At 57.3% G+C, this 56,755-nt stretch carries 59 protein-coding genes and 1 pseudogene (2 of these 60 only partly in view); 10 read left to right on the top strand and 50 right to left on the bottom strand.

Going from position 1 to position 56,755, the window contains the following annotated elements; genetic code table 11:
- The 5 genes from HMPREF0045_RS08110 to HMPREF0045_RS10230 form a co-directional block, all read left to right on the top strand.
- Positions 1–323 carry the 3' end of a DUF6318 family protein gene (locus tag HMPREF0045_RS08110; RefSeq protein WP_005987339.1) on the top strand. 376 nt of this gene lie to the left of the window's left edge, so 323 of the gene's 699 nt are visible here — the last part of the coding sequence; the start codon falls outside the window, past its left edge; its stop codon occupies positions 321–323.
- Positions 324–695: 372 nt separating this feature from the next.
- Positions 696–1,409: a DUF6318 family protein gene (locus HMPREF0045_RS09805; RefSeq protein ID WP_005987338.1), complete on the top strand. Its 714-nt coding sequence runs from the start codon at positions 696–698 to the stop codon at positions 1,407–1,409.
- Entirely contained in the window at positions 1,396–2,166 is a 771-nt protein-coding gene (locus HMPREF0045_RS09800; protein WP_005987336.1) for a hypothetical protein, read from the top strand. The genes HMPREF0045_RS09805 and HMPREF0045_RS09800 overlap by 14 nt, the downstream gene beginning before the upstream one ends.
- Positions 2,167–2,260: 94 nt before the next feature.
- The gene (locus HMPREF0045_RS08095; RefSeq protein ID WP_005987334.1) at positions 2,261–2,977 is read left to right on the top strand and encodes a DUF6318 family protein; all 717 of its coding nucleotides are present in this window, start codon (positions 2,261–2,263) and stop codon (positions 2,975–2,977) included.
- A gap of 327 nt (positions 2,978–3,304) precedes the next feature.
- Positions 3,305–4,033 carry a DUF6318 family protein gene (locus tag HMPREF0045_RS10230; protein WP_005987332.1) on the top strand — a complete coding sequence of 243 codons (729 nt, stop codon included), beginning with the start codon at positions 3,305–3,307 and terminating at the stop codon, positions 4,031–4,033.
- A gap of 612 nt (positions 4,034–4,645) precedes the next feature.
- Here the strand turns inward: HMPREF0045_RS10230 and guaB are convergent.
- The gene (gene guaB / locus HMPREF0045_RS08085; protein WP_005987331.1) at positions 4,646–6,166 is read right to left on the bottom strand and encodes an IMP dehydrogenase; all 1,521 of its coding nucleotides are present in this window, start codon (positions 6,164–6,166) and stop codon (positions 4,646–4,648) included.
- Between the two features lie 327 nt (positions 6,167–6,493).
- Positions 6,494–6,790, bottom strand: coding sequence for a co-chaperone GroES (gene groES, locus HMPREF0045_RS08080; RefSeq protein WP_005987329.1), 297 nt, complete (start codon positions 6,788–6,790; stop codon positions 6,494–6,496).
- 237 nt (positions 6,791–7,027) lie between these two features.
- On the opposite strand from groES, the gene HMPREF0045_RS08075 reads away from it, so the two are divergent.
- Positions 7,028–8,251, top strand: a complete 1,224-nt coding sequence (locus tag HMPREF0045_RS08075; protein ID WP_005987326.1) for a class I SAM-dependent methyltransferase — start codon at positions 7,028–7,030, stop codon at positions 8,249–8,251.
- Positions 8,252–8,587: 336 nt separating this feature from the next.
- Complete coding sequence (locus tag HMPREF0045_RS08070) at positions 8,588–9,553, top strand: hypothetical protein (protein WP_005987323.1); 966 nt, start codon at positions 8,588–8,590, stop codon at positions 9,551–9,553.
- A gap of 108 nt (positions 9,554–9,661) precedes the next feature.
- On the opposite strand, the gene HMPREF0045_RS08065 is transcribed toward HMPREF0045_RS08070, so the two are convergent.
- From HMPREF0045_RS08065 to glmS, 13 genes are all read right to left on the bottom strand, one after another.
- A complete protein-coding gene (locus HMPREF0045_RS08065) occupies positions 9,662–11,713 on the bottom strand; it encodes an ABC transporter ATP-binding protein (protein WP_005987321.1) in 2,052 nt (683 codons plus the stop codon).
- A gap of 1 nt (position 11,714) precedes the next feature.
- Positions 11,715–13,463 carry an ABC transporter ATP-binding protein gene (locus HMPREF0045_RS08060; protein ID WP_005987319.1) on the bottom strand — a complete coding sequence of 583 codons (1,749 nt, stop codon included), beginning with the start codon at positions 13,461–13,463 and terminating at the stop codon, positions 11,715–11,717.
- A gap of 211 nt (positions 13,464–13,674) precedes the next feature.
- Positions 13,675–14,721 carry a tRNA (adenosine(37)-N6)-threonylcarbamoyltransferase complex transferase subunit TsaD gene (gene tsaD / locus HMPREF0045_RS08055; RefSeq protein ID WP_040316251.1) on the bottom strand — a complete coding sequence of 349 codons (1,047 nt, stop codon included), beginning with the start codon at positions 14,719–14,721 and terminating at the stop codon, positions 13,675–13,677.
- Positions 14,722–14,834: 113 nt separating this feature from the next.
- Positions 14,835–15,605, bottom strand: coding sequence for a succinate dehydrogenase/fumarate reductase iron-sulfur subunit (locus tag HMPREF0045_RS08050; RefSeq protein WP_005987315.1), 771 nt, complete (start codon positions 15,603–15,605; stop codon positions 14,835–14,837).
- Positions 15,602–17,602 (bottom strand): fumarate reductase/succinate dehydrogenase flavoprotein subunit, encoded by a 2,001-nt coding sequence (locus HMPREF0045_RS08045; protein WP_005987313.1) that lies wholly within the window; start codon positions 17,600–17,602, stop codon positions 15,602–15,604. The genes HMPREF0045_RS08050 and HMPREF0045_RS08045 overlap by 4 nt, the downstream gene beginning before the upstream one ends.
- Positions 17,603–17,618: 16 nt before the next feature.
- On the bottom strand, positions 17,619–18,332 hold the full coding sequence (locus HMPREF0045_RS08040) for a succinate dehydrogenase cytochrome b subunit (protein ID WP_196793424.1): 714 nt from the start codon (positions 18,330–18,332) through the stop codon (positions 17,619–17,621).
- A 240-nt stretch (positions 18,333–18,572) separates the two neighbouring features.
- The gene (gene rimI, locus HMPREF0045_RS08035) at positions 18,573–19,049 is read right to left on the bottom strand and encodes a ribosomal protein S18-alanine N-acetyltransferase (protein WP_005987309.1); all 477 of its coding nucleotides are present in this window, start codon (positions 19,047–19,049) and stop codon (positions 18,573–18,575) included.
- Positions 19,049–19,723: a tRNA (adenosine(37)-N6)-threonylcarbamoyltransferase complex dimerization subunit type 1 TsaB gene (gene tsaB / locus HMPREF0045_RS08030; protein ID WP_005987307.1), complete on the bottom strand. Its 675-nt coding sequence runs from the start codon at positions 19,721–19,723 to the stop codon at positions 19,049–19,051. Before tsaB ends, rimI begins: the two co-directional genes overlap by 1 nt.
- Positions 19,724–19,733: 10 nt before the next feature.
- Positions 19,734–20,516, bottom strand: a complete 783-nt coding sequence (locus HMPREF0045_RS08025; RefSeq protein ID WP_005987304.1) for a hypothetical protein — start codon at positions 20,514–20,516, stop codon at positions 19,734–19,736.
- 156 nt (positions 20,517–20,672) lie between these two features.
- A complete protein-coding gene (gene tsaE, locus HMPREF0045_RS08020; protein WP_005987302.1) occupies positions 20,673–21,188 on the bottom strand; it encodes a tRNA (adenosine(37)-N6)-threonylcarbamoyltransferase complex ATPase subunit type 1 TsaE in 516 nt (171 codons plus the stop codon).
- Positions 21,185–22,528, bottom strand: coding sequence for an alanine racemase (alr, locus tag HMPREF0045_RS08015; protein ID WP_005987300.1), 1,344 nt, complete (start codon positions 22,526–22,528; stop codon positions 21,185–21,187). Before alr ends, tsaE begins: the two co-directional genes overlap by 4 nt.
- Positions 22,529–22,561: 33 nt before the next feature.
- Positions 22,562–24,205, bottom strand: coding sequence for an NAD(P)H-hydrate dehydratase (locus HMPREF0045_RS09795; protein ID WP_005987298.1), 1,644 nt, complete (start codon positions 24,203–24,205; stop codon positions 22,562–22,564).
- Positions 24,206–24,223: 18 nt separating this feature from the next.
- Positions 24,224–26,113 (bottom strand): glutamine--fructose-6-phosphate transaminase (isomerizing), encoded by a 1,890-nt coding sequence (gene glmS / locus HMPREF0045_RS08005; protein ID WP_005987296.1) that lies wholly within the window; start codon positions 26,111–26,113, stop codon positions 24,224–24,226.
- Between the two features lie 148 nt (positions 26,114–26,261).
- On the opposite strand from glmS, the gene coaA reads away from it, so the two are divergent.
- Positions 26,262–27,239, top strand: a complete 978-nt coding sequence (gene coaA, locus HMPREF0045_RS08000) for a type I pantothenate kinase (protein ID WP_005987294.1) — start codon at positions 26,262–26,264, stop codon at positions 27,237–27,239.
- A 302-nt stretch (positions 27,240–27,541) separates the two neighbouring features.
- Here the strand turns inward: coaA and glmM are convergent, their stop codons facing one another.
- The 4 genes from glmM to truA all read right to left on the bottom strand — a co-directional run bounded on the left by glmM (position 27,542) and on the right by truA (position 31,837).
- Complete coding sequence (gene glmM / locus HMPREF0045_RS07995; RefSeq protein ID WP_005987293.1) at positions 27,542–28,894, bottom strand: phosphoglucosamine mutase; 1,353 nt, start codon at positions 28,892–28,894, stop codon at positions 27,542–27,544.
- Between the two features lie 120 nt (positions 28,895–29,014).
- Positions 29,015–29,509 (bottom strand): 30S ribosomal protein S9, encoded by a 495-nt coding sequence (gene rpsI, locus HMPREF0045_RS07990; RefSeq protein ID WP_005987291.1) that lies wholly within the window; start codon positions 29,507–29,509, stop codon positions 29,015–29,017.
- Between the two features lie 39 nt (positions 29,510–29,548).
- Positions 29,549–29,992 carry a 50S ribosomal protein L13 gene (gene rplM / locus HMPREF0045_RS07985; RefSeq protein ID WP_005987289.1) on the bottom strand — a complete coding sequence of 148 codons (444 nt, stop codon included), beginning with the start codon at positions 29,990–29,992 and terminating at the stop codon, positions 29,549–29,551.
- 675 nt (positions 29,993–30,667) lie between these two features.
- Positions 30,668–31,837: a tRNA pseudouridine(38-40) synthase TruA gene (gene truA, locus HMPREF0045_RS07980; RefSeq protein WP_005987287.1), complete on the bottom strand. Its 1,170-nt coding sequence runs from the start codon at positions 31,835–31,837 to the stop codon at positions 30,668–30,670.
- A gap of 36 nt (positions 31,838–31,873) precedes the next feature.
- Between truA and HMPREF0045_RS07975 the strand changes: the two genes are divergently transcribed.
- Together HMPREF0045_RS07975 and HMPREF0045_RS10560 are read left to right on the top strand one after the other, a co-directional pair.
- Positions 31,874–32,638: an ROK family protein gene (locus HMPREF0045_RS07975; protein WP_005987285.1), complete on the top strand. Its 765-nt coding sequence runs from the start codon at positions 31,874–31,876 to the stop codon at positions 32,636–32,638.
- 117 nt (positions 32,639–32,755) lie between these two features.
- Positions 32,756–32,941: a hypothetical protein gene (locus HMPREF0045_RS10560; protein ID WP_155813178.1), complete on the top strand. Its 186-nt coding sequence runs from the start codon at positions 32,756–32,758 to the stop codon at positions 32,939–32,941.
- A gap of 5 nt (positions 32,942–32,946) precedes the next feature.
- Here HMPREF0045_RS10560 and HMPREF0045_RS07970 read toward each other — a convergent pair whose 3' ends face one another.
- The 31 genes and pseudogenes from HMPREF0045_RS07970 to rpsS all read right to left on the bottom strand — a co-directional run.
- Positions 32,947–33,960, bottom strand: coding sequence for a hypothetical protein (locus HMPREF0045_RS07970; RefSeq protein ID WP_005987283.1), 1,014 nt, complete (start codon positions 33,958–33,960; stop codon positions 32,947–32,949).
- A gap of 176 nt (positions 33,961–34,136) precedes the next feature.
- Complete coding sequence (locus HMPREF0045_RS07965) at positions 34,137–35,309, bottom strand: hypothetical protein (protein WP_005987281.1); 1,173 nt, start codon at positions 35,307–35,309, stop codon at positions 34,137–34,139.
- The gene (locus tag HMPREF0045_RS10555) at positions 35,302–36,507 is read right to left on the bottom strand and encodes a hypothetical protein (RefSeq protein WP_155813177.1); all 1,206 of its coding nucleotides are present in this window, start codon (positions 36,505–36,507) and stop codon (positions 35,302–35,304) included. Before HMPREF0045_RS10555 ends, HMPREF0045_RS07965 begins: the two co-directional genes overlap by 8 nt.
- 121 nt (positions 36,508–36,628) lie before the next feature.
- Positions 36,629–37,630 carry a hypothetical protein gene (locus HMPREF0045_RS07960; RefSeq protein ID WP_155813176.1) on the bottom strand — a complete coding sequence of 334 codons (1,002 nt, stop codon included), beginning with the start codon at positions 37,628–37,630 and terminating at the stop codon, positions 36,629–36,631.
- A gap of 494 nt (positions 37,631–38,124) precedes the next feature.
- Positions 38,125–41,115, bottom strand: a complete 2,991-nt coding sequence (locus HMPREF0045_RS07955) for a hypothetical protein (RefSeq protein WP_005987275.1) — start codon at positions 41,113–41,115, stop codon at positions 38,125–38,127.
- 397 nt (positions 41,116–41,512) lie between these two features.
- Positions 41,513–42,970 (bottom strand): phosphoglucomutase/phosphomannomutase family protein, encoded by a 1,458-nt coding sequence (locus HMPREF0045_RS07950; protein WP_231196720.1) that lies wholly within the window; start codon positions 42,968–42,970, stop codon positions 41,513–41,515.
- 396 nt (positions 42,971–43,366) lie between these two features.
- A pseudogene (rplQ, locus tag HMPREF0045_RS07945) lies at positions 43,367–43,819 on the bottom strand (50S ribosomal protein L17); the annotation flags it as partial.
- 34 nt (positions 43,820–43,853) lie between these two features.
- The gene (locus tag HMPREF0045_RS07940; protein WP_005987269.1) at positions 43,854–44,855 is read right to left on the bottom strand and encodes a DNA-directed RNA polymerase subunit alpha; all 1,002 of its coding nucleotides are present in this window, start codon (positions 44,853–44,855) and stop codon (positions 43,854–43,856) included.
- A 133-nt stretch (positions 44,856–44,988) separates the two neighbouring features.
- Positions 44,989–45,390: a 30S ribosomal protein S11 gene (gene rpsK, locus HMPREF0045_RS07935; protein ID WP_005987267.1), complete on the bottom strand. Its 402-nt coding sequence runs from the start codon at positions 45,388–45,390 to the stop codon at positions 44,989–44,991.
- A 36-nt stretch (positions 45,391–45,426) separates the two neighbouring features.
- The gene (gene rpsM / locus HMPREF0045_RS07930; protein WP_005987265.1) at positions 45,427–45,795 is read right to left on the bottom strand and encodes a 30S ribosomal protein S13; all 369 of its coding nucleotides are present in this window, start codon (positions 45,793–45,795) and stop codon (positions 45,427–45,429) included.
- Between the two features lie 142 nt (positions 45,796–45,937).
- Complete coding sequence (gene rpmJ, locus HMPREF0045_RS10225; protein WP_005987264.1) at positions 45,938–46,051, bottom strand: 50S ribosomal protein L36; 114 nt, start codon at positions 46,049–46,051, stop codon at positions 45,938–45,940.
- Positions 46,052–46,089: 38 nt separating this feature from the next.
- The gene (gene infA / locus HMPREF0045_RS07925) at positions 46,090–46,311 is read right to left on the bottom strand and encodes a translation initiation factor IF-1 (RefSeq protein WP_005987260.1); all 222 of its coding nucleotides are present in this window, start codon (positions 46,309–46,311) and stop codon (positions 46,090–46,092) included.
- Between the two features lie 173 nt (positions 46,312–46,484).
- The gene (map, locus tag HMPREF0045_RS07920; RefSeq protein ID WP_005987258.1) at positions 46,485–47,357 is read right to left on the bottom strand and encodes a type I methionyl aminopeptidase; all 873 of its coding nucleotides are present in this window, start codon (positions 47,355–47,357) and stop codon (positions 46,485–46,487) included.
- A 104-nt stretch (positions 47,358–47,461) separates the two neighbouring features.
- Positions 47,462–48,049 carry an adenylate kinase gene (locus HMPREF0045_RS07915; RefSeq protein ID WP_005987256.1) on the bottom strand — a complete coding sequence of 196 codons (588 nt, stop codon included), beginning with the start codon at positions 48,047–48,049 and terminating at the stop codon, positions 47,462–47,464.
- Positions 48,046–49,338 carry a preprotein translocase subunit SecY gene (gene secY, locus HMPREF0045_RS07910; RefSeq protein ID WP_005987254.1) on the bottom strand — a complete coding sequence of 431 codons (1,293 nt, stop codon included), beginning with the start codon at positions 49,336–49,338 and terminating at the stop codon, positions 48,046–48,048. The genes HMPREF0045_RS07915 and secY overlap by 4 nt, the downstream gene beginning before the upstream one ends.
- Before the next feature lie 276 nt (positions 49,339–49,614).
- Positions 49,615–50,094, bottom strand: coding sequence for a 50S ribosomal protein L15 (gene rplO / locus HMPREF0045_RS07905; protein ID WP_005987252.1), 480 nt, complete (start codon positions 50,092–50,094; stop codon positions 49,615–49,617).
- A gap of 2 nt (positions 50,095–50,096) precedes the next feature.
- Complete coding sequence (gene rpmD / locus HMPREF0045_RS07900) at positions 50,097–50,279, bottom strand: 50S ribosomal protein L30 (protein WP_005987251.1); 183 nt, start codon at positions 50,277–50,279, stop codon at positions 50,097–50,099.
- A complete protein-coding gene (rpsE, locus tag HMPREF0045_RS07895; RefSeq protein WP_005987250.1) occupies positions 50,279–50,986 on the bottom strand; it encodes a 30S ribosomal protein S5 in 708 nt (235 codons plus the stop codon). The genes rpmD and rpsE overlap by 1 nt, the downstream gene beginning before the upstream one ends.
- A gap of 34 nt (positions 50,987–51,020) precedes the next feature.
- Positions 51,021–51,395, bottom strand: coding sequence for a 50S ribosomal protein L18 (rplR, locus tag HMPREF0045_RS07890; protein ID WP_005987249.1), 375 nt, complete (start codon positions 51,393–51,395; stop codon positions 51,021–51,023).
- A 2-nt stretch (positions 51,396–51,397) separates the two neighbouring features.
- The gene (gene rplF, locus HMPREF0045_RS07885; RefSeq protein WP_005987248.1) at positions 51,398–51,937 is read right to left on the bottom strand and encodes a 50S ribosomal protein L6; all 540 of its coding nucleotides are present in this window, start codon (positions 51,935–51,937) and stop codon (positions 51,398–51,400) included.
- Between the two features lie 16 nt (positions 51,938–51,953).
- Complete coding sequence (rpsH, locus tag HMPREF0045_RS07880) at positions 51,954–52,352, bottom strand: 30S ribosomal protein S8 (RefSeq protein ID WP_005987247.1); 399 nt, start codon at positions 52,350–52,352, stop codon at positions 51,954–51,956.
- Between the two features lie 58 nt (positions 52,353–52,410).
- Positions 52,411–52,596 (bottom strand): type Z 30S ribosomal protein S14, encoded by a 186-nt coding sequence (locus HMPREF0045_RS07875; RefSeq protein ID WP_005987246.1) that lies wholly within the window; start codon positions 52,594–52,596, stop codon positions 52,411–52,413.
- 1 nt (position 52,597) lies between these two features.
- Positions 52,598–53,155 (bottom strand): 50S ribosomal protein L5, encoded by a 558-nt coding sequence (gene rplE, locus HMPREF0045_RS07870; protein ID WP_005987245.1) that lies wholly within the window; start codon positions 53,153–53,155, stop codon positions 52,598–52,600.
- Between the two features lie 2 nt (positions 53,156–53,157).
- A complete protein-coding gene (gene rplX, locus HMPREF0045_RS07865; protein WP_005987244.1) occupies positions 53,158–53,502 on the bottom strand; it encodes a 50S ribosomal protein L24 in 345 nt (114 codons plus the stop codon).
- A 3-nt stretch (positions 53,503–53,505) separates the two neighbouring features.
- On the bottom strand, positions 53,506–53,874 hold the full coding sequence (gene rplN / locus HMPREF0045_RS07860; protein ID WP_005987242.1) for a 50S ribosomal protein L14: 369 nt from the start codon (positions 53,872–53,874) through the stop codon (positions 53,506–53,508).
- 548 nt (positions 53,875–54,422) lie between these two features.
- Entirely contained in the window at positions 54,423–54,704 is a 282-nt protein-coding gene (gene rpsQ / locus HMPREF0045_RS07855) for a 30S ribosomal protein S17 (protein WP_005987240.1), read from the bottom strand.
- The gene (gene rpmC / locus HMPREF0045_RS07850; RefSeq protein ID WP_005987238.1) at positions 54,701–54,946 is read right to left on the bottom strand and encodes a 50S ribosomal protein L29; all 246 of its coding nucleotides are present in this window, start codon (positions 54,944–54,946) and stop codon (positions 54,701–54,703) included. The genes rpsQ and rpmC overlap by 4 nt, the downstream gene beginning before the upstream one ends.
- Positions 54,946–55,365 (bottom strand): 50S ribosomal protein L16, encoded by a 420-nt coding sequence (rplP, locus tag HMPREF0045_RS07845; protein WP_005987236.1) that lies wholly within the window; start codon positions 55,363–55,365, stop codon positions 54,946–54,948. The genes rpmC and rplP overlap by 1 nt, the downstream gene beginning before the upstream one ends.
- Before the next feature lie 3 nt (positions 55,366–55,368).
- Positions 55,369–56,169, bottom strand: coding sequence for a 30S ribosomal protein S3 (rpsC, locus tag HMPREF0045_RS07840; protein ID WP_005987234.1), 801 nt, complete (start codon positions 56,167–56,169; stop codon positions 55,369–55,371).
- Positions 56,169–56,543, bottom strand: a complete 375-nt coding sequence (rplV, locus tag HMPREF0045_RS07835) for a 50S ribosomal protein L22 (RefSeq protein WP_005987232.1) — start codon at positions 56,541–56,543, stop codon at positions 56,169–56,171. The genes rpsC and rplV overlap by 1 nt, the downstream gene beginning before the upstream one ends.
- A 27-nt stretch (positions 56,544–56,570) precedes the next feature.
- A protein-coding gene (rpsS, locus tag HMPREF0045_RS07830; RefSeq protein WP_005987231.1) for a 30S ribosomal protein S19 crosses the window boundary here: on the bottom strand, positions 56,571–56,755 show its 3' portion. It continues 94 nt past the right edge of the window; the window shows 185 of its 279 coding nt (coding positions 95–279); its start codon lies off the right edge, out of view; its stop codon occupies positions 56,571–56,573.

Raw genomic sequence — 56,755 nt, 5'->3', positions numbered from 1 at the left:
CCACCGGCAAAGTAGATGAATATAAAAAGCTATGCCCCGGTAATGGATCTATTGCCACTAAACCTGTAGAAGACGCAACTCGTAATCAGTCAGAAGGTGGCTGGGTAGCCCCAGTTACGCTTAAATTTACAGCCGCTTTCCGGAGATCTGATTTTAAAAACGATGTAGTGATACAAGTAGATTTCGACCGTGAAGGCGTAAATCACTACGATAGCGACGGCAAAATTGAATATCACCCAAAGCAATCACGTTATGCAGGCGTAAAGCTCGAATATAACGGCTCTCAATGGATCGTAAAAGAGGCGTTTAACCGTGAAGATTAATCAATTAGCTTGTTTATTAGTTCCTGTGCTCGCATTATCATTGCCCACAAACGCAGATAACTGGGAAAAACTGATGACGACGGAAGTAGCTTTATCTTTGGTAGAGGTGAGACTACGACTGCCCCTGGTGGTTTTTCTGCGGTGGCTGAGCCGGCCGGACCGTTGGCACATAGCCGGCCAACCCGAATGACACCAGGTCAACTGGACAGTAACTACTACAGAAACCTCGTCACCGTTCAACTTGTATATTGCCGACCCCTACGGCACTACACCATAAAAGATTTTCAAGGCACTACTTCAAACTTTTCGGCAACGGCTTATAGCCACTCGTAATTAGATAAATCAATGCAGATTAATCACGGGGGAAACACAATGAAAACACCACCAACTAAACACCACCTACAGGTGGCGTTGGCTTTAACCCTGCTGGCTTGTTCAGGGTTGACTGGGTGTAGCGGGGGCCAAGAGCAGGGCGCTGCAAATGCTGGCAGCAGCAAGGCCGTCGTCGCCAATGTACACACTAAAGCAGGCGCCGCCACGCCAAAAGCCAACAGCAAGGCTACTGGCACGTCTACCGCAAGTGGCACACCCTCGGCGACTGCCAACCCAACACTCATCATGACCCCAGAGCTGAAGGCTTCCAAGAAACGTGCCCTAGCCACGCCGCCACCACCCAAACCAGAGCTGATCACAGTCAACAGCGACGACGGTGCTATCGCTACAGCCAAGTACTGGGTGCAACTGGATTATTACATCTACACCAGCGGTAAAGCTTCCGAATACCAAGAATTATGTCCTGGCAGCACTTATATAGCTACCAAACCTATAGAGAAAATGAAAGACATTCACGCTAAAGGTGGATGGAGCGAGCCAGTCACAATTAAATTTACTAAAGCTTTCCGCAGATCTGATATTAAAAACCATATAGTAATACAAGTAGAATTTGAACGTGCCCCTTTTGTTCAATATAACGGCAACGGAAGTATTGAACGATTTGACAAGCAACTGCGATGGGCTGGAGTAAGAGTTGAATATAACGGCACACAATGGATCGTAGTAGAAGCGGTTAATCATGCAGATCAATAAACTAGCCTATGTATTGCTACCAATAATCGCTTTATCACCTCCTTCAGAAGTAAGCGACTGGGGAGAAATTGATAACAACAACAATGGAATCATCGTAGGCCGAGGTGAGAGTACGACTAGTCCTGATGGTTTTTCTGCGGTGGCCGAGCCAGCCGGGCCAGTAGACCCTGAAGCAGCTAAACGAGCCGCTGAAGAATACGCCCAAAAATGCATACTGCCACGGCTAGAAGTACTCATGACAATGGGGATAGCGCCAGGGCCTCCTGAGGAATGCACCGCCCAAGTCAACACCGGCGCACCCCTAGCAGCCGGCCCTACCACTATCAGTAACGAACAAGTCGCCCGCCTCATCCCACACGGATCGGGCATAAACCGCTACCCCAGCGGGGAGATTTTCGTTATCTTCAAGCAACCCATGATGGTTTGGACCAGCCCAGATAAACAAACCTTCAACATCACCTTGCTAGGTACACCCATTGAGGTTGAGGCGACCCCTGTGTCTTTTAACTGGGACTGGGGAGACGGCCAAACCTTTGAGACCACTGATCCAGGCACTCCATACCCTAACTACACTGTCAGCCACCCCTACGAAATTACCGGCAACGGATACGTGATTAAGTTGCGCACTTCCTGGAGTGCTAGGTGGCGCATCGCCGGACAGGCCCAATGGCATCAAGTCAACGGAACAGTCACTACCACCGAAACCTCAAGCCCGTTCAACCTCTACTTCGCTGATTCCTACGGCACCACGCCGTAAAAGATTTTCAAGGCACTACTTCAATTTTTTCAGCAACGGCTTATGCCACTCGTAATTAGATGAATCAACGTAGATGAATCATGAGGGAAACACAATGAAGACACCAGCATATAAACGCCAGCTTCAAGCAGCATTGGCCTTAACCCTGCTGGCCTGTTCATGCCTAGCCGGGTGTAGCGGAGGCCAAGAGCAAGGCGCTGCAAATGCTGGCAGCGGTAAGGCCGCCGTCGCCAGTACGCACAACACGAAAGCCACCGCCACGCCCAAGAGCAGCGGCAAAGCTAAGGATACTGGCACGTCTACCGCAAGTGGCACGCCCTCGGCGACTGCTAGCCCAACACTCATCATGACCCCAGAACTGGTGGAGGCTAAGAAGCAGGCACTAGCCACGCCGCCACCACCCAAACCAGAACTAATCACTGTCAACAATGATGACGGTGCCATAGCCACAGCCAAATACTGGGTGCAACTGCACTACTACATCTACACCACCGGAAAAGTAGATGAATACAAAGCACTATGTAACGGTGATGAGTCCACAGCTATCACACCAGTAAAATACGCAACCGAAAATCACGCTAGAGGTGGCTGGAGTAATCCAGTTACTGTGAAATTTACTGATGCATTTCGCAGGACTGATTTCAAAGACGATGTAGTTATACAAGTGGATTTTGAACGCGAAGCTTACACTAGCTATGGTGGCGACGGAAAAATTAAAAATAATCCAAAGCAATCACGCTGGGCGGGCGTAAAACTCGAATACAATGGAACACAATGGATAGTTAAAGAGGCGGTTAATCGTGAACGTTAAACAATCAATTTATCCATTAATTCCTACTCTCATCCTATCAACTCCTGCAGAGTTAGTCTCTGATGGCGATGCCGATGCAAGCGGAAATTCTTTTGTTATAAGTGCATAGGTTACGTACTTCTTGGACGACCCGGTGGCGTATCGCCGAACAAACCCAATGGCACCAAGTCAACGGCACAGTCACCACCACCAAAACATCCAACCCGTTCAATCTCTACATTGCTGATTCCTACGGCATTACACCATAAGAGATTCTTAGGCACTACTTCAAATTTTCGGCAATGATTTATTACCACTAGCAATTAGATAAATCATGGGGGAAACACAATGAAGAAACCACCAACTAAACGGCACCTACAGGTGGCATTGGCTTTAACTCTGCTGGCCTGCTCGGGATTGAGTGGGTGTAGTGACAATCAAGGGCAAAGCTCTTCAAGTACTGGCAGCACTAAGGCCGCCGTCGTCAGCACACACACCAAAGCAGCTACAGCCACGCCAAAAGCCGGCAGCGAGGCTAGCGACGCACCTACAGCGACTGGTACGCCTACTGTAACTGGCACGCCTACAGCGACTGCTAGCCCAACACTCATCATGACGCCAGAGCTAGCGGAGGCCAAAAAGCAGGCCCTGGCCACACCACCACCACCCAAACCTGAACTAATCACCGTCAACAATGACGATGGTGCGATCGCAACAGCTAAATATTGGGTGCAACTGAACTACTACATTTACGTATCCGGCAGCACTAATGAGTACAAAGAATTGTGTCCAGGTAATACTGACACAGCTACTAAGCCTGTAGAAAAAGCACAAGAAGTACACAACAAAGGAGGATGGAGCAGCCCAGTCGCAATTACATTTATTAAAGCTTTTCGTAGATATGATTTTAAAGATGGGATAGTAATACAAGTAGATTTTGAACGCGAAGCCGTAACACAGTATAACGGTGATGGCAGAATTGAACATGGAGAGAAACAAGCGCGCTGGGCAGCCGTGAAACTTGAATATAACGGAACACAGTGGATTGTAATAGGCGCCACCAACCGTGAACGCTAATCCTCTGATTTGTTTATTGATTCCTGCGTTGGCTATATCTCCGTCTTCAACAATTTGGGGAGACTCTGACGATCACGGAGTGTTATAGGACATGATGAAACGCTGACTCCTACGGCACCACACCATAAGTCTTAGTTGCTGATTCATAAGAGAAGCTCACGGCAGCATACCGTATGGGGAAGTGATTTCGAGGCGAGCCCACCACTGACTTGGTTCAGCACAGCATCACCACACAGAGGAAGTGATGGTTCAAGTGCGCTGAAATATGTCTAGACATAGCAGCTAGGTAATGTCCATAACCAGACAAGGCTTAAAGCCCATCCAGGTTTGAAGCTAGACAAGTCCCTAAGCTAGACCCATCCCAAAGCTAGACCTGTCCTTAAGCTATACCAGTCCTAAAACTCGGCCAAGTCTGGATTCAGATCATTCGCTAGGCAGGGTCACGTTCTGCCTAAGTATCTGTATAAGTTTGTATAAGTCTTTGACTTCGCCAGGCGGTTGGCACTCGCAAATACTGACAAATCGTCCGTTCCCTATAAAACCCCATGGAATTTTTATAGGGAACGGACGATTTTGCCTGTATATGTCTGTATTTGTCTGTACTTGCTGGAGTTACTGGCGGCCGGAGTAGTTAGGGGCCTCAACTACCATCTGCACGTCGTGCGGGTGGCTTTCCTTCAGACCAGCAGAGGTGATGCGCACAAACTGGCCGTTAGCCTTAACCTCATCAATAGTGCGGGCACCCAGGTAGAACATGGACTGGTGCAGGCCACCGATCAGCTGGTAAACCACAGAGGCTAGTGAACCGGAGAAGGGCACCTGGCCCTCAATGCCTTCGGGGACAATCTTGTCGTCGCCGCTAACATCAGCCTGGAAGTAGCGGTCCTTAGAGTAGGACTTGCGACCACGCGAGCTCATGGCACCCAGCGAGCCCATGCCACGGTAGCGCTTCCACTGCTTACCGTTAACGAACACCAGGTCACCAGGGGACTCGGTGCAGCCAGCTAGCAGCGAGCCAACCATCACGGTGTCAGCACCAGCCACAATGGCCTTCGCAATGTCGCCAGAATACTGCAGACCGCCGTCGGCAATTAGCGGCACACCAGCAGCCTTACAGGCCTTAGCAGCCTCATATACGGCGGTTACCTGCGGCACACCCACGCCGGCCACAACGCGGGTGGTGCAGATAGAGCCCGGGCCCACACCCACCTTAACCGCGTCCGCACCAGCGTCGATAAGAGCCTGAGCGCCCTCAGCGGTAGCCACGTTACCGCCGATAACGTCGATACCGTGGAACTGCGGGTCGTTCTTGAGGCGGGTGATCATGTCGCAAGCCAGCTTGGCGCCACCATTAGCAGTGTCAACCACCAGCACGTCCACACCGGCGTCAGCCAGCGCCACGGCGCGCTCCCAAGTGTCACCCCAGTAACCCAGGGCGGCACCCACCATCAGACGCCCGGAAGCATCCTTGGTGGCGTGGGGGTACTGTTCAGTCTTAACGAAGTCCTTGACGGTGATCAGACCAGTTAGGCGGTCATCGTCGTCAACAATCGGCAGCTTTTCAATGCGGTTGTCAGCCAGCAGGGTCTTGGCTTCTTCGCGAGAGATACCTACATAACCGGTGATTAGCTTTTCACGCGGGGTCATACAGTCAGAAACGCTTAGTTCTTCCCAGCGCTCGGCGGGGACAAAACGCAGGTCGCGGTTGGTGATGATACCTAGCAGGCGCCCCTGAGCACCTACAACAGGCAGGCCCGAAACCTTGTACTGACCGCATAGCTTGTCTAGTTCGGCGATGGTGGCATCCGGGCCAACAGTTACCGGATCCGAAACCATACCTGATTCACTACGCTTTACGCGTCGCACCTGCTGGGCCTGATCCTCAATGGATAGGTTGCGGTGCAAAATACCAATACCACCCTGACGAGCCATGGCAATGGCCATATCGGCTTCAGTTACGGTGTCCATAGCCGCTGAAATTAGCGGAATGTGTAGAGAAATGTTACGTGTCAACCGAGCGGTAGTGTCCACTTCGGAGGGAACGACGTCGGTCAGCCTAGGCAGTAGGAGGACGTCGTCATAGGTTAGACCAGTGGGGGCAAAAATGTCGCTATTGGTGATGGACTCGTTCACCTTTCTAAGGTTATGCCTTTGAGGTTAAGGTTCCAAGGTCTCACAAAGGTGGCTTTTTGCACCTTATAAAGCTGCGGTTTTTATCCTCCGGTTTTGCGGGCGCCTACCCCTTGGTTTAGCGGACGCCTGCCCTCCGGTTTCTCGGCATCTGCCCCTTTGGCTTTGCGGGCACCCACCCTCCGGTCTCACGGACGCCCCGCCAGCGCTTTTACCTGTCAGCTCAAGTTTTAATGCCTGCACGGGCAGTTGCGTTTGACGTGCGCTAATAGCTTCCACGCAAACAAAAAGGCCCGCCCCTACCGGGACGGGCCGCACAAGCTGGGAAGGTTACTTGGTAACCACAGCTAGGATGTCGCGAGCGGAGAGGATTAGGTACTCTTCGCCGTCGTACTTGACCTCAGTGCCGCCGTACTTGGAGTAGATGACCAGGTCGCCCTCAGCGACGTCCACCGGAACGCGCTTGCCATTGTCGTCAATGCGGCCGGGGCCTACTGCCACAACCTTGCCCTCCTGGGGCTTTTCCTTGGCAGTGTCGGGCAGGACAAGACCGAAAGAGGTGGTCTGCTCGGCCTCGACGGTCTGGATGACCACGCGGTCCTCGAGCGGCTTGATGGAGACGGACATAACGACTCCTCCTTTACGCATAGTATGCCCCGCAGCTGCCATACCTCTGCCGTCGCGGGGGTCAGCGGCACAGCAAGCCGGAGGGCATGTGGAACATGCCTTAACGGTTAATAACTTACGACGCCGTTAGCACTCAGTCAACGCGAGTGCCAAAATCTGTCTGAACTTTCGCCCACGGTGGAGTTACGGTGGCGTTACGGTGGAGTTTGCGCGAGCCACCTATGGCATTATCTAGGCATGGACGCTACCACCTTCGCACCGCTGTTGACCCCTGAAGGCTGGCAGCTCCTAGCCAACCTTCCCGATTACCAGCCTGATCAGGCATTGAAAGTGGCCGTGGCACTGCGCAAGCAGGGCTACTCTCCCGAGCTGATTGCGGCCGCCCTAACTCAGCAGCGTTTGCGAGACAAGGCCCAGGCCAAGTTTGGCCCCTACGCCCAGCGCATGCTGTTTACTCCCGACGGCGTGGAGCAGGCTAGTCGGCTGCAGGTGGCCGCGCTACACGCACAGCGCTTCGTTAAGGCCGGTGCTAGGCATGTGGCCGACATGGGTTGCGGAATTGGCTCTGACACCCTGGCCCTGGCTGAGCTGGGCTTGCAGGTCAGCGCCGTCGAGCTGGATGAGGCTACCGCCGCCCTGGCCACAGTAAACCTGATGCCCTACGAGCAGGTGCAGGTAATTAATGCCGACGCCACTAAGTTAGATTTAGCCCAGCTGGGAGTGGACGCAATTTTTGCCGATCCGGCCCGGCGCGCTAATGGGCGGCGCATTAGTGACCCTGAGGCTTGGTCGCCGGCGCTAAGCACGGTGCTTTCTTGGCGCCAGCAGGTACCTAACCTGGGCATTAAGGTGGCTCCAGGTATTGATTATGCGGCTTTACCTAGTGACGCTCACGTGCAGTGGATTAGTGATCACGGCGCGGTTATTGAGGCTGGTATTTGGTGTGGAGACTTGGCACTGGAAGGTAGCGGTCGTAGCGCTTTAGTTATTGACGACGACGGCGCCCATCGCCTGCTGGATACGGAAAGTGATCCCTCCACCACCCCGACTCAGCTTAAAGCTGCGTCTGAACTGGGTGACTATCTATTTGAACCTGATGGGGCGGTAATTCGCGCAGGCTTAGTGGCTAAAATTGCCGAACAATTAACAGCTGCCCCAATAGCCCCACAATTAGCTTATTTAACAGGTAATTGTGCATTACCTAACGATTTAGTGCCGTTTGTGAGGGCTTGGAAGATTGTACAGGTTTTACCTACTAAACCTTCAGCTTTAAAGGCCTGGGCTAAGCGAGCTGACATTGGCGCACTAGAGATTCACAAGCGCGGGATCGACGTCGAACCAGAGGCTTTACGCAAGCGTTTGCACCTACAAGGTAGTAAACAAGCGACAATAGTATTAACTCGTCAGGGCAATAAGGGGCGAGGCAAAGCTATCGCTTTATTGGTTGAGCCAACAAATTGACTTAAATGTCTGGGCTTATATTCATAAGCAGCTGTGTAATCAAACCGAGTCAACACTTCCAGGTTATTCTCAGTTAAATTTCAGGTTGTCTGGTTAAGGTCTTTACCTAGCGATCAGCATACGCACACCCGATATAAGTAATTGAACATCTCGCATCGCATGTAAGTTGCGTAGCTCTCAATTCAGGGTTTTAAACCGTGAATTGAGTTAAATATACAATTTCGTGCTAATTGCAGTGATTTTGGTTATTTATATTCCTTATGCCGTTGACGCTCCCCCTTAGAGATAGTTAGCCTCAAAACTATCCCCAACTCGAATCTGTCGAAGGTAAACATCATGAGCGATATTTCTCGCCGCGCAACCCTTAAGGGGGCAGCTTGGAGCGCCCCCGTGCTCGTAATCGGCGCGCAGGCTAGTGCCGCCACCACCTCCCGTGTAGTTGAGCCCAAGCTGTGGTGGAACAACACCTACGCCTCCACCCAGGGCCACCAGTACGCTGACAACCCGCGCAGCTACTCCTTCCTGATCGGCAACAGCCTGCAGTACGGCAACCGCGACTCAGGCAACAAGAACGACTACGGTTTCCGCATCGCCAACGCTAAGTGGCAAAACCCCAACGGTAAGATCTACCCCACCGAAACCACCACCCTCACCGGTAACGCCGCTGACAACCCCGGCCCGCGTCGTCAGACCAACGCTCTGGGTAAGCCCGCTTACGTCACTGAGGTGGCCAGCATCGACTGGATCCACAAGAACTACATCGTAAAGTTCGACACCATCGAGCACTCTGGCCTGGCCGGTAGGAACACCTACTACCAGGACAGGGCTTGGTACGACTGGGCCGGTAACGAGAACAAGGCTGCCGTAACCCAGCGCATCAGCACCACCAACGGCTGGCCGCTGCCCACCGCAGTAAACGTTAACTCTCTGCCGGCTGATGTTGTGGCTGACGCTTACGAAAAGATCCGCGCCATGGGCTTTGAGCACCCCGAGAACTTCGTGCCTTACCGCAGCGTTTACCGTGGTAACTTCTACTTCAACGCTAAGGGCACCATCGGTGGCACTCAGGAAGCAGACAACGTAGCCGTAGCTCAGTACATCGACTCTCACTCTGAGACTCGTACTATCAAGAACGGCGTATCCACCATTACCGGTATCCCGCGTGTGTGGACCTACTACTTCACCCAGAATGACCCGTCCCTGCCGGCTGGCAAGAGCTACTACTGGACCAGCGCCATGTGGCCTTTCGGTGCCGAGGGCTGGAAGCGTGACGGTTACCCGATTCCCGCTGACTGGAAGTAATCTGCTCGAAGTAGCCAGGTAGCTACTAGCATCTATTTGAAATAGCAGCTGCTAAACATAGTGTGGGGGCGCGGCCAAAAGGTCGCGCCCCCACACTAGTTTTAGCGTTTACTCCAGTTCAAAAGCACCGGTGTAAAGCTGGTAGTAGACCCCGCGTTTAGCCAGCAATTCATCGTGGCTACCGCGTTCAATAATGCGCCCGTGGTCTAGCACCATAATCGCGTCAGAGTTACGCACGGTGGACAGGCGGTGCGCAATTACGAATACGGTACGGCCTTTCATCAGGTTATCCATACCGGCCTGCACTAAAGCTTCAGTGCGGGTGTCAATGGAGCTGGTGGCCTCATCCAAGATCATGGCGGGCGGATCAGCCACTGCCGCACGGGCAATAGAGATCAGCTGCGCCTGGCCTTGAGACAGGTTAGCGGCATTACCGGTCAGCATGGTGTCGTATCCCTGCGGTAAACGCCGGATAAAGGAGTCTGCGTTAGCCAGCTTGGCTGCCGCAATACATTCCTCATCGGTGGCGTCCAGGCGCCCGTAGCGAATGTTGTCCATCACCGTGCCGGTAAACAGCTTCACGTCCTGCAATACCACGCCTAGTGAACGGCGCAGGTCAGACTTGTGAATTTTGTTGATATTGATGCCGTCATAGCGGATCTTGCCGTCATCAATGTCGTAGAAACGGTTGATTAGGTTGGTGATAGTGGTTTTACCGGCGCCGGTAGCCCCCACAAAAGCAATCTTTTGGCCCGGCTTAGCCCACAGGGAGATGTCGTGGAGGATTTCTTTCTTACCGTCATAAGAGAAATCCACGTGCTCCATCACGATTTCGCCGCGCAGCGGCGTGTAGGTAACCGTGCCTTCAGCCTGGTGGGGGTGACGCCAAGCCCAGTGCCCGGTGCGCTCCTGGGTGGGGGTTACCTCGCCATCAGCATCCACTTTGGCCCGGACCAGCCCAACATAGCCCTCGTCAGCTTCAGGTTCCTGGCCGATCAGCGCAAACACACGCCCGGCCCCAGCCATACCCAGGGCAATCATGGGTACCTGCATGGACATCTGCCCAATGGTTTGCGACAGGTTACGCACCATACCCAGGAAGGAAACCACCACGCCCACGCTGACCACGTTAATTCCGGTCAGGGTCAGGTTAGGTAGTTCCTCCAAGATCAAGATGCCGCCAATAATGGCGATAACCACGTACATAATGTTGCCGATATTGCCCAGGGCCGGCATTAGTACGTTACCGAAACGGTTAGCTTTCTGGGAGTTTTCAAACAGTTCGCGGTTGTACTTTAGGAATTCTTCTTTAGCGGCCTGCTCGTGGTTGAAGACCTGGACTACCTTCTGGCCGTCCATCATTTCTTCAATGAAGCCTTCTTCGTCGGCCAGTGAGCGCTGCTGTTTAACCATGAACTTGGCGGATTTACCGCCCAGGTCGCGGGTTATAAACATCATCAGGCCAGCAATCAAGAACACCACCAGGGCCAGCCACACTGAGTAGTACAGCATGGTTAGCACCAGCACCACGATGGTTAGCCCGCACTGCAGTAGGGTTGGCAGTGACTGGCCAATGAGCTGACGGATCGCGTCAGTGTCGTTGGTGTAGGTAGACATGACGGCGCCGTGCGGGTGGGTGTCAAAGAACCGCAGCGGCAGGGTCTCCATACGCGCAAACATGTCGTCACGCATGTGTTTTAAGGTGCCCTGGGTGACGATAGCCATCATGCGTGTGGAGATGTAGGCAGCTAGCACACCGGCCGCAAAAATGGCTCCCATCAGGCCCACCAGCTGCACTAGTTTATCTTGCACCGGCGCCATAGAGCCGGCTGCCAGGCCCGGGGTAACCACGTTATCGATGATTTGCTGCATGAAGATTGCGCCCACTGCACTGGCGATAGCCGCCACCACAATGCAGAACGCCGAAACTACCAGGCGCAGCCGGTAATACTTAAATACGTAGCGCAGCAGCCGCCCAAAGGGGTGGTCGATTGACTCCAGTTTCGGCTCGCCAGCTTCTTTATCAGCTGCCTTGTCCTCTGCCTTAGCTTCACGCTCTGGCTGGTTGGCAATGGCCTGGGCTCGAGGTGATTGGCTCTGCTCAGCCAGTTCCTGTTCCATCTGCTTGGCGCCCGGTTCTAGTTCCTGCTGGTCACTCATATCAGGCCACCTCGCTTACACTGGCAGAGTTCTGGGAGTCATAGATTTCGCGGTATTCGCCGCCCAAAGCCATCAGCTCCTCGTGCGTGCCGCATTCCTTAACGCGCCCATCATCTAGCACCACAATCTGGTCAGCGTGCTCAACTGAGGACAGACGCTGAGCAATGATAATCGTGGTGGTATCAGGGATTTCGCTTTCAAAAGCGCGCCTGATTAGGGCGTCGGTTTTGGTGTCGACGGCGGAGGTGGAGTCATCCAAAATCAAAATCTTGGGTTTCTTCAGTAACGCCCGCGCAATACACAGACGCTGCTTTTGACCACCGGAAACGTTGGTGCCCCCGCGTTCAATCTTGTAGTCGTAGCCTCCCGGTAGCTGGCGCACGAACTCGTCGGCTTGGGCCAGTTTGGCGGCGTGGATCACCTGCTCATCGGTGGCCTGTGGGTTACCCCAGCGTAGGTTTTCGGCAATGGTCCCAGAGAACAGCACGTTTTTTTGCAGCACGACGGCGACGGCGTCGCGTAGCGTCTCTAGGTCATAGTCGCGTACGTCCACTCCCCCTACCTGCACTACGCCATCGTTGACATCGTATAGACGCGAGATCAGCTGGATCAGGGAGGTCTTAGACGAACCAGTGCCACCCACGATTCCCAGGGTGGAGCCGGAAGGAATGGTTAGGTTGATGTCGCTGAGGGCGTTAGCTTCGGCGTCGTCGCTGTAACGGAAGGAGACGTGTTCAAAGCTGACGCTACCGTCAGCAACTTCCTTAACCCCACGCTTAGGCGAGGTCAGGGTGGGCTTGTGCTTGAGCACCTCAGCGATACGGTGAGCAGACTCGGCAGCCATGGTGGTCATCACGAAGATGAAAGCCAGCATCATCATTTGGCTCAGAATCTGAATACCGTAGGTGATCAGTGCGGTTAAACCACCCTTAGTTAGGCTGGTTGCGCCGGAGCTGACAATCATGGAGGCGCCCAGGTAATCCACCAGCATGATGGCGGCGAAGATGAAGAACATCATCACCGGGCCGTTAAGAGCCAATACGATTTCAGCGTGGGTGAAGTCTTTACGCACATCCTGCGAGGCGCGGTTGAACTTCTTGGTTTCGTGCTCCTCAGTGACAAAAGACTTAACCACGCGGATAGCCGCAATGTTTTCCTGCACTGAGTTGTTTAGCGCGTCGTACTTTTTGAAGATGCGCCTAAACAGCGGGAATACATACCGCACAATCCCGAACAGGATAGCCGCCAAGAAGGGCACCATGATTAGGAAAATCAGTGCCATATCCGAGTTAATACGCCAGGCCATAACCACCGAGAAAATAATCATCAGCGGCACGCGCACGGCGATACGGATCAGCATTCCGAAGGCGTTTTGGACGTTAGTTACGTCCGTGGTCATACGGGTGACCAGGGAGGAAGTGGAGAACTTGTCGATGTCGGCGAAGGAAAATTCCTGCACCTTAAAGAACATGTCCTGACGCAGATTTCGCGACAGACCGGTGGCGGCTGTGGCCGCAAAACGCGCTGAAAGAATACCGCAAGCCAGGGAAGCTGTTGCCAAGGCCACCAAAATCAGTCCCAAGTGTACTACCGGGCCTAGGCTATGGCCGTCCAGCTTATCCACCAAACTGACCATGATCAGCGGAATTAAACATTCAAAAATGACTTCGCCGATAATAAATAGCGGCGTGAGGATCGATGCACCCCAATATCGGCGCAAACTACGCAGCAGCGTGAATATTGTGCTCATTAAATTCCTTGCTAGAAAGTAACAAACACATGCTACGCGCCACACCGGTGGCCTCTCTAGCGACTAGGCCACCGGCTTATAGTGAAATTAGTTTAGTTTTGTACTATCGGGCCAGCCTGCAAACAAAAGGGCGGCTGCAACCCGTTTAAGGTTTCAACCGCCCGGTCAGCGCAGCAATTAGGCCAGCGCGCTCACTAAGCCAACGCAGTCACTATGGCATAACGGTTTGCGACAGGCTCATGCCCGAGTCGGGGGCAAAGTCCAATGACGACGGCGCTACCCCGGCCCGCACTAGGGCGCTCCCCATGGCGGCGATCTGAGCCCCGTTATCGGTGCAGTAACGCAGTGGAGGCAGGCGCAGGGTGATACCGGCGGCCGCGCAGCGCTCAGCGGCTAGGGCGCGTAGATGCGAGTTAGCGGAAAAACCGCCGCCCACTACCAGGGTGTCGCAGTCAGTGTCCAGACAGGCCTGCACTGCTTTGGCGGTCAGTGAGTCATTAACTGCTTCAGAGAAAGAAGCACAAATATCGGCGGACGGAATGGGCTGGTCCTGAGCGCGCAGGCTCTCCACATAGCGGGCCACCGCAGTCTTTAGGCCAGAGAAGGAGAAGTCATAGCGGTGACGTTCCTTGTCTTTAGCAGCAGACAGACCACGCGGGAAGCGGATCTTAGTTGGGTCACCGGTTTGGCTGAGCCTATCGACATGCGGACCACCCGGGTAAGGCAGCCCCAACAGGCGCCCCACCTTATCGAAGGCCTCCCCGGCGGCGTCGTCGAGAGTGCCACCCAGCTCACGCACATCGGTAGCAATATTGTTAATAGCCAGAATGTTTGAGTGACCGCCGGAGACGATCAAACCCACAAAACGTTGCGGGAAGGGGCCGTCAACTAGCTCGTCCACAGCCAGGTGACCAATTACGTGGTTAACCCCGTAAATGGGTTTATCTAGCGCCACCGCTAGAGCCTTGGCCGCGCTAATACCCACAGTTAGCGAGCCAATCAGGCCCGGACCTGCACTAACGGCAATAGCGTCGACGTCACGTAAATCAACGCCCGCCTTATCTAAGGCCGCGTTAAGGGTAGGAACAAAAGACTCTAAATGCGCGCGCGAGGCAATTTCGGGGATGATGCCCCCATAACGCGCATATTTATCCATGGAAGTGGCGGTTACATCCCCCAGCAACTCACGGCCTCGTACCAGGGCTACACCGGTCTCATCGCAGGTGGATTCCACACCTAGAACCAAAGGATCGCTCACCCTTCTAGTCTAGTCCCCTGGCGCTAATACCAAAAACGGTTCCCGGCCTACTTACGTAGTACCGGGAACCGGTGGCCGTCTCAAATGAGACGAATAGTGGCGTTAAGCCAAACTCAGTGGACGTGCACGCCCTTGAAGCGGGCCTTACCCATGTCGCGGTTGAGCTGGCTGATCACGTCGATCGGCACGCTCTTGGGGCACACAGCGGCGCATTCACCAATGTTGGTGCAGCCACCGAAGCCCTCCTCATCATGCTGGTTGAGCATGTTGATCACGCGGATGTAGCGCTCAGGCTGCCCCTGAGGCAGTAGACCCAGGTGAGTGATCTTAGCGGCAGTGAACAGCATGGCCGAGGCGTTGGGGCAAGCAGCCACGCAAGCACCACAACCGATGCAGGCGGCAGCCTCGAAGGCACGGTCAGCCTTGGGCTTTTCGACGGGCACGGAGTGTGCCTCCGGGGCCGCACCGGTGTTGACCGAGATGTAACCACCGGCCTGGACGATACGGTCCAGGGCGGAACGGTCCACGATCAGGTCCTTAAGTACCGGGAAACCGGTTGCGCGCCAAGGCTCGATGGTGATGGTGTCACCGTCAGAGAACGAGGGGTCCTCAGCGATGTGACGCATGTGTAGCTGGCAGGTGGTCGAACGGATCGGGCCGTGAGCCATACCGTTGATTACCAGGCCACACTGGCCACAAATACCTTCACGGCAGTCAGAGTCGAAGGCTACCGGCTCCTTGCCCTCCTTGAATAGACGCTCGTTAAGCACGTCTAGCATTTCAAGGAAGCTCATGTGCTCCTCGATGCCGCTTAGCGAGTACTCTTCAAAGTGACCGGCGGTGTCCTTGTTCTTTTGACGCCAGATCTTCAGCTTGATGTTCACTTGTAGCTCCGCTGCTTCAGTTCAATGTCGTTGTAAACAAGGGGTTCCTTGTGCAGGATCGGGGGCTGGTTTTCACCAGTCCATTCCCAGGCGCCCACGTAGAGGAACTCGTCGTCATGACGCAGGGCCTCACCCTCGGGGGTCTGAGATTCTGCACGGAAGTGGCCACCACAGGATTCGCGCCGGTGCAGAGCGTCAATACACATCAGCTCAGCTAGCTCGAAGAAGTCCAGTAGGCGTCCAGCCTTCTCTAGGGACTGGTTGAGTTCCATCTTTTCACCCGTGATACGGGCGTCCTTCCAGAACTCTTCCTTCAGCGCGCGAATCTGCTTTACAGCCTTCTTCAGGCCGTCTTCGCGACGCTCCATACCGCAGTACTCCCACATAATGCGGCCCAGGGCCATGTGGAAGTCATCAACCGAACGGGTACCGTCCAAAGCCATTAGACGGTCAATTCGGTTCTCAACATCCTTGCGTGCCTGAGCAATCTCAGGAGCGTTGGGGTCTACCTTGCCTTCACGCAGCATGTCAGCCAGGTAGTTGTTGATGGTGTCGGGCAGAACGAAGTAGCCGTCAGCCAGACCCTGCATCAGGGCGGAGGCGCCCAGGCGGTTAGCGCCGTGGTCGGAGAAGTTAGCTTCACCAGCCACGAACAGGCCCGGGATGGAGGACTCTAGGTCGTAGTCAACCCACAGGCCACCCATGGTGTAGTGGACGGCGGGGTAAATACGCATCGGGACTTCGTAGGGGTCGTCACCGGTGATGCGCTCGTACATTTCGAACAGGTTGCCGTACTTAGCAGAAACGGCTTCCTTGCCTAGACGCCCGATAGCCTCGGAGAAGTCCAGGTAGACGCCACGACGCATAGTGCGCTCGTTGCCATCGGGGTCGGTTTCCTTAATGGCAGGTCCAACGCCACGGCCTTCGTCACACATGTTCTTGGCCTGACGTGAGGCGATGTCACGGGGCACCAGGTTACCGAAGGCGGGGTAGATACGCTCGAGGTAGTAGTCGCGGTCTTCCTCAGGAATCTGACGCGGGTCCTTCTCGCAGTCTTCAGCCTTCTTGGGTACCCAGATGCGTCCGTCGTTACGTAGCGACTCACTCATCAGGGTCAGCTTGGACTGGAAGTCACCGGACTGCGGAATGCAGGTGGGGTGAATCTGGGTGTAGCAGGGGTTAGCGAAGTAGGCGCCCTTGCGGTGAGCACGCCAGATCGCGGTACCGTTGCAGCCCATAGCGTTGGTGGACAGGAAGAATACGTTGCCGTAACCACCGGTGGCTAGCACGACGGCGTCGGCCAGGTGAGTCTCGATCTCGCCGCTGATCATGTCACGGGTGACAATGCCGCGAGCCTTGCCGTCAACCACGATCAGTTCAACCATCTCGTGACGGCGGAACTCCTTAACCGTGCCGGCGCGCACCTGGCGCTCTAGAGCCTGGTAGGCACCGATCAGCAGCTGCTGACCGGTCTGACCACGAGCATAGAAGGTACGCGATACCTGCACACCACCGAAGGAACGGTTGTCTAGCAGACCGCCGTATTCGCGGGCGAAGGGCACACCCTGAGCCACACACTGGTCGATGATGTTGGCGCTGACCTCAGCCAGACGGTAAACGTTGTCTTCACGAGCGCGGTAGTCGCCACCCTTTACGGTGTCGTAGAACAGGCGGTAAACCGAGTCGTTGTCGTTGCGGTAGTTCTTAGCAGCGTTGATACCACCCTGGGCCGCAATGGAGTGGGCGCGACGGGCAGAGTCCTGGTAGAAGAACACCTTGACGTTGTAGCCCTGCTCGCCCAGGGAGGCAGCAGCAGCGCCACCGGCCAGGCCGGAGCCTACTACAATCACGTCAAGCTTACGGCGGTTAGCCGGGTTAACTAGCTTGGCTAGGAATTTACGCTGTTCCCAACGCTTTTCGATCGGAACATCATGCGGGGCCTTGGTGTCGGCAATGTCCTCGCCAACCCGGTACAGGCCATCGATAACTTTACTCATTTATCTTCACGCTCTCTCAGTGTCCAGCGACTGCGCCGTGCAGTGCAGTCCACGAACCAGCAGCAGGCGCGTCTACCCAACCAAACAGAATGGCGGTAGGCACGGCCATAAAGGCTACGAACAGGGCCAGGGCAACCAGCGTAGCGATGATGCGCACGCCAGGAATTACAGAACCACGGATAGCACCCAGGGTCTGTAGAGCGGACCAAACACCGTGCCAAGCGTGCAGCGCCAGCGCAGCCAGGGCGATGAAGTAGATGGCGTAGGTCCAGGGGGCATCGTGGAAGCCAAGGTACATGTTCTTGTAGGCGTCACCGTGCACGTAGTGACCACCAGGGGTGGCGTTCAGCGTGGTGAACTGCAGGATGTGCCACACAATGAACAGGAGCAGGATCACGCCGCCCCAACGCATGGTGCGGTTTGCGTAGCGCGAAGCTGCGTACTCTGCGTGAGCCTTCTTAACTGCGTACTTCTGGTTACCGCGAGCCTTGTTGTTGCGGTGCCACAGGTGGAAAGCAGCGCCGGCGTGCCCAACGAGGCAGGCGACCATAAGCGCACGCAGAATCCATAGCAGACCCTCACGAGGCAGGATCGGCATGAACATGGTACGCAGGTGAGCGGCATAGCCGTTGTAGACGTCCTCACCCTCAAAGTACTTGAGGTTGCCGTAGGCGTGGAATAGAACAAAGAAGAGGAAGAACAGACCGCTGTACGCCATGATCCGCTTCATCGCGACGGTCGTACGTCCAGCAGTCTGCCTCTTGGGAGAAACATTTGATTTGGCCACGTCACAAGGCTATCTAGCGCCAACATGCCTTAAGTCCTAAGTGGCCCAGAAAGCGTTTAATACGCCTTCTGCGTATAGCTATTTACGCTGATATAACGCGGTTTAGTGGGGGTCATGCAAATGCTTGCACAAGTGTCAGCGACCACTGAGAACCAAACCACTAGGCCTTTATTAGGGCACACGTTATTTACTAAATAAACCTGCGGCTAGTCTTTTGCGCATCACGATGGCGTCCTCACGCGGGTGGGTGTAGTAGGCGCGGCGTTTAGCTATGGCTTTAAACCCAGCTTCTTTGTATAGGGCGATGGCGCCGTCGTTAGAGGCCCGCACCTCCAGCAGCACCGCTTCGCACTCACGATCGACGGCGGCAGCAAGCAAAGCTTTAAGTAAAGCCCGCCCCACCCCCTTACGGCGAAAGTGGGGCAAAGTGGCGATAGTCAGCACGTCAGCGCTATCGCCCAGCCACACTCCGGCGTAACCAGCCATAGTGGCGTCAACCTCGGCCACCACATAAATGCGGTCGTCAAGCGAGTGCATCGCATCCAATTCACTGGCCAGCAGTTGGGGGCTCCAAGCTTCAGCCGAAAAAAGCTGGCGCTCAGCTTGAGCCACCCAACCCAGGTCAGCTTTACGCATGGTGCGCAGGTGCAAGACGGGCATCAAATAACTCGCTTGGGAGCCTTAGGCATCTGCACGTCGGCGTGACGCAGGTATAGCGGCGCCGTGGGCTGCTCAATCCCCTGCTGGTGGCGGCACCAGGCAATACGCGCCAGCTGCTCTAGGATCGGGTCTTGGCTGTCAACTTCAAGACCGGTCAGCTGCTGCGGGTATAGAGCCACGCCAGAGCCGGTTACATAGTCAACTTCGCCTAGCTCCAGAGCCGCTGCGGGGCTTAGCACATGCAGCTGACCTAGGCGTTCGACGTCGTCGGCCCCCTTAACCTGATAGCGGGCGGCATAAACTTCCTTGCGGCGCGCGTCATTAGCAACCAGCAGGCACTTACCCTGCCCAGCCTCACCGAGGCGGTCAAAAGCAGCCCGAGCACGCGCATCCAAAGAGCTAACCCCCCACAGCGGCAGGTCGTGTACACGCGCAAAAGTTCGCGCCGTCACCAGGCCGGCACGCAAACCAGTGAAGGGAGCCGGGCCGGTAGCCACCGCAATGGCGTCTACCGTCTCGCCTGCCAATACCTGAGAGAGCATGGGAGCCAAAGATTCGGCGTGGTGGCGCGCATCAGTACCCACCTGCTGACGCACGGTGGTAGCGACGCCGTCGCTAAGCTCAATTAATGCCAAAGCGGACGCTAAAGAGGAGTCGATGGAGACAATACGCACGGGCTTAAGCCTATTCCTTTTCGGTTTTAGTTTTCTCAATAGCAGCTGCCGTTTGTGAGGCCGGCACTGCCGTAGCTGAGTGCACCGACACCTGCGGGCGGGCCCTGCCCTTAGCCGGAGTTTCAATCACTGCCTGACGCGCCTTACGTTTACTAGAGCCGCCTTGAGTATCCTCGTCACGGTATTTACTAGTGTGTTTATCCAAGACAGCCAGCCCAATTAAACCCAGGCAAGCCAGCACCACCATGGTCCAAAGCGCCCAGCTAGACCAGGCAGAGCCGTTTCCGTCGGCAGATGCTGCGGGTGAACCAGAGTGCCTAACATCACGTATGGAAATATAGGCCGAAACCGAGATTGAACCGCGCTGCAATTTATTGGCTTTAGCTCCCAGCGGACGTAGCTGGCCGTCCTCCAGCTGATACCAGGCCGCATCTTGAGCTTCATAAACCGGGTATTGGCCCGTGCCCAGGTGCGCAAGTGAACTCGCCAAAGCCGCATCAGCTATCTGCACAGCCGTGGTTTTAGCGTCGGTAGCGTTTATCAGCAGCACAAATTTGAGCTCACCACCCAGGCGCACCAGCGTGTACCACTGCTCCGGGCTGCGCACCACCTGCACAGAGCCATTGTCAGAGCGCGAAACATTCCACACATGCGCGGGCGTAGTGAATTCCGCCTGGGAGCGCTGGGTGGCACTAAGAGCATTATTGGAGTTCGATTTTAGCCACTGTTCCAGGTAGTTCTGGTCCACCTGGGCGCGGGCTGGGCCGCCCAGCGCCAGCAAAACTAACGTCATCAGCGCCAGGCCTGCCGCCAGCAAAGAGCCCGGCCAAGAGCCCGGTAAGGCTCGCGACAAAAAGCCTGGCAACGCACTTGGCGAAGAACCTGGCACTTTTGCCGCGAGCGCGCCGAAACTGGACTGCCCGTGGCCGGCCACCTGCCAGTTCATGGCTTAGAACTGGTCGAGCGCTTTTTCCCAGCGCGGACCGTAGCCGGTAAGGGTGATGGTGCGGGCGCCGTCGTCGACGCCGCCCAGGTCAGTGATGCCGCTAGCATCGGCACCTGCCAGTCCCCCCTGCGGACGTTCCACCTTGATTTCTAGGCGATTGTCACTGATGCCTTCTACCATGCCTTCGCCCCATTCAACCAGGGTGATGGATTCTTCCAGGGAGGAATCCAGATCCAGGGTTTCGAGGTCTTCTAGGCTGGTGAGGCGGTAGGCGTCTACGTGCACCAGGTCTGGTCCGCCGACCAGGGAGGGGTGCACGCGAGCCACAATGAAAGTGGGTGAAGATACGCGCCCACGTACGTTTAAGGCTGAGCCGATACCTTGGGCCAGAGTGGTTTTACCGGCACCTAGCTCACCTGAAAGCATCACCAGGTCTCCGGCTTGTAGCAGCGGGGCTAGCCGGGCGCCGAATTCCCGGGTGGAATCGGCATCCGTGGTGTGGGTGACGTATGTGCTCATTGGGGAATCTCCGCTAATTGGTAGGAGCCTTGGGAAACGTAGTAGCGCGGTAGGTGGGCGCCGCGTAGCTGAGTGACCACCTCATAGGAGATGGTTCCGCAGGCGGTAGCCCAGTCTTCAGCGGTGGGGATGGCCGGGTTAGCCGGGCCGTTTAAGGGAGCGGGATCGCCGAAGAGGATGGCTAGGTCGCCAGCGCGCGCGGGGGCGGGTCGGGGGGTGCCGTCCGGGTTGCTGGTGGGACCTAGGTCTACAATAACTTGATCCATGCATACGCGCCCAACAATGTGGGTGCGTTGCTTGCCTACCAGGATGGGGGCGCGGTCAGAGGCGCTACGCAAAATGCCGTCGCCGTAGCCTAGCGGCACTAACCCTACCCAACGGTCGGTGGGGGCCTGCCAGGTGGCGCCGTAGGAGACGCCTTGACCGGCTTTGATGTGCTTGACCTGGGTTAGGCGGGCTTCTAGGCGCATGATTGGGTGTAGGCCTAGATCCTGGGCGCGGGCCACGGTATGGTCGGGGCTTAGACCGTATAGGCCAATACCGAAGCGGTCCATGTCTAGGGCGGCGGTGTCGGGGTGCCACAGGGTGCCGGCGGTGGCTGCCAGGTGGCGCAGCGGCACGTCAATGCCGGCGTCGGCCAGGATTTGCAGGCCTTGACGGTAGCGTTCTAGCTGCTGGCCGGTGGCGGGGATGAGGATTTCGTCTGCGCGGGCCAGGTGCGACCATAGCGCCACTACCTTAATGTGTCCCTGGCTTTGGGCTTGGGCGGCGCGTTGGGCCAGGTCAGCTAGGTCTTCTAGGTTGGCGCCGGCGCGGGCCATGCCGGTGTCCACCTTTAGGTGCACGTAGGCGCACGTGTCTTCAGCTTTGGCGGCGGCGATGATGGCCTGCAAAACTTCCACGGTGGAGGCTGATAGGTCTAGCTTGGCCCGCAGCGCCTGGCGCAGGCCCGAGTCTGCCTGGGCAGCTTCTTGGGGGCTAACCGGCGGCATGATCCAGGTGAAAATCCTGGGGGTTTGGGCGGTAGCTAGGGCCGGGTTTTGGGCTAGCTGGGCTGCGTCTACCGGCTTTACTCCGGCGGCGTCGAGGTATTCACGCAGGCGTAGGGCTTCGTGTAACTGTGCCACGCCCAGCCAGGTGGCGCCTTGACGCATACAGGCTAGTGCCATGGGGCCTAGGCCGTGCCCATAGGCGTTGGCTTTGAGGATAGCCATCCAAGTCCCGCCGTGAAACTTACGAAGTTGGGCCACATTGGCGGCCAGGGCGTCGAGATCGATAATGGCGCGGGCGGTTTGTGCTCCCGTCCAAGGAATTTGATAGCTACTTAGTTGCTCAGTCACGGCGCTATTGTCCCACTTTTAGCCGCCATCAGCTCAGTTTGCTGCAGCACTGGCGTACAGGGCCCAGGCCTCGGGGATGGCTGCGGCTATTTCTGGGGCGGTTATGGGGTGGTCGACGACGGCGCTGGCGGACTTTGGTCCGGTTGCGTCGGTTGTTTTTGGGGCGGGTGCCTTTGCGGGTTTTGGGCCGGTTGCGTCGGTTGTTTTTGGGGCGGGTGCCTTTGCGAGTTTTGGGCCGGTTGCTTCGGCTGCTAGTTGCCCGGCTAGGGCGTGTAGGCGCGCAGCCAGCTGCGCAATTTCGGGGGCTAGGGCGGCGTCGGCACTAGTGGCGCTACCTGAAGCAGCGGCACTGCCTGAAGCGGCTGCGGCGCACCCCTGAGCATCACCGCCAGCGCACCCCGCGCCGGCGCGTACGTTTAGGGCCAGCAAGCCGCCCATCAGACCTGCCAGTACGTCCCCACTACCGGCGGTAGCCAGCCAGGGCGTGGCCGCAGGCAGGAGGTAGACTCGGGCTTCGGCATCTACCACCACAGTGCGATTGCCTTTAGCTAGCACGCAGGCCCCAGTTAATGCCGCCAGTTGCTGGGCCCTTTGGATGCGCCGCTGCAGCGCAGGGCTAGTTTCAGCAGCAAACTTGCCAAGGGGTTTATCCACCTTGTCTGCCAGTTTTCTCGCAATTTCACCTGCGGTTTTATCTGTATCCGTGCCCGCGAACAGGTTTAGGCAGCGAGCCAGTTCCCCGTCATGAGGCGTGAGGATGTGATGAGCACGCAGGCGTAGTTTGCCCTCTTTAATCAGGGCGCAAACTGGCTCTAGGGCGCTGGCGTCAATTACTGCCGGGGTGTTTTCTAGCAGCTGGGTCAGCGCCTCCCAGTCTGCTTTCTGGGCGTCTAGCCCCGGGCCGAGCACTAGGGCGTCGCAGGCTCCGGTTAAGGCTGGGCCGTCAGGAACAATTTGTGGATGGGCGGCCAGCACCAGGTTTTCTACGCGCTCAGGGGCGTTTAGGCGGATCATGCCCACCCCACTATGGCTAGCTCCCGCCACGCACAGTAGCCCGGCGCCAGGAAAACGCTGCGAGCCAGCGATTATACGCACCACGCCACGTGAGTATTTGTGGCTGTCAGCCTCGGGTTTAAGCAGGTAGCGAGCCAAGGCGGCGTCGTGCGAGCTGACCTTACAGCCAGCTTCTACCGGGCCACCGCTAGCCCAAACTTGGGCCATGGCTACCTTGTCATGAGCTAGGCTCACTCGCCAGCTGTGTAGTCCTAAATGCCGCGCCCACGCCGCCACCTGACCATGTAGACGCAGTTGGGGGGCCTGGCCGGGACGGCTGGTGACCTCAATATCGCGAAAATTCAGCCCTGCCAGGCCGCTGCCCTGGTTCGCCCTGTTGCTGGACTGGTCTGTAGGGGCACCCAGCCCTGCCGGGACGAATCCCTCCCCTGCCACGCCAGCGCCGTCGTCGCTACCAAAGCAGGTAGCGTGGGCAACAACGTCGGCCTGGCCCAGCACCTTCAAGGCCGCCTCTTTAGCGCAAAAGCGCGCCGCCAAAGAAGGCAGCGCGCCCTTGCAACTATCAAGTTCACCAGCGCTAAACAGGCGCTGCATTAAAGCGGCATTAGCCTCGATACGGTCACTAAAGCGTTCAATATCCACCACATCGATGCCGCTATACATGCCTTGAGTCTAGCGGTATTACTCCACCGTTACCGACTTGGCCAGGTTACGCGGCTGGTCCACGTCATAGCCCTTAGCCTGAGCCAAAGCGGAGGCGAACACCTGCAACGGCACCACGCTCAGCAGCGGCATCATCAAGGTGGGGGCGGCGGGCACGCGGATCACGTCGTGAGCGAAGGCGTCCACAGCGTGGTCTTCTTCCTCAGCGATCACAATGGTGCGGGCGCCGCGAGCGCGAATCTCCTCAATGTTGGAGATGACCTTGTCGTGCAGCACAGGGCGGCGCGGGGTAGGCACAATCACGAATACCGGCAGGCCTTCCTCTACCAGGGCGATAGGGCCGTGCTTGAGCTCGCCGGCGGCAAAGCCTTCAGCATGCACATAAGCCAGTTCCTTGAGCTTGAGGGCGCCCTCTAGGGCTACCGGGTAGCCCACGTGGCGGCCCAGGAACAGGAAGGAGTTGTTGTCAGCCAGTTCGCGGCCCAGGGCGCGCACCTGCTCTTCACTCTCATCTAGGAAACGCTGGATGCGCTCAGGCATGGCGGACAGGTTAGCCAGGTAGTCAGCTACCTCTTCAGGCCACTTGTTGCCGCGCAGCTGGGCCAGGTATAGACCCAGTAGGTAGCAGGCGGTGATCTGGGCCAGGAAGGCCTTGGTGGAGGCTACGGCAACCTCGGGGCCGGCGTGGGTGTAGAGCACGGCGTCGGCTTCACGGGCAATGGTGGAGCCGTAGGTGTTAACGATTGCCAGTACGCGCGAGCCCTGTTCGCGGGCGTGGCGCACAGCCTGGATGGTGTCCATGGTTTCACCGGACTGGCTGATAGCAACGGTTAGGGTCTTTTCGTTTACGATCGGGTCACGGTAGCGGAACTCGTGGGCGAGCTCGATTTCTACCGGGATACGGCACCAGTGCTCGATGGCGTACTTGGCTACGTGACCGGCGTAGGCGGCGGTGCCGCAGGCAACCACGATGATCTTGTCCACGCTGCGTAGCACTGCGGGGTCGATACGCATTTCGTCTAGCTGCAGCTCACCGGCGTCGTCCATGCGGCCACGCAGAGTGTCGGCCACGGCGGTGGGCTGGTCGTGGATTTCCTTGTTCATGAAGGTGTCGTAACCGCCCTTGACGGCGGCGGAGGCGTCCCAGGTGACCTCCCAGCCGTGCGGCTCGGTTACTACCTGGCCGGCGGCGTCGGTAATTTCAATGCCAGCGGCGGTGATCAGCACGATCTGGTCGTCGTCCACCTCCACAGCCTGCTTGGTGAAGGCTACGAAAGCGGCGACGTCGGAACCGACGAAGTTTTCACCCTCACCCACGCCCAAAACCAGCGGGGAGGAGCGACGCGCGGCCACGATAGTGCCGGGGGCGTCGGCGGTGATGGCTAGCAGGGCGTAGGTACCCTCCAGGCGCGGGGTTACCTGAGCCATGGCTTCACGCAGCTGCAGGGCCGGGTCGCCAGCAGGGTTGGCTTCACGCAGCGCACTGTAGGCGATGTCTAGCAGGTGGGCAACAACTTCAGAGTCAGTTTGGGATAGTAGGGTGCGCCCGAGGCTTTCTACCTCTTCGCGCAGGGGACGGAAGTTTTCAATAATGCCGTTGTGTGCCAGGGCGATGTGTCCGGCCACGTGCGGGTGGGCGTTAGCGGCAGTGGGGCTGCCGTGGGTGGCCCAACGGGTGTGACCAATACCGGCGGTGGCCGGGGCTACGGGGTGGGCAGCGATCTGCGCCCGTAGGTTTTCTAGCTTGCCGGCTTCCTTACGTACGGATACACCTTCATCCGTCAGTAGGGCTACGCCAGCGGAGTCATAGCCACGGTATTCCAGGCGGCTAAGACCATCTAGTAGTACTTCTAGGCTACGTTCACTGGGGACCGCTACCGGTCCGACATGTCCAACGATTCCACACATAAACTTGATTGAATCATGTATTTAATGCGCAAAACAATGATTGAAAGGCGCGAGCTTGCTTACTATTCCCACAGCGTAGCGGCCATATGACCCAGGCCGCTTAGGTCTGCGCTTTATCTTTGGCGGGTTTGTAAGCCAAACTAGAGCCGTGAGCGATTTTGCTAACCCCCTAGATTGGCTGCCCATCTGGCATAAGAACAGCCCGTTTATAGAGATTAAACGTGAAGCTTGGGGCCGTATAGCCGCTAACGCCCCCCTGCCGCTAACTGAAGCCGATCTGGAACGTTTGCGTTCTTTAGATGACCCCATTGAGCTACCTGAGGTAGATGCGGTTTACCGGCCTTTATCGGCACTTTTAGAGACTTATATTGAATCTACCCAGCTGCGCCGCCAGGCGGTGGCGCGTACTTTGGGCATTAAACCCACGCATGTGCCTTTTGTAATTGCGGTGGCCGGCTCAGTGGCGGTGGGTAAATCCACTACCGCCCGCCTACTAGCTCACCTACTAGCCCGCTTTGAGGCCACACCCAAGGTGTCTTTGGTGACCACTGACGGTTTCTTACTACCCAACAGCGAGTTGGAGCGACGCGGACTAATGGCCCGTAAGGGTTTCCCAGAGTCTTATGACCGGCGCGCCCTGCTTGATTTCATTAGCGCGGTTAAATCTGGCGCTCCCCTGGTGCAGGCGCCCCTTTATGACCACACGATTTATGACGTGGTACCTGACCGTAAGGTGGATGTGCGTCAGCCTGACGTGCTGGTGCTGGAGGGCCTAAACGTGCTCCAGCCAGCCCCGCGTGCCTCTAACAACCAGGCGGTTATGGCGGTTAGTGACTTTATTGATTTTTCTATCTACGTTGACGCCGACGCCGCCAATATTCGCTCTTGGTATTTGGAGCGGTTTTTAACTTTGAAACACACGGCTTTTACTCAGCCTGACTCTTACTTCCGTAAATATGCTGATATTGACGACGACGTCGCTTTGGCTGGGGCCGGCCAGATTTGGGATACCGTCAATCTGCCCAATTTGATTGAAAACATTGAGCCCACCCGCGCCCGTGCCACCTTGCTGCTACATAAAGACGCCAACCACCACATGGACTATATGCGCCTGCGCAAAGAGTAGGGTTGGGCGGCGCCTGCATACGGCGCGCAGCGGCAAGGCAGCCGCCCCCGAGCGCCACGCTCAGCTGCCAAAGCGGAGCTGGGCGCCCCGGCTGCCAGGCCTAGCTGCCGCGCAGGCCAAGCACAGAGGCAAGCAAAGGCCGGCCCGAAATTTCGGGCCGGCCTTAGTGTTTAGCTGCAGTGTTTAGCTGCGCACTAACGCATTTGCTGCTTTGGGCGCGGTGAGCGCTGGCGCCTGAACGCGGCAGCGCGGCGAACGCCAGCGCGTTGAGCACGCTAAGTGCGCAGCTAGGTTTTAGGGCGTCACAGAGCCAGGTTGTCCTTAACCACCTGGGCCAACTCAGCGGCGACGGCGTCGGACTCTTCCTGAGTGGCAGCCTCAACCATTACGCGCACCAGCGGCTCAGTGCCCGAGGGGCGCAGCAGCACGCGGCCGGTCTCACCTAGGCGAGCCTCAGCCTTAGCCACGGCGCTCTGGACGGCGTCGTTAGTGGAAGCGGCGTGCTTGTCCACGTTGGGGACGTTGATCAGCGACTGGGGTAGGCGCTCAACTACGCTGGCCAGTTCCTTGAGGGTCTTGCCAGAGCGCTTGAGGCGGGCCGCCAAACGCAGCGAGGTGAGGATACCGTCACCGGTGGTGGCGTGGATGGAGTCGATGACGTGACCGGACTGCTCACCGCCAAGCACGTAGCCGCCAGAGAGCATCTTCTCTAGCACGTAGCGGTCACCCACACCGGTCTGAACAGTGCGGATACCGTGCTTGCGCATGGCCAGCAGCAGACCCAGGTTGCTCATAACCGTCACTACCAGGGTGTCGGAGGCCAGGGTGCCGTCAGCTTTAGCGCCAATGGCGAGGATACCCATGATCTGGTCGCCATCTACCAAGGTGCCTTCAGCGTCAACGGCCATGCAGCGGTCGGCGTCGCCGTCGTAGGCCACACCCATGTCCGCACCCACGAACTTGACGTAGTTCTGTAGCTGCTCGGGGTGGGTGGAGCCGGCCTGGGCGTTGATGTTCAGGCCGTCGGGAGAGGCGTTGATAACCAGCACCTCAGCGCCGGCAGCACGCAGCGCAGCAGGGCCCACCTTAGAGGCAGCGCCGTTGGCGGCGTCCACGGCGATACGCAGGCCGGACAGGTCAGTGCCGGTGGAAGCCACCAGGTGGTTGATGTAGGCCTGGTCAGCTACGGTTTCGCCCTTGATTACGCGGCCGACGGCGGCGCCGGTGGGGCGCTCGTGCTCGGCGGTGAGTAGGGCTTCAATGCGGTCTTCGACGGCGTCTTCGAGCTTGAAGCCGCCACGGGCGAAGAACTTAATGCCGTTGTCGGGGAAGGGGTTGTGGGAAGCGGAGATCATAACGCCCAGGTCAATGTCGTGGGCGGCGGTGAGGTAGGCGATGGCGGGGGTGGGAAGAACCCCGACGCGGGTGACGTCGACGCCGGAGGCCGCCAAACCTGCAGAGATAGCGTGGTCTAGGAATTCTCCTGAAGCACGGGTGTCTCGACCGACGATAGCGCGCGGACGCTTGTTGCCTTTAGCCGGCGACTTTTCCGTTAGTACACGGGCAGCAGCTTCACCTAGCTGCACCGCCAGGGCGGGGGTGAGTAGGTCGTTAGCTAGGCCTCGCACACCGTCAGTACCGAATAGACGAGCCATTGATTTCCTCCTGCAAAAGCTCAATTAATAAAGCAATTATCCCACAACCAGTTAAAACGCAACACACCCCGCCACCATGTACAGGTAGCGGGGTGTGAGCAGATAAAGCGCGAAACGCGATCAGCGCTTGGAGTACTGCGGAGCGCGGCGGGCCTTGTGTAGACCGGCCTTCTTACGCTCAACAGCGCGGGCGTCGCGGGTGAGGAAACCGGCCTTCTTTAGGGTGGCGCGGTTGGCCTCACGGTCGATCTCGTTCAGGGCGCGGGCAATGCCTAGACGCAGAGCGCCGGCCTGGCCGGAGACGCCGCCACCGTGGATACGAGCGATCACATCGAAGCGACCCTCTAGGTCCAAGATGGTGAACGGGGAACGCACTAGCTGCTGGTGCAGCTTGTTGGGGAAGTAGTCCTCCAGGGTGCGTCCGTTTAGGGTCCACTTACCGGTGCCGGGTACTAGGCGTACACGAGCAACGGCCTCCTTGCGGCGGCCTAGGCCGGCGCCGGGAGCGGTGATGGACTGACCACGGCCTTCGCCGGTGGTCTCGGTTTCAGTGGTGTAGCTGGCGGGAGCGTTCTCCTCGTCCAGTACCTCAATGTCGATGGTGGTCTCAGCCACGATATGTCCTTTACGTTATGAGGCTCGTGCGCTGAGCGCTTACTGAGCGACCTGGGTGATCTCGAAAACCTGAGGGTTCTGGGCCTGGTGCGGGTGCTCGCTACCAGAGTAAACCTTCAGCTTCTTGAGCTGGGCACGGCCAAGCTTGTTGTGGGGAATCATGCCCTTGATGGCCTTTTCTACGGCGAACTCGGGACGAGTAGCCAGTAGCTCACGGTAGCTGGTGGCGGTCAGGCCACCGGGACGACCAGAGTGACGGTAAGCGATCTTCTTGTCAGCCTTACCGTTGGTCAGCGCGACCTTGTCAGCGTTAATGATGATGACGTAGTCGCCGGTGTCCGCGTGAGGGGCGAACTGGGGCTTGTGCTTCCCACGGAGCAGGGTTGCGGCCTGAGCCGCTAGACGACCCAGCACGACGTCGGTGGCGTCAATGACGTACCAGTTCTTCTCGACGTCGCCGGGCTTCGGTGTGTACGTACGCACGGGCGTTTGCCTTCGTTTCTACTTGGCGGTGGGCACACTTAGCTGATGTTGAAGCGTCACAGCTTTTTGTATAACCCACCGTGGTCAGGTGAACGTTGCTGGAGCACGTAGCGCGTGGGGCGAGTGGGAGCGCACCGCAAGCGCGCACAGACGTGCTGCAAGACATGACTACTTTACCCAAGGCATACAACTAGGTCAAAGATTCTCGCCCACCCCACCCCCGTGAAGCCCACCACTACAGGCAAACACAGGCAATTTCATCTACAAACACAGGCAATTTCATCTACAAACACAGGCAATTTCATCCCTTCCCTATAAAAAATTCATGGGGTTTTATAGGCAACGGACGAAATGTCAGTTTTTGTGTGCCCCCACCTACGGCCCTACCCACGCCCCGTCAACGACGACGCCGGGCCGCCTCCTTGGCCCGCATACTTCAGCCCCGCTGCCAACAACAACGACGCCGCCCGGCACCCTTCACTCCCCTGCTACCGCCGCCTGGCTGCGCCCAGCAACCGCACGCGGCCGGCCAGACACAACCGGCCAGACACAGCCAGTCAGACACAGCCCGGCCAACCCCAGCCCAGCCGGCCACACCCAGTCACCCAGCCAGCCGCATCCATCCAGTCACCCAACTGGCTGCATCCACTCAGTCACGACATTTAGTCACAACATTTAGTCATCAGCAGCGCTGGTGCGCAAAACCCGCGCGGCCTGCGCCTGCTCAGCCCAGCGGCGCGGCTCAGGGTAGGTGATAGCCTCCAAAGTCAGCCCATGAGCAGGCGCCAGCGGAGCCGCCAACTCCCGCGAGCGCCGCGCTAACAGCGCCGCCGGCCACTCCTCACTATTGCGCCCCTGCCCCACCGTCAGCGTGGCCCCTACCAGGGACCGCACCATGTGGTGGCAAAACGCGTCGGCACTGACTTCAAACACGGCCAGACCAGCATCAACACCGCTTTCGGGCCGGCTCCACGCGGCCGCGAGCAGGCTGCGGATAGTGGATGCCCCCTGGCGCGGCTTGCAGTAAGACAAAAACTCGTGCTCTCCCAGCAGCGGCTGCAGCGAACGGTTCATGGCTTCCAGGTCCAGTTCCTCGTCAGTCCACAGCACGCTGGAGCGCAGGCGGGGGTCGTGCCGCGCCACGCCGTCGGCCACGCGGTAACGGTAGGTGCGCCGCAGGGCACTAAAGCGCGCATCAAAATCGCCGCCCACCTGGCTCACCGCGCCCACCACAATGTCCGCGCCGTTGCCCGCGCTCGCCCCCAGCGCCACCAGCCCCGGCTCCGGGCGCGAGGTAGTTTTGGGGTTTGCGGCCCGTTTGAGCAGGGCTTGGGTCCGACGTCGCAGCGCCTGGGCAGGGTCGAGTCCGTTGCGTCCAGCTAGGGCTTGCCAGGCTTCAGTGTCGACGTCGAAATGCACCACCTGGTGGCTGGCGTGCACCCCGGCGTCGGTGCGGCCGGCGACGGTGAGCTGCACGGGGACGCGCAAAATGGTGGACAGGGCCTCGGTTAGCTCCCCTTGTACGGTGCGCAGGCCAGGCTGGGCGGCCCAGCCGCGAAAGAAGGTGCCGTCGTAGGCCAGGTCCATGCGCACACGCACCTTGGGGCGCAGGGCTGCTGCCAGATTGGCCGCCAACTGTGGGGTTTGCGCCCCGGCACCGGCGACCTCCTCAGCGCACGCGCCTTCCAGGTGCGCCCCGGCCAACCGGCCAGCCTCGCCGCCGTCCTCAATCTGCATCTCTGCCGGCTCGGCACCACCGGCCGGCCCACCAACGCCCTCGGCCGGCCCGGCGCCCGCCTCGGCCCCACTGGCCGGCTCGCCAACGCAATCACGGTAACCAAACATGCACCCATTTGAGCACATCAGCGCTAGGGTAAGGGCGTGAGTGACGTAACGACCCTGAGCGTGGACTGCGGCGGCGGAGGCATTAAAGCCAGCGTGCTAAACAGCGCCGGCAACATTATTTCGCCGGCTCTGCGCACCCCCACGCCTTATCCGCTCCCCCCTGAGCGCCTGGTAGAAACCATCGTTGACCTGGCCAAGCAGCTACCACGAGCACAGCGCATCACCGTGGGTATGCCAGGCATGATCCGCCACGGGGTGGTGATCACGACGCCGCACTACATCACCAAGTCTGGCCCGCGCTCCAAGGTGATGCCTGAGCTGGTGCCGCTGTGGGCACGCTTTGATATGCGTGAGGCTTTGCAAAACCAACTGGATTTACCCACTTTGGTGCTAAATGACGCCGAGGTGGCCGGCGCGGGCGTGGTGACCGGCCAGGGTCTGGAGATGATCGTGACGCTGGGGACCGGCTTGGGTAACGCCATTTTTGATAATGGCCGCCTGGCCCCGCACGTGGAGGTTTCTCAGGGCCCGATCCGCTGGGGCCTAACCTATGACGACTACATTGGTGAGCATGAGCGCCTGCGTCTGGGTGATTCGCACTGGTCACGGCGCGTGCGCCTGGTGGTTGATGCGCTGCGACCGATGTACGTGTGGGACCGCCTTTACCTAGGTGGCGGCAACTCTCGCCGGATCACTGCCTCTAACCTGGCTAAGATCGGCGAGGACGTCGTGGTGGTCCCCAATGAGGCGGGTATGACCGGCGGGGCGCGCTGCTGGGATCTGGCTCGCACCAGCGACTAATCCCCCAGGCTGGCTAGCTGGCCTCAGCTGGTGCCGCCGGCTTATTTAGTCCTTGACCTGGCTTTAGCTAGTGCCGCTGGCGTCAGCCGGCTTAATTAAATTGGCGGGTTCGCTTAAATGCGGGCCCGCTTTTTGCTGCGGTTTTTATTTACATTTACGACGACGACGGCGCTCGCGGCTGCTGTTAGCGCTAGCGGCCACCGTTATGGCAAGCGCGCTTCTATGCGTTCATACACCAGCGCCAAGCCTGAAATGCAAAGCGCGCCAAGCGCGGAAGCCACCAAGCGCCAAGCCTGCGGCTAACCGGCTTATTGGGGAATGACCTGAGCTTGGGGGTTGCCGGCAGGGTCGAAGGTGTAGGTGGCGTCAATCCTTACTGAAACTTGCACGCCACTGTCTTGGCTGCCTAGGCCGCTAACCCGAATCACCCCGACGGCACTGAACTTGTCGCCGTCGATGTCTAATAAGCGACTTGGCAGAGACTGCAACGTCAGCTGGGAGGCAGCAACGTTACGCACCTGGGCTGGGCAGGCCTCACCGCCAGATCCCTCAGCGCAGGCCCGCACCTGTTCTTGAGCCCAGCTCAAAGCCCATTGTGAGAGCTCAGCGGTGGGGTTAACGATAAGTGTTGCCTCATGCTGAGACTCGGTAACCACCAGTTCACGCTGGCCAGTGGGGGTGACGGCGAGGCCCGCAGTTAAATATTTGGGGTTTACTGTGCCAGAGATAAGGGAATATGAACCCGGATAGGCCAGGGCTTTGACGTGGCGGTAACCGTTTTTGTCTGCACCTGCTAAGGGCAGCGGTACGGAAATGGTGCCGACTGTAACTCGGTTTACGGCTGAGGGGATGGAAATATCCACACTGTGAGCCAGTGAAGTTGTAATAGCCCATTTGCCGATGAAGGGGCGCTCAACTTTGCTGGGTTTAACGCTGACCACTGCCTGCTGTGGTGCGCCGTCGCCTACCATGTAGCGAACGGTGATGGCGGTGGTGTCGCCGCTAACCATGCCGGTGCTCACGGAGATGAGTCTGAGTTTGCCTTCAGCACCTTCAGCGGCTTGGGATTTGAGTAGGTTAACCCCAGTATCACCGGGGATCTTGACGGGCACGGCCGCTGTGGCCGCCTCGTATTTGCCTTGCTCTAGTAGCTGCATGTAGGTGCGTACGGCTGCTTCGGCGCCGGTGTTCACTGGGTTGATTAGTCGCGGTAGGGCGACGACGCCTATCACCAGCACTACCACTAAAGCTGCCGCAACCGCATAGACCTGCCAGTTAAGCCAGGCCGGAAGTGAGATGCTGCGGGTTCTACGAGAGCTCATGGTTCTAGAGAAAGGTGCATATTGTTAGGCTAACGATACGCGAGTATATCTGATTGACCTCTAGGTTAACTGAGCTATCCAGATCCGTTCAGGCTTGTCCACGCTGTGACCAGGGCAGGCATCTGGACGCGCTAGCCTCTGCCCGAGCGCGGCCAAGCAATCGGATTTATTGATTGTTACTGAAGTATCCCCCAACCAATTCCCGGTTGCCCAGAGGCATCAAAGTAAATATAACCAACTATCTCACTTCGCACATATTCCATTTTCTCAGCCCTATAAGCATAAGAACCATTCTCAGAATAAGATTTATAGACAGGTTTTGACATATAGATGCCAGTGGCTTTAACAACAAAGATGGTTCTAAAAGTATAATTACGCTCATATTCGTTATGATATTCATAAAGCGAGATAGAATCCAGGCTGCTTGGCAGCGTTTCTACCTCAATCTCATTAAGATCACCTAATCGCAAGTAAGCAGGACAGACCAAATCGTGTCTGTCCGCCTCAGAGGCGCAGCTTTTAACTTTTTCTTGAACTTTACTTAGAGCCCAACCCTTAAGTTTCTCCGTAGGTTCAACACTAGCATCAATCTGCGTAGTAGATTCGTTAAAAGATTCAGCGTTATTGTCAGCCACCACTACCTGCTTGCTTGGTAGGCTAGTAGCAAAATACTCAGGATTAGCGCTTTGCACCTCAACATTATAAACTCCAGGATATACTAGATAGTTAAATTTACCATCAGCTTCCAGGCTGGAATCTACAACAACCGAACCTATTTTATAAGACTTGAAGAACTCGTCCTCGGGAGTAATTGTCAAATGCGTGACTAGCGGGGTGACTATTTTCCAATTATTTACCAACCAGTCACTCTCAGCTAGCTTCACTTGCAATGTTTGGTTCGCAGACTTATCTTTGACCTGCAAACTTACATGAACATTTACTGTCGACGAATTGCGCTCTTGCACAGTTATAGAGTTAACTTTAACCGCGCCTTTAACGCCACTATAAGCTTTATCGCTCAACAGTCTGCGCTGATAGCTATTAGCGCCAGGATCTACCAGCTTGCTGGCTGCATCATATTTTCCGTCAGCAATCAACTGCACATACTCACGCACAGCAGCTTCAGGAGTACGGTCAGAGTTAATCACTCTTACCGAAACCACACCTGCAATCAACACCAGTACCATTGCTAGCACAACTGCCAGACAGAGCTTCAGATTCAGTCGTTTACGAAAAACATCAGCAGTTTTTGCAACAGACCACCCAGAGGAACCTGCCGGCTTAACCCGGTTAGATGGAACCTCAACGTATTTAGGGTAACGATTATTTTCATTACTCATATCAGACATCCCAAACACTCCATTTAAGTACAGGCTGTCTTTCTTTATCAAAATCGACTACACCAACTGCATTGTAATAAAAATCTTTAGTCTCACTTATTTCTTGACCTGAAGTGCCACTAGATTTGGCAGTAGTTACCCTAATTACACCATCAGCTCTAGCTGTGATCAGGCTAGTACCATTAACATAAGCTACGGAATATAGAGCGGTGGGTAATGTCTTTACTTCCAGAGCTTTAAAGTGAACAACTGGAGACCACGTCTCAAAAGGACAAGAATTATCTTTCCTGGGATAAGAAATAGATGCGCAAGATTTAATTCTACTCTGAATTTGCGGTAACGCCCAAGTCTTTAGTTTTTCTGTAGGCTTAACAGTAAAATGTTTATTGAACTCAAAACTGGCATAAAAATCACTTTCAGAGTAGCTATCGCCATGTTGCATACCAACAGCAACAAACTGTTTACCCACTGAGTTGATCTCAACATACTCGGAATTTACGCTCTGCCCCTCAATGTTATAAACTCCTGGATACATCACGCAAGATATAGACGAGCCGTAACCTACATCTTCTCTATATCCCACATCCAGAACAACTGAACCAATTTTATAGGAATATAAATATGGGTGACCTTGAAATTCCACATTAACTAACAGCGGACTGACGACCTTCCAGTTATTTGCTCCTCGACTAGTTTTGGATAACTGTAATCCAGATTCTATGGGTCGCCCATTTACCAATACAACTACAATAACAGTTGCAGTATCGGAATCTTCGTCATATTTGAAATTATTTATGGAATCAAATTTGACTGCACCTTTAACTCCGCTAAAAGTTTTGCTAGATAGCATTTTACAGTCAGAGCTGGAACTGCTGGGATCTACTAGCTTGCTGGCCTCATCGTATTTTCCGTCAGAAATTAGCTGCACATACTCACGCACGGCAGCCTCGGGAGTGTGCCCAGAGTTAGTCACTCTTACCGAAACCACACCTACAATCAGCGCCAGCACCACTGCTAGCGTCACTGCCAGGTAGAGTTTTGCCTTTTTGGTTAACGGCCTACGTGAAGCAGCCGCAGGCCTTGCGGGAGCTCCTTTTGGAACCCCTTCTCGCCTAAGACCTTCAGGCGAAATCTTGAAGCCTTCAGCATGTCGACCGCTCTCTGTAGCCATAATCAAAACATCCAGTTTGTTAGACCAATGATGCATTCGAGTATAGCTGACCACACCCCTATTTGGGGCGCCAATAAGGCCAGAGATAAAACTTCTAGAGTCCAAGACAACCCTTCCGACAGTCCACATGACTGCCGGAAGGCCCTAGCTTAGCGATTTACCAACCAGTCCAACTGATTTTCGGTTGTCTTTGCTCATCGAAAGATATGGAAGCGGTCGCAGTGTACTCCATATCGTTAACCTCACCAGCCGAAGGCCCAGAGTAGCCATACCTCACTGTAATTACAGCGTCACCTTTAGCCTCAATCAGACCATTTTTCTCAACATATTCAATGGACTTCAGCTGGTCGGGCAAGGTTTTTACTTGCACCGAGGCAACATCATTACCTCGCACCTCAAGCGGACAAGAGTGATCTCGCTTGGCACCTGCAAAAGAGCCACAGTCCTTAACTTTGTCTTGAATCTGCTGCAACGCCCAAGCCCTTGCAGCCTCTGTAGGCTCTACAGCAGCATAACTATCAAAATTCAAGTTAACGTAAGTCGGCGCCCCAAGAGCAGCGGTACTAGTACGAGACTTGACTACGGCCACAAACTTATTGTGTTTAGGCGCAACTTTAACATATTGGGAGTTTATACTTGTCGGCTCAATGTTATAAACTCCTGGATACATCATGTAACTTACCGAGCCATAATGATCTTGTGATTTCATATTCACAATGGCTGAGCCAATTTTGTAGGAGCTCAAATATGCGTGCCTATAAATTTGCACCTGAACTAATAGTGGAGTAAGGATCTTCCACTTACGTAAACCAAAATTATTTATATATGACTCTACCTTCAGCTCAGCTTCCATAGGATGACCGCTTACTAGTAGATCCACGTTAACAGTTGCAGAATCATCGTCTTTGTCGTACTGCAACCCACTTATAGAGTCAAATTTTACTGCCCCTTTGACCTTACTATAAGCCTTACTTGTTAGCAGCTCACTCTGGGTACCGGTAACCCCTGGGTCCACTACCTTATTAGCTTCGTCGTATTTACCGTCAGCGATCAACTGTACATAGTCGCGCACGGTAGCTTCAGGAGTACTTTCAGAGTTAATTACTTTTATTGAAACGGCACCTACAGCTAGTACTAGCATTACAACTAACGCTGTCAATAGTAAAACTGTGGCCCTGCGCTTAGACCGTTTACGCGCAGATACGCGCACCCTACCTCGCCTAGACCTCCTACTAGACCCCCTATATGGAGGCATAGTTGAGCGCCCTGGCCTCCTGGATGAAGGCGCAGATGAGCGCCTAGTCTCCCTAACGAGACGATTTTCAGCTTTCATAATCAAAAACGCCCAGATTGCTGGAGTAGTACGAACTTGAGTATAGCTGACCACACCTTCATTTGAGCCGTAAATAAGGTTAAAGATGGCTGTGGGATGCTGTTTTACAGCATCCCACAGCCATCGTTCAGTATGGTTAACTAAGCCTTACTACTAAAACATGAACTAGGTTCACGTTTAAACGCTCAGTTCGGTTAACCAACTGGGTTAACGTCAGGTCACCAACTAGCTCGTCAGTCTCCGGTTTGGTTAACCGGCTAGACCACTAACCGGTTTACCGATTCGGCTCACCAACTTGGTTTACCAGCGTTCACTGAGGTTTAGTAGTAGCCCCACTTAATTTGTGGCTGTCCCTTTTCATCAAAGGAGATGTAACCGGTAACCTCGTAGTCCACGTCTTGACGATCCCACTTAACGTAGCTGGAATCCTTGTACTTATACGTGATAGTACCGGTACCCTGCACCCGAATCCTGTGGTCGTAGTCAGAGTATTCGAAGGTATCGAGGCTGGTGGGCAGCGACTTTACCTCCAACACATCAAGATCCCTGCTGCGCACCTCAAAGGGGCAGTCACTATCCATATTGGTACCTGAGGTAGAAGCACAAGACTTAACCTTGTCGCGCACCTGATCCAAAGCCCAGCTCTTGAGCTTATCGGTAGGCTCCACCTTAACCTCAAGCCCTGACTGAGACTCCGACAGATACTTACCGTCGCCGCTCCTACCATCGGTAGCCACCACAATCTGCTTCTTATTCAAAGAGGTCTTGACGTATCCAGGGTTACTACCCTGAACCTCAACGTTATAAACACCCGGATACATTGGGAAGAACATTGGCGCAGCACCGTCCTGAGGCGCCGGTACAGTCAGATCAACTGAACCAACCTTGTAGCCCTTCACCTCACCCCTAGCAGGGAAGTTAATCGCGCTAGTCAGCAGCGGACTCATGATCTTCCAGGTTTTCAACACCCCGTACTCATTATCGCCCTGCTTTACACTCACATAGTAGGAGCTGCGTTCACCGTTAATGCGTAAAACAACCTCAACGTAAGAAAGCTTAGATTTCTCGCCGGTGTCCTTCTGAGTCACCGACTCCACCTTGACTGCATTCTTGACGCCGTCGTGAGCCTTATCGGTCAGCAGCATCCGCATGTTAGTTGCCACTCCCGGGTCCACTACCTTATTGGCTTCATCGTACTTACCGTCAGCAATCAGCTGGGCATAGTTACGCACGGTTTCTTCAGCGGTGCGGCCGGAGTTAATCACGTTCACTCCAACTACGCCAATGATTACCACCAGCACTACTGCCAGCACCGCCGCCAGAGAGACCTTGGCCTTCTTGCTCAGCGGTTTACGCGGTGCGCGCGGGTAAGTGGTTGTGTAGGGGTTCATTTGGCCCGACGCCGGCGCACTAGCCACCCCAGGGGCGCTGTAGGCGGTGGCACCAGAGGCCACACCAGCACTTCCAGTCAGCGGCAGCTGCTGGTCAGAGGCCACATTGGCGGTGGGCATAGCCACCGCAGCCGGGTTAGTTACCGGCACTGAACCAGTAGCGGCGCTAGGCGCAACCGCAGGCATCGAGCCAGTAACCACGGGAGCCGAACCAGCCACCGGCACTGCGCCAGGCACAGCCGGCACCGCACCGGGCACAGCCACGGTCGGCGTCGTCCCTGCAGCCATAGCCGCCGCACCAGCAGCCGGCACCAGCACCGGGCGGAAACGCAGGTTGCGCAGGTAACGCGGGGCAAACTCAGCAGCCAGGGAAACCAGCGCCGTGTAGATCACCAGGTTAACGATGTTTACCGGGGCCAGGCCGACGTCACCCTTACCGCCATAGCCCAACGCATCCATGTTCAGCGAGAAACGTGCGTAAGCGTAAATGCTGTAACCCCACAGCACCAGCGCGGTCGGCGCAGCATAAGCGATGTAAAGCCAACGAACCGGCCCGTAGTTGGGGCGACGCAGCACGGCCACAGCCACGGTGGCCAGGATAAACATAACTACCAAGGCCGCCAGCATCAGGCTGATAGCGCCGCCGTCGAACGCAGACATGTCACCCAGGCCGCGCGAGGAACCGCTCCATTCACCCAAACCACGCAAGGTGATACCGATGTAGCCAAGTGCGGCCACACCTGCACCAATAACCCCCAGGTTTAAGGGCATGGCCAGAGCAAGCGCCGGCTTGGCATCCTTAAGCATCAGAACAATGGCTCCGAACAGGAAGCAAACCGCAATACTTACAACGAAAATGACTACTGCGTCAAAGATACCCTGATAAGCAATAGAGCTACGACCAGTTACCAGCAGGTGCTTATAGGTCGCAAAACGCCCTACCACCAGTGCCAGGAACACCAACACCAGGGTGTTGAAGAAAACCGCAAAGGGATCAGCCGCAATGTGTACATCTTTGGTATCCACAGCAGCAATCAGGAAGACAACCATGGACACCACGGCCACCCCAAATGCCTCAATTCCGGCACGGGCAGCTACTGCCGCGATATCTACCGGGATAATCTCACCGGCGCGGCGGAACTTAGCCAGCAGGGCAATCGCAATGAAAATCACCAGGTGACCGATGGAGGGCAGGATGCGCAGGGCCGCTCCCCCAGCGCGCATACTGGAGTAGCTGGCAGTTAGATCTGCCTTGCCGCCCAGAGCCATACCGGCAAGCGGACCCAGCAGGTTAGGCGCGTCATCGCTGCTCATAAAATCACCGGCTAGGTCTGTGATCACAGAGTTAGCGATTGCACCAACAATAAAGGCAACGACCAGCGTAATCACTAGGCCTGCTACCCAGGTAATAATTCCGGGCACGCGGAAGCACTGGGTGATGTAGGCGTTACGCGCAGCAGTGCGCGGGTTTACCGGCCTGGGGGCGCCCTGCGGGGCCATACCTGCTTGCGCAGCCATACCCGGTTGCGCAGCCATCACGCCCGGAGCCATTGCGGGCACACCAGGCGCGGAAGCAACCGCCGGGGCTGACATGCCAGCTGGCATACCGGGAGCCGGCGGGGCTGGGGCAAACTGGCCCGGAGCAGGCGGCACAGCGCCACCCTGGGCACCCGCAGCTGCAGGGGCCGGCGGGGCCGACGTCGTAGCTTGCGGTGCAGCCGCTTCTGCCGCCGCTGCAGGTTCCGACGACGTCGCCGCAGCTTCTGCCGACTCGGTTGCACCCTCAGCTGGAGTTGACTCAGCCTTAGAGGCACTAGTATCTGTTGAAGGCGCCGAGGCTGCAGACACTGATCCATCTGCAGCTGACGATGCAGGAGATGGCTCAGGGACAGCCTGGGGATTTGGTTCGGACTCGCTCATGAGACCTCCTAAACGATCATGTAACTGTACATGTGTGTTACATAATAGTCTCTGTGAGCTTAATTTTTAGCTAAATTCGCACACGAAAAGTAGAGGTGCTTAACAAACCCAGCGATTACGCTAAGCACCGCTACTTTTTCGAGTTTGAATGCAACCAGATACATTCAAACTCTTATACCTGGGGGATCAGTCCAGGTACCTTCTAAGCGCTTAGCCTCCCTCAAGGCCTTGCCACTTAGACCAGGTCTGTACCTGTTTCTCGGGGCAGCCCGGCGGTTCAAGCCACCCCGATAGCGCAGGTAATCTCAGCCGGCCCCTTCGAGCCAGCGCTACTCATCAGGCCGCTAACGCACCAGGCCCCTAAGACGCCAGGCGCAACGCAACCCAGCCAGCCCGTTTAGGCCAGCTGATAGTAAGCCACTACTTGATCAATAATGCCCTGTGCTTGCTCGTAAGTGGGAGCTTCCGCAAAGACGCGCAGTAAAGGCTCAGTGCCAGAGAAACGAATTACCACCCAAGAGTCATCCGCGAAATAAACTTTGCAACCGTCCAGGTAGGAGACATGGTCTACCACCTGCGCAAACTCTGGCAGATCGTGACGCTCATAGATCTGCTCTAGTAGCTGGGCTTTGCGCTCCATAGTGAAGCCGTAATCGGTTTCAATCATTTCCAGCTGGCCGTATTTAGCCACAATATCGGCATAGATTTCGCTTAAATGCTTGCCTTTCTTAGCCACCATTTCGACTAGTAATGTGCCCGCATATACGCCATCTTTACCGGCAATATGCCCCTTAACGGTTAAACCACCGGAGGACTCACCGCCAATAATGGCGTCATGCTCAGCCATCTTGGAGCTAACCCACTTAAAGCCTACGGGCACCTCATAGCACTGCTCGCCGTGAGCACGCGCCACCCTATCTAGCAGGTGGGTGGTGGCCAGGTTGCGCACTACCGGGCCATGCCAGCCCTTTTCTTCCAGTAGGTACTCATAGAGCAGCACCAGGATTTCGTTGGGGTGCAAGAACTTACCGGTGTTGTCGATAACCCCCAGGCGGTCGGCGTCGCCGTCGGTAGCAATACCCATAGCCGCGCCACGCTCAAGCACCTCATTAGCTAGGGCGTGCAGGGTCTTCGACGACGGCGAGGGCAGGCGCCCGCCAAAAAGGGTGTCGCGGCGCTCGTGAATGGTCTCCACATCGCAGCGCGCGGTCATCAAAATGGTTTGCAGGCAGGTGCGTGAAACCCCGAACATCGGGTCTAGCACGATCTTGAGGTGGGCGTGGCGAATAGCCTTCACATCCACCGAGTCAAGGATCGAGTCGATATACCAGTTCATTGAGGTTTGGGTGCTGATCAACCCGGCAGCTTGAGCCTGGCTAAGCTCAATGAGTTTGATGTCGCCCGCGCCCAAGGCGTTGGCCGCGTCTTGCAGGGGCGTGGTGATTTCTACTTCTGCGTCCCGCCCGCCGGCGGTGAAAACCTTAATGCCGTTGTAGATTGCGGGGTTGTGGGAGGCGGTGATGGCCATGCCGTAGGCGCAGCCTAGGTCTTTTACCGTCCACATAATCATGGGGGTGGGGGCGGGGCGGTCGATTAGGTGTACGTGAATGCCGTTTGCGGCCAGTACTTGGGCGCTCCACCAGGCAAATTCTGGCGACAAGAAACGCTGATCGTAGCCGATTACTACAGGCTTGTCAGCTACCCCTTGGGAAATGATGCGCGCCGCTAAGGCTTGGGCTACGCGCTGCACATTTAGCTGGGTGAAGCCTTCAGAAATAATTGCGCGCCAGCCACCGGTACCAAAATGAATCTGTGGCTCTTGTGCGGTGTAGGTTTTTAGCTCCTCGGTCATCATTGACACTTCCTCGGTTGGTCCGATTGCCTTAGCTCAATTCTAACCGATCAGTTCTGCTCATAAAAGCACATAAACAATCAACTTTGCGCATTCTCGTTAAGGTCTCGGCCACACGCCAGCTTTTTTTAACGACGACGGCGCCGCCGCTCCCCCGCGCGCCCGGTACCACAGGCCCTTCCCGCATGCCCGGCACCACAGGCATTTCCCCCGCGCACCCGGGCACCACAGGCTGCTCCCCCGCGCACCCCGATACCCGTAGCCTGGGCAAATAGCGGCAGCCGCCGGGAACCGCAGACCACCGTCCGAACACAAAGGCCGCCAGGCAAAACTCCCTTAAACAAAACTTGGGGCCGACACCAGCGGTGTCGGCCCCAAATCTAAGCGTTAAGCTCAGGCTTCGGTGGTCTCCTCGGCCTTGTCCTCAGCCACGGCGGCCTTGGCAGCCTTGGTGGCGGTGGCGACGGCATCGTCCACGATGGACTTAGAAGCAACCGGCTCTAGCACCAGGGAGATCTGGGCCATGGGGGCGTTGTCACCCTTGCGGTTGGGCAGCTTCACAATGCGGGTGTAACCGCCGTTGCGACCCTCGAACTGAGGAGCCAGGTTGTCGAACAGGTTCTTGAGAACCTGAGCGTCGGTGATCTTGCGGGCCACGGTACGGCGAGCGTGTAGGTCGCCGCGCTTGGCCTTGGTGATCAGCTTTTCTGCGTAGGGGCGTAGCACCTTGGCGCGAGTCTCAGTGGTAACAATCGACTCGTAAGCGAACAGCTGGGTAGCCAGGTTCGCCAGCATGTGGCGCTGGTGCTGCGCCGAACCGCCGAGGCGGGGACCCTTAGTGGGGCGAGGCATAGTATTGTCTCCTAAAATTTACGAGCGTAAAGGCTCAGGCCTGCTCGTCGCTGAAAGTTGGGGTAGCGTCGTAGTTGTCGTCCGAAACCAGGTCCACCGGGGAACCCTTCAGGGACAGACCCAGCTCAGCTAGCTTGTCCTTGATTTCGAGGATCGACTTGGCGCCGAAGTTACGGATGTCGAGTAGGTCAGCCTCGGAACGGGCAACCAGCTCGCCTACCGTCTGAATGCCTTCACGCTTGAGGGCATTGGAGGAACGAGCCTGCAGTTCTAGGTCATCAATCGCCATAGCCAGGTCCTGCTGTTGACTTTCGTCAGCCGGCGAGGGGCCTACCTCGATACCTTCAGCCTCAACGTTTAGCTCGCGAGCAAGACCGAACAGTTCAACCAGGGTCTTACCGGCGCTAGCCAGAGCGTCACGCGGGGTCATGGAAACCTTGGTCTCCACGTCCACGATCAGACGGTCGAAGTCAGTACGCGAAGACACACGAGTTGCCTCCACGGCGTAGGAAACCTTCTTCACCGGCGAGTAAATCGAGTCCACCGGGATGCGGGTGATTTCAGCCTGAGGGTCCTTGTTCTGGTTAGCGGTGACATAGCCGCGACCGCGCTCAACGGTCAGCTCAATCTCTAGCTTGCCCTTCTCGTTCAGAGTGGCAATTACCAGCTCGGGGTTGTGCACCTCGACGCCGGCAGGCGGGGTAATGTCACCGGCGGTAACCACACCGGGGCCAGACTTACGCAGGTACATCACGACCGGCTCGTCGTTTTCAGACGAAAGCACGATCTCCTTGATGTTGAGGATAATCTGGGCGACATCCTCTTTAACACCAGGAACAGTGCGGAACTCGTGCGGCACGCCCTCGATACGGATCGAGGTCACGGCAGCCCCCGGGATGGAGGACAGCAGGGTGCGGCGCAGAGAGTTACCCAGGGTGTAACCAAAACCGGGCTCTAGGGGCTCCAGGATGAACCGGGAACGACGGTTCTCCTCGACTACCTCTTCACTCAGCACAGGACGGTGCGAAATCTGCACTTAGATTTCCTTTCAGTTTCGACGCCCGCTATATGACGTCGCTACCAATTGATTGATGACTACATTAAGCGGCAGTCTCGCTTGGAATGTAAGGAAACGACAGCGCCTTACAGACGCCGTCGTCACTTAAAAATCAAACGCGGCGGCGCTTGGGGGGACGGCAGCCGTTGAAAGCCTGGGGGGTGACGTCCGTAATGGAGCCAACCTCAAGACCGGCAGCGGTCAGCGAACGAATGGCGGTTTCACGGCCGGAACCCGGGCCCTTAACGAACACGTCAACCTTCTTCAGGCCGTGCTCCTGGGCGCGACGGGCAGCAGCCTCGGCGGCTAGCTGAGCGGCGTAGGGGGTGGACTTACGAGAGCCCTTGAAACCAACCTGGCCAGAGGAGGCCCAGGCAATAACTGCACCGGTGGTGTCAGTTAGGGAAACAATGGTGTTGTTGAAGGTCGACTTAATGTAAGCGTGACCGTGGGTAATGTTCTTCCGGTCCTTGCGACGCGGCTTACGCACAGCAGTGCGGCTCTTGGGAGGCATAATTCCTTCTTCGCGTGAGGTTTAACTGGGGGCTGATTACTTCTTCTTACCAGCAACGGTGCGCTTGGGGCCCTTGCGGGTGCGCGCGTTGGTCTTGGTGCGCTGGCCGTGCACGGGCAGGTGACGGCGGTGACGCAGACCCTGGTAGCAGCCGATCTCGACCTTGCGGCGAATGTCAGCCTGGATCTCACGACGCAGGTCACCCTCAACCTGGTAGTTGGCGTCGATGTGAGAGCGCAGCTTGACGAGGTCTTCCTCAGTTAGGTCCTTGACGCGGGTGTCGGGGTTGACACCGGTGGCCTTGAGAGTCTCATCGGCGCGGGTACGGCCGATCCCAAAAATGTAGGTAAGTGCAACCTCTACGCGCTTCTCGCGCGGGAGGTCAACACCGGAAATGCGTGCCACTTTTGTGGTTCTCCTGTGTTTTCCCGGAGGTCGTCACCTATTCCTCCACCCATTGTGGGTGCCCCGGCCTCCGAGAACCGGGGGTGCGCTATTACGCGTGGGATAGGTGCTGTACGGACCGCTTAGCGGTCTGAGCGCAGGTTCAGCCCTGACGCTGCTTGTGTCGAGGGTTCTCGCAGATAACCATGACACGGCCGTGGCGACGAATCACCTTGCAGTTGTCACAGATCTTCTTGACGCTCGGCTTGACCTTCATGATCTTCCTCCGCCGCTCCTAAAACTAGGAGCGGGTTGTCACTTGTACCGGTAGACGATGCGTCCGCGGGTAAGGTCATAGGGGCTCAGCTCTACAACCACGCGGTCTTCGGGGAGGATACGGATGTAGTGCTGGCGCATCTTGCCCGAGATGTGAGCAAGCACGACGTGACCGTTATCCAATTCCACCCGGAACATCGCATTTGGAAGGGCCTCGACGACCGAACCCTCGACCTCGATGACTCCATCCTTCTTAGCCATGTTCCTCCGTCGGCTAGATGTTACGCAGCGCCGCGATTTGACGACGCCGGGACCACCCTTACTGTTGGTAGCGCCCCGAAAAGGGCATAAATTAGGTGAATCCAGAGGGTTAGTTTACCGTTCAAAAGTGATACAAAGCTAGCCTTGCGCCAGCGAAAAACTGGTGGTAGTGCTCACGCAGCCAGTGGGGTGGGAGTAAAGCTGAAAGGCTCCAGCCCAGATACTCCCCCATCGCGCGCGGTCAGCACCCACACGCCCTTAGGGGTAAGCGCCACAGTGTGCTCCCAGTGAGCTGCGCGTGAGCCGTCACGGGTGACCACAGTCCACTCATCATCCAGGGTCTCATTGCTAGCGCGCCCGGCAGTGATCATGGGTTCAATCGCCAACACCATGCCCGGTTGTAGCTTCACGCCTTTAGAGCTGACCGAGTAGTTCAGTACGTCGGGGGCCATGTGCATCTTGGTGCCAATGCCGTGGCCCACATACTCCTCCACGATCCCCAGCTCGTGACCGGTTTCTTGGGCGGCGTCGAAAACTACCGACTCAACGGCGTCACCGATCAGGTTGATACGCGCATCCTTCCAGCCGCTAGCCCCCGCCTCAGCCAGGGCGGCAATGGCGGCCCACAGCGCCCGCTCGGTGGTGCGGTCCAGGTACTTGTCCGTTTCGCTAGCGTAGTTGCCGACGACGGCGGTAAAGGCCGCGTCCCCATGCCACTGCACGCCGTCGGCCTCCACATAGGCACCACAGTCGCAGCTAAGCAGGTCACCGTCTTGCAGCACCCGCTGGCCAGGAATGCCATGCACAATCTCCTCGTTCACCGAGGTGCACACCGTGGCCGGGTAGCCGTAGTAGCCCAGGAAGTTGGACTTAGCCTTGCCCTTTTCAATGGCCAGGGCGCTGACCTCATCTAGCTGCGCAGTGGTTACTCCGGGGGCAATAGCGGCTTTGAGGGCGTCGTGAATATCAGCCACAACCAGACCAGCTTTACGCATGTTGCGAATCTGGGCGGGAGTTTTAATTTGAATCTTTTCGCGGCCAAACATGCACGCGCCTCTTTTCTACTCTAGACAGCAGCGGCTGGGCCATATGAGCACAAAAAACCGCCACAGCCAGCCTAGTAGCTAGCTGCGGCGGTTTAAAGTCAGCTTCAGATCTGGCGGCCTAGCTTGTCTGATAGCGCCGCGTAGATACGCTCAGTGACCTCGTCAATGTCACCAATGCCGTCAACCTGCACCAGCAGGCCCATGTCGCGGTAGACATCAACCAGGGGCTGGGTCTGGGCGGTGTAGACCTCCATGCGGTGACGAATCACCGGCTCAGTGTCGTCGGCGCGGTTCTGCTCAGTGGCGCGCTTGAGCAGGCGCTTGACGATTTCCTCAGTGTCAGCGGTGATCTCTACGGCCACATCCAGGCTCAGGCCGTCGGCGTCGAGCATACGCTCAAGCTCCTCAACCTGGTCCAGGGTGCGCGGGTAACCGTCCAGCAAGAAGCCCTCGACGGCGTCGTCCCAGTGCAGACGGTCGCGCACCAGGCCGTTGGTGACCTCGTTGGGGACGTACTCGCCCTTGTCGATGTAGCTCTTAGCGGCCTTACCTAGCTCAGTGCCTTCAGCAATGTTCTTGCGGAAGATATCACCGGTGGAAATAGCCGGGATGTTTAGGCGCTCGCTAATACGGGCAGCCTGGGTGCCCTTACCGGCCCCGGGAGGACCAAGCAGAACCATGCGTACACTCATGACAAGAATCCCTCGTAGTGTCGTTGTTGAAGTTGGGAGTTAATTTCCTTAACCGTCTGCAGACCCACACCCACCATAATCAAAATGGTGGTACCACCGAAGGGCATAGTGGAACCCAGCCCCATTGCGGCCACCGCAATGGTGGGCAGCAGTGCCAGCACAACCAGGTAGATAGAACCGGCTGTGGTGATCCGGTTGACGACGTAGCTTAGGTAGCGCTCCGTCGGCTCGCCGGCACGGATGCCAGGAATAAAACCGTTGTACTTCTTCATATTGTCGGCCACTTCCTTAGTGTCGAAAGTGATCGCGGTGTAGAAGAAGGTAAAGAACAAGATCAAAACGGCATATACCGAAATGTAGAAGGTGTCGGTGGGGCCAAGGTTACGGCCAATCCACTGCACCCAGCCGGCACGCTGGTTACCGAACTGGCTCACCAACTGCGGCAGGGCCAGAATCGAGGAAGCGAAAATTACCGGAATAACACCCGACATGTTGATCTTGATCGGAATGTAGGTGGAAGAGCCACCCATGAGGCGACTACCCACCATACGCTTGGCGTACTGCACCGGAATACGCCTGGTAGCTTGCTCCACGAAGACCACGGCCAGCGTAGCTGCCAGCACCAGCGCCAGCACCACAGCGAACTTACCGAAGCCGCCGTTACCACCCATAATGGACCACATATTCTGCGGGAAGCGGGCCACAATCGAGGTGAAGATCAGCAAGCTCATACCGTTACCCATACCGTGCTCGGTGATCAACTCACCCAGCCACATGATCAGGCCGGTACCAGCGGTCATGGTGACCACCATCATGGTCATGGTCAAAATGGAGTGGTCCGGAACCACGGGCACGGTGCAGCCACGGAAAAGCTGGCCGTTAGCCGCCGTCGCCACAATCGTGGAAGACTGCAGCAGACCCAAACCAATAGTTAGATAACGGGTGTACTGCGTCAGTTTAGCTTGACCAGCTTGGCCTTCCTTGTGCAGCGTCTCAAAGCGAGGGATAACCACTCGCAGCAGCTGGATAATAATCGAAGCCGTAATGTACGGCATGATTCCCAGCGCAAAGATACTTAGCTGCAAAAGCGCACCGCCGGAGAAAATGTTGATTAGCGAAACCAACCCGGCGTCCTGAGACTGGCCAATACACTGACGCACATTCCGCATCGAAACACCCGGTGAAGGAATCACCGAACCTAGACGGAATAGCGCCATGATAAACAGGCTAAAAAGCAGTTTACGGCGTAGGTCTGGCGTAGTGAACGCCTGTTTGAATGCTGCGAGCACTCGTACATCTCCTGGTGAATGGGGGCAGCGTCGCCACAGTAATGCAGCGCCGCAGGCTTAGCTTACCTGCACCAGCAGGCCAAAAGCCAAAATCATAAACCCGCTTAGCGTAGTGATCTTATACCGTGGAACATTTAAAAACGGCCCACGCGATATCAAAACACCAAGTGCCAAAGCCTTAACGGCCATTTCAAGGCACTTAGCGTCACCAAGTAAAGCACTGCCCCGCTGGGACTTACATCCCAGCGGGGCAGGACTTGGCGCTTAAAACTTGAGTCAGCGGGCGGTGATAGAACCGCCGGCAGCCTCAACCTTAGCCTGGGCTGAGCCAGACCAAGCGTCAGCCACGATGTTCAGCTTGACGTTAACGTCACCCTCGCCAAGAACCTTGACGAGATGACCAGCGCGCACGGCACCGGCAGCAACCAGAGCCTCTACGTTTACCTCGCCACCCTGGGGGAACAGCTCGGCAATGCGGCCTACGTTAACGGGCTGGTACTCCACGCGGTTGCGGTTCTTGAAGCCACGCAGCTTGGGTAGACGCATGTGCATCGGCATCTGGCCACCCTCGAAACCAGCCTTAACCTGGTAACGAGCCTTGGTGCCCTTAGTACCGCGCCCAGAGGTCTTACCCTTGGAGCCTTCACCGCGACCCACGCGGGTCTTGGCCTTCTTGGAACCGGCAGCCGGACGCAGGTGGTGAACCTTAACTACGGTCACCTTCTGCTCCTGCTCGGTGTTCTTGCTATCTGCCATGGTCAGTTGACCTCCTCGACGGTGACCAGGTGGGCCACCGTAGCGATCATGCCACGGACGGTGGGGGAATCCTCGCGCACAGTGGTCTGGCGGATCTTGCGCAGACCTAGCGACTTGAGGGTCTCACGCTGACGGTGAGTGCCACCAATACCGGACTTAACCTGGGTAATCTTGAGCTTCGCCATCACTCATTCACTCCCTCAGCGGCCTTCTCGGCTTCCTTCTTCTCAGCCTCAGCACGCTTTTCAGCCTCACCCTCGGCGCGGGCGCGCAGCATGGACTGCGGGGCCACGTCTTCCAGGGGCAGGCCACGGCGAGCCGCGACGCCCTCAGGCTGCTCTAGCTGCTTGAGTGCATCAACAGTGGCGTGCACGATGTTGATGGAGTTCGAAGAACCCAGAGACTTGGACAGAATGTCGTGAATACCGGCGCAGTCTAGCACGGCGCGCACCGGACCACCGGCGATAACACCGGTACCGGGGGAAGCCGGACGCAGGAGTACGACGCCGGCGGCGTCCTCACCCTGGACTACGTGCGGAATGGTGCGGCGGATCATGGGGACGTGGAAGAAGTTCTTCTTCGCAATCTCCACACCCTTGGCAATGGCGGCGGGAACTTCCTTAGCCTTGCCGTAGCCGACACCCACGGTGCCCTCACCGTCACCAACCACTACCAGAGCAGTGAAGGTGAAGCGACGGCCGCCCTTGACGACCTTGGACACACGGTTAATGGTGACGACGCGCTCGATGTACTTGTCGTCGTTGCCGCGGTTACGGTCGCGGCGGTCATTGTTACGGTCGCGGCGGCCGCGGCCCTCACCCTGACGTTCCTTTTCATCACGCTGGGCCGAGCCGTCGGACGACGCGGACCTGCCTCGCTGCGGTGCAGCCATCAGATATTCCTCTGCTTTCCAGTCGTCTTAGTGCTCATAGGGACAGCCCGGCTTCGCGGGCGCCCTCGGCTACAGCCGCAACGCGGCCGTGGTACTTGTTACCACCACGGTCAAAGACAACCTTTTCGATGCCCTTGGCCTTGGCGCGCTCGGCTACCAGCAAACCGACCTGGCGGGCGGCACCAATCTTGGCGCCTTCCACTTCCTGGCCTGCTAGCTCCATGGTGGAAGCAGCGGCTAGGGTGTGGCCAGCAACGTCGTCGATAACCTGGGCAACCACGTGACGGTTGGAACGGAATACCGCCAGGCGGGGACGCTCCGGAGTACCGAATACGTGCTTGCGCACACGCTGGTGGCGGATCTTGCGGGCAATAGCCTTGCCCTTGCCCCTCTTGAGAGCGTAACCCATGGTCACTTACCAGCCTTTCCGACCTTGCGGCGCACGTTCTCGCCGGCGTAACGAACGCCCTTACCCTTGTAGGGCTCCGGCGGACGAATCTTGCGGATGTTGGCGGCGACCTCGCCCACCTGCTCCTTGCTAATGCCGGAGACGATGATCTTGGTCGGGCCGTCGATAGCGAGGGAGATACCCTCAGGAGCCTCGACAGTCACCGGGTGAGAGAAGCCCAGGGCCAGCTCTAGGTTGGCACCCTTGGCCTGTACACGGTAACCGGTACCGACGATCTCAAGGCGCTTCTCGTAACCCTGGGTAACACCCACAACCATGTTGTGGATCAGGGTACGGCTCAGGCCGTGCAGAGAGCGAGAGGTACGCTCGTCGTCGGGGCGGGTGACGACAATGGAGCCGTCTTCAGCGCGGGCGATAGAGATCGGCTCGCTGATAGTACGTGAAAGGGTGCCCTTGGGGCCCTTCACGGTGATGTCCTGACCGTTAATGGTCACGTCCACACCTGCCGGAACAGGAACGGGGAGTCGTCCAATACGAGACATTAGTTATCCTCCGTTCTCACCAGATGTAGGCGAGGACTTCCCCGCCGACACCCTTGTTCTCGGCCTGCTTGTCGGTTAGAAGACCAGAGGAGGTGGACAAAATGGCCACCCCGAGGCCGCCTAGAACCTTGGGCAGGTTGGTGGACTTGGCGTACACGCGCAGACCGGGCTTGGAGATGCGGCGTACACCCTGAATGGCGCGCTGACGGTTAGCCCCGTACTTCAGGGACAGGGTCAGCGTCTTGCCTACCTCGGCGTCAGCGACGGCGTAGTCGGCAATGTAGCCCTCGGACTTTAGGATGGAGGCGATGTTGACCTTGAGCTTGCTCGAGGGCATCGACACCGAGTCGTGGTGGGCCTGGTTGGCGTTACGCAGACGGGTTAGCATGTCTGCGATCGGGTCTGTCATAGTCATTAGTGGGCCTGTCGCCCTTTCTCGTCGTGGTTTCCTCGCGGACCTACGACGTAGAGGTTTACCAGCTGCTCTTGGTTACGCCCGGGAGCTCGCCCTTGTGGGCCATCTCGCGCAGGCAGATACGGCACAGGCCGAACTTACGGTAGACCGAGTGGGGACGGCCACAACGCTGGCAGCGAGTGTAGGCACGTACAGCAAACTTCGGCTTACGGTTCGCCTTCTGGATCAGAGCGGTCTTTGCCATGTCACTTCTCCTTGAAGGGGAAGCCGAGCTTCTTCAGCAGAGCGCGGCCTTCCTCGTCAGTCTTGGCCGTGGTAACCACGGTGATGTCCATACCGCGTACGCGGTCGATCTTGTCCTGCTCAATCTCGTGGAACACGGACTGCTCGGTCAGACCGAAGGTGTAGTTACCGTTACCGTCGAACTGCTTGGGGCTCAGCCCACGGAAGTCGCGGATACGGGGCAGCGAGATGGAAATCAGGCGGTCCAGGAATTCCCACATGCGGTCGCCACGCAGGGTGACGTAAGCACCGATGGGCTGGCCCTCACGCAGCTTGAACTGCGCGATGGACTTGCGTGCCTTGGTGATCTGAGCCTTCTGGCCAGTGATGGCAGCTAGGTCGCGGGCAGCGCCCTCGATCTGCTTAGAGTCGTGAGCGGCCTCGCCCACACCCATGTTGACCACTACCTTGGCGATGCCACCCACCTCCATGACGTTGGCGTGCTTGAATTCAGCCAACAGAGCGGGGCGCACCTCCTCAGCGTACTTAGTCTTTAGACGGGGAGTGATCTTCTCAGTCATGCTCACACGTCCTTCCCGGACTTCTTGGCGTAACGCACGCGGATGGTGCGCTTACGGCCGTTGGGGCGCTCGCCCTCCTCAAGACGGAAGCCAACGCGGGTGCGCTGCTTGGTCTCGGGGTCAACGAGCATAACGTTAGAGGCGTGGATCGAGGCCTCAACGGTCTCAATGCCGCCAGTGCGGGAACCGTTGGCGCTCTGGCCAACCTTGGTGTGCTTGGTTACGCGACCGACACCCTCCACGATGACGCGGTTGGTCTCGGGGATAACCTTCAGTACACGCCCGGTCTTACCCTTGTCTTTACCGGCGATAACGATGACCTGGTCGTTCTTCTTGATACGCGCCATGGATCAAATCACCTCCGGGGCCAGGGAAACGATGCGCATGAACTTCTTCTCGCGCAGCTCACGGCCGACGGGGCCAAAGATACGAGTACCGCGGGGCTCGCCATCGTTCTTGAGGATTACGGCAGCGTTCTCGTCGAAGCGGATGTAGGAACCGTCGGGACGGCGGCGCTCCTTGCGGGTGCGCACTACCACGGCCTTAACGACATCGCCCTTCTTGACGTTGCCGCCAGGAATGGCGTCCTTGACGGTGGCGACAATGGTGTCACCAATACCCGCATAGCGACGACCAGAGCCACCGAGAACACGGATGCAAAGGATTTCCTTGGCACCAGTGTTGTCAGCGACCTTTAGTCGTGACTCCTGCTGGATCATTTACAATTCTCCTGTCGTCGAGCTGGTTCTCGCGCAGCACGCGAGCCTAGCCGAACGTTCAATGGTACTTTGCACTAGCCACCGTTGGCTGGGTTAGGCCAAGAGGGTGACTCTAGAGAGCCAGACACAGACACATACGTGGAGGTCTCTGGCATAAAGCTCTAGACGTACAACTTGGCTAGTTTATCGGTATTGCCCGACGGCGCAAAAGACGCTAAGGGGTCCTGTCGCCTATGCATTTGCTCACCACCGTCTAAGCTGCTCCTCCCCCGTAACGCAAAGCCCCAGGTGGCGCTGGAAATCGAGACCGTGCTCTCGACGACGACGCCGGAGCGGGTAGCGCTGCGGGGCAGGGCTGGCACAGCCCGGCGCACCGGGCACCGTCGAGCACAGGCGGACACAGCCGGGCGCGGGTGGATGCAGCCGCCGGGCGCCGTCGTCGATACCGCCGTCGTCGATAAAGAAAAGGGTGCGGCCCCGGTAAACCGGAACCGCACCCTCAGATCAGGTGCGAGTAGGCCGCAGCCCACTCGCCGACCATGGCAGCCTTACTTGGCCTTCTCCACGATCTCCACTAGACGCCAGCGCTTGGTGGCGGATAGCGGACGGGTCTCCATGATCGAAACCAGGTCGCCGACGTGCGCCGAGTTGGCCTCGTCGTGCACCTTTACCTTCTTGGAACGACGTAGCACCTTGCCATATAGGGAGTGCTTGTAGCGCTCCTCGACCAGGACTACAACGGTCTTGTCCATCTTGTCGGAGACTACGTAGCCGCGACGCACCTTGCGGTGGTTGCGCTCGGTAGCCTCAGCGGCGGTCTGCTCGCTCACTTGGCCTCCTCAGAGCTGGGCGCGGTGCGGATACCGAGCTCACGCTCGCGCACAATGGTGTAAATGCGGGCGATATCGCGACGCACGGCCTTGAGACGGCCACGGTCCTCTAGCTGACCGGTGGCAGCGGCAAAACGCAGGTTGAAAAGCTCGGCCTTAGCCTTGGTGAGCTCCTCAGCCAGACGCTCGTTGTCCATACCGTCCAGGTCGGAGGGCGTAAGATCCTTGGAACCGATAGCCATCAGTTGTCACCACCCTCACGAGTAACGAAACGGGTCTTCATAGGGAGCTTGTGCTGGGCGCGGCTCATGGCCTCGCGAGCCAGCGACTCGGGAACACCAGCCAGCTCGAACATGATGCGTCCGGGCTTGACGTTGGCGATCCACCACTCCGGGGCACCCTTACCGGAACCCATACGGGTTTCGGCGGGCTTCTTGGTCAGCGGGCGGTCCGGGAAAATGTTGATCCACACCTTACCGCCACGCTTGATGTGACGGGTCATGGCGATACGGGCCGCTTCAATCTGACGGTTGGTGATGTAGGCGGGCTCTAGAGCCTGAATGCCGTAGTCACCGAAGGCGAGCTGGTTGCCGCCCTTGCTTAGGCCCGTACGGTGCGGGCGGTGCTGCTTGCGGAACTTAGTCCGACGGGGAATGAGCACGGCTCAGGCCTCCGTTCCCTGCTCGGTGGCAGCGCCCTCGGCGACCGGCGCCTGCTCGGTCCGCTGCTCGCTGTTGTTACGCGGGCCACGGTCGTTGCGGCGTCCACGACGCTCGCCACGACGGCCACGAGGAGCGGCCTCGGCCTGCTGACGGGCAAAGTCACGCTCGGTGACGTCACCCTTGTAGATCCACACCTTCACACCCAGACGGCCGAAGGTGGTCTTGGCCTCGTAGAAGCCGTAGTCGATGTTCGCACGCAGGGTGTGCAGCGGCACGCGGCCCTCACGGTAGAACTCGCTGCGGCTCATCTCGGCGCCGCCTAGACGGCCAGAGCACTGCACACGCACGCCCTTGGCGCCAGAGCGGATAGCGGACTGCATACCCTTACGCATGGCGCGACGGAACGAGACACGGCTGGCCAGCTGCTCGGCGATGCCCTGGGCAACCAGCTGAGCTTCGATCTCGGGGTTCTTGACCTCGAGGATGTTGAGCTGAACCTGCTTGCCGGTGAGCTTCTCTAGCTGGGCGCGTAGACGCTCAGCCTCGGCGCCGCGACGGCCGATCACAATACCCGGGCGGGCGGTGTGTAGGTCGATGCGGACGCGGTCGCGGGTGCGCTCGATGTCAATACGGGCGATACCAGCGCGCTCCAGACCAGTGTTCAGTAGACGGCGGATCTCGATGTCCTCGGCTACGAAGTCACGGTAACGCTGACCGCTCTTCTTGGAGTCAGAGAACCAGCGCGAACGGTGGTCAGTGGTGACGCCCAGGCGGAACCCGGTCGGGTTGACCTTCTGCCCCATTAGCGGGCCCCTTCCTTCTTAGCGTCGTCCTTGGTGCCGACGACTACGGTGATGTGGCTGGTACGCTTCAGGATTCGCGAAGCGCGCCCCTGGGCGCGGGGACGGAATCGCTTGAGGGTCGGGCCCTCGTCAGCGTAAGCCTCAAGAATTAGCAGCTCTTCCTCGCGGAAGGTCTCGCCGGCGGCCTGCGCCTTAACGCGGGCGTTAGCGATAGCTGACTCGACGACCTTGCGCACCGGCACGGCAGCAGCCTGCGGGGCAAAGCGCAGCACGTTGGTGGCCTCTAGCGCGTTCTTGCCGCGAACGACGTTGATGACTCGACGAGCCTTCATCGGCGTGCAGCGCACGTACTTGGCCTGCGCCTTAGCTTCCATGTTTCTTGCCTCTCTTCTTCAGGTCCGTCAGCGGCGCGACTTGCGGTCGTCCTTGACGTGCCCGCGGAAGGTGCGGGTCGGGGCGAATTCACCCAGCTTGTGACCAACCATGGACTCGGTGACGAACACCGGCACGTGCTTGCGACCGTCGTGGACGGCGAAGGTGTGCCCTAGGAAGTCAGGGGTGATCACGCTGCGGCGGGACCAGGTCT

This window comes from Actinomyces graevenitzii C83 (assembly GCF_000239695.1).
GTDB lineage: Bacteria > Actinomycetota > Actinomycetes > Actinomycetales > Actinomycetaceae > Actinomyces > Actinomyces graevenitzii.
This window is presented reverse-complemented; position numbering and strand designations above follow the sequence as displayed.

Excerpts from the sequence above, each read along its gene's own strand:
- HMPREF0045_RS09805 (WP_005987338.1), top strand. The coding sequence starts at position 696 with ATGAAAACACCACCAACTAAACACCACCTACAGGTGGCGTTGGCTTTA.
- HMPREF0045_RS09800 (WP_005987336.1), top strand. The coding sequence starts at position 1,396 with ATGCAGATCAATAAACTAGCCTATGTATTGCTACCAATAATCGCTTTA.
- HMPREF0045_RS08095 (WP_005987334.1), top strand. The coding sequence starts at position 2,261 with ATGAAGACACCAGCATATAAACGCCAGCTTCAAGCAGCATTGGCCTTA.
- HMPREF0045_RS10230 (WP_005987332.1), top strand. The coding sequence starts at position 3,305 with ATGAAGAAACCACCAACTAAACGGCACCTACAGGTGGCATTGGCTTTA.
- groES (WP_005987329.1), bottom strand. The coding sequence starts at position 6,790 with ATGTCCGTCTCCATCAAGCCGCTCGAGGACCGCGTGGTCATCCAGACC.
- HMPREF0045_RS08075 (WP_005987326.1), top strand. The coding sequence starts at position 7,028 with ATGGACGCTACCACCTTCGCACCGCTGTTGACCCCTGAAGGCTGGCAG.
- HMPREF0045_RS08070 (WP_005987323.1), top strand. The coding sequence starts at position 8,588 with ATGAGCGATATTTCTCGCCGCGCAACCCTTAAGGGGGCAGCTTGGAGC.
- HMPREF0045_RS08065 (WP_005987321.1), bottom strand. The coding sequence starts at position 11,713 with ATGAGTGACCAGCAGGAACTAGAACCGGGCGCCAAGCAGATGGAACAG.
- HMPREF0045_RS08060 (WP_005987319.1), bottom strand. The coding sequence starts at position 13,463 with ATGAGCACAATATTCACGCTGCTGCGTAGTTTGCGCCGATATTGGGGT.
- HMPREF0045_RS08045 (WP_005987313.1), bottom strand. The coding sequence starts at position 17,602 with ATGAGTAAAGTTATCGATGGCCTGTACCGGGTTGGCGAGGACATTGCC.
- HMPREF0045_RS08040 (WP_196793424.1), bottom strand. The coding sequence starts at position 18,332 with ATGAAGCGGATCATGGCGTACAGCGGTCTGTTCTTCCTCTTCTTTGTT.
- rimI (WP_005987309.1), bottom strand. The coding sequence starts at position 19,049 with ATGCCCGTCTTGCACCTGCGCACCATGCGTAAAGCTGACCTGGGTTGG.
- HMPREF0045_RS08025 (WP_005987304.1), bottom strand. The coding sequence starts at position 20,516 with ATGACGTTAGTTTTGCTGGCGCTGGGCGGCCCAGCCCGCGCCCAGGTG.
- tsaE (WP_005987302.1), bottom strand. The coding sequence starts at position 21,188 with ATGAGCACATACGTCACCCACACCACGGATGCCGATTCCACCCGGGAA.
- HMPREF0045_RS09795 (WP_005987298.1), bottom strand. The coding sequence starts at position 24,205 with ATGTATAGCGGCATCGATGTGGTGGATATTGAACGCTTTAGTGACCGT.
- glmS (WP_005987296.1), bottom strand. The coding sequence starts at position 26,113 with ATGTGTGGAATCGTTGGACATGTCGGACCGGTAGCGGTCCCCAGTGAA.
- glmM (WP_005987293.1), bottom strand. The coding sequence starts at position 28,894 with ATGGCTCGTCTATTCGGTACTGACGGTGTGCGAGGCCTAGCTAACGAC.
- truA (WP_005987287.1), bottom strand. The coding sequence starts at position 31,837 with ATGTTTGGTTACCGTGATTGCGTTGGCGAGCCGGCCAGTGGGGCCGAG.
- HMPREF0045_RS10560 (WP_155813178.1), top strand. The coding sequence starts at position 32,756 with ATGCGGGCCCGCTTTTTGCTGCGGTTTTTATTTACATTTACGACGACG.
- HMPREF0045_RS07970 (WP_005987283.1), bottom strand. The coding sequence starts at position 33,960 with ATGAGCTCTCGTAGAACCCGCAGCATCTCACTTCCGGCCTGGCTTAAC.
- HMPREF0045_RS07965 (WP_005987281.1), bottom strand. The coding sequence starts at position 35,309 with ATGTCTGATATGAGTAATGAAAATAATCGTTACCCTAAATACGTTGAG.
- HMPREF0045_RS10555 (WP_155813177.1), bottom strand. The coding sequence starts at position 36,507 with ATGCATCATTGGTCTAACAAACTGGATGTTTTGATTATGGCTACAGAG.
- HMPREF0045_RS07955 (WP_005987275.1), bottom strand. The coding sequence starts at position 41,115 with ATGAGCGAGTCCGAACCAAATCCCCAGGCTGTCCCTGAGCCATCTCCT.
- HMPREF0045_RS07950 (WP_231196720.1), bottom strand. The coding sequence starts at position 42,970 with ATGATGACCGAGGAGCTAAAAACCTACACCGCACAAGAGCCACAGATT.
- rpsK (WP_005987267.1), bottom strand. The coding sequence starts at position 45,390 with ATGCCTCCCAAGAGCCGCACTGCTGTGCGTAAGCCGCGTCGCAAGGAC.
- rpmJ (WP_005987264.1), bottom strand. The coding sequence starts at position 46,051 with ATGAAGGTCAAGCCGAGCGTCAAGAAGATCTGTGACAACTGCAAGGTG.
- infA (WP_005987260.1), bottom strand. The coding sequence starts at position 46,311 with ATGGCTAAGAAGGATGGAGTCATCGAGGTCGAGGGTTCGGTCGTCGAG.
- map (WP_005987258.1), bottom strand. The coding sequence starts at position 47,357 with ATGTTTGGCCGCGAAAAGATTCAAATTAAAACTCCCGCCCAGATTCGC.
- HMPREF0045_RS07915 (WP_005987256.1), bottom strand. The coding sequence starts at position 48,049 with ATGAGTGTACGCATGGTTCTGCTTGGTCCTCCCGGGGCCGGTAAGGGC.
- rplO (WP_005987252.1), bottom strand. The coding sequence starts at position 50,094 with ATGGCAGATAGCAAGAACACCGAGCAGGAGCAGAAGGTGACCGTAGTT.
- rpmD (WP_005987251.1), bottom strand. The coding sequence starts at position 50,279 with ATGGCGAAGCTCAAGATTACCCAGGTTAAGTCCGGTATTGGTGGCACT.
- rpsE (WP_005987250.1), bottom strand. The coding sequence starts at position 50,986 with ATGGCTGCACCGCAGCGAGGCAGGTCCGCGTCGTCCGACGGCTCGGCC.
- rplR (WP_005987249.1), bottom strand. The coding sequence starts at position 51,395 with ATGGGTTACGCTCTCAAGAGGGGCAAGGGCAAGGCTATTGCCCGCAAG.
- rplF (WP_005987248.1), bottom strand. The coding sequence starts at position 51,937 with ATGTCTCGTATTGGACGACTCCCCGTTCCTGTTCCGGCAGGTGTGGAC.
- rpsH (WP_005987247.1), bottom strand. The coding sequence starts at position 52,352 with ATGACTATGACAGACCCGATCGCAGACATGCTAACCCGTCTGCGTAAC.
- HMPREF0045_RS07875 (WP_005987246.1), bottom strand. The coding sequence starts at position 52,596 with ATGGCAAAGACCGCTCTGATCCAGAAGGCGAACCGTAAGCCGAAGTTT.
- rplE (WP_005987245.1), bottom strand. The coding sequence starts at position 53,155 with ATGACTGAGAAGATCACTCCCCGTCTAAAGACTAAGTACGCTGAGGAG.
- rplX (WP_005987244.1), bottom strand. The coding sequence starts at position 53,502 with ATGGCGCGTATCAAGAAGAACGACCAGGTCATCGTTATCGCCGGTAAA.
- rplN (WP_005987242.1), bottom strand. The coding sequence starts at position 53,874 with ATGATCCAGCAGGAGTCACGACTAAAGGTCGCTGACAACACTGGTGCC.
- rpmC (WP_005987238.1), bottom strand. The coding sequence starts at position 54,946 with ATGGCTATCGGTTCCAAGGATCTTACGCCCTCCGACCTGGACGGTATG.
- rpsC (WP_005987234.1), bottom strand. The coding sequence starts at position 56,169 with ATGGGGCAGAAGGTCAACCCGACCGGGTTCCGCCTGGGCGTCACCACT.
- rplV (WP_005987232.1), bottom strand. The coding sequence starts at position 56,543 with ATGGAAGCTAAGGCGCAGGCCAAGTACGTGCGCTGCACGCCGATGAAG.